Origin of the sequence: Pseudactinotalea sp. Z1739 (assembly GCF_049725055.1) — a bacterium.
GTDB lineage: Bacteria > Actinomycetota > Actinomycetes > Actinomycetales > Beutenbergiaceae > CALKWS01.
Genome location: NZ_JBMPQA010000012.1, coordinates 1 through 56,904 on the forward strand (window position 1 = coordinate 1; position 56,904 = coordinate 56,904).

52 protein-coding genes, 1 tRNA gene and 1 riboswitch (1 of these 54 only partly in view) are annotated in these 56,904 nt (G+C 69.3%); of the genes, 21 read left to right on the top strand and 32 right to left on the bottom strand.

The features are described from left to right. Nucleotides 1–121: 121 nt before the first annotated feature. Together istB and istA are read right to left on the bottom strand one after the other, a co-directional pair. Nucleotides 122–931, bottom strand: a complete 810-nt coding sequence (istB, locus tag ACO0LV_RS14725; protein WP_424786662.1) for an IS21-like element helper ATPase IstB — start codon at nt 929–931, stop codon at nt 122–124. Beyond that, a complete protein-coding gene (istA, locus tag ACO0LV_RS14730; RefSeq protein WP_424786661.1) occupies nt 928–2,496 on the bottom strand; it encodes an IS21 family transposase in 1,569 nt (522 codons plus the stop codon). The genes istB and istA overlap by 4 nt, the downstream gene beginning before the upstream one ends. Nucleotides 2,497–2,899: 403 nt before the next feature. Here istA and ACO0LV_RS14735 point away from each other — a divergent pair, with 403 nt between their 5' ends. Continuing rightward, nucleotides 2,900–4,957, top strand: coding sequence for a prolyl oligopeptidase family serine peptidase (locus ACO0LV_RS14735; protein ID WP_424788673.1), 2,058 nt, complete (start codon nt 2,900–2,902; stop codon nt 4,955–4,957). Nucleotides 4,958–5,068: 111 nt separating this feature from the next. Here the strand turns inward: ACO0LV_RS14735 and ACO0LV_RS14740 are convergent, their stop codons facing one another. Beyond that, nucleotides 5,069–5,938 (bottom strand): LLM class F420-dependent oxidoreductase, encoded by an 870-nt coding sequence (locus tag ACO0LV_RS14740; RefSeq protein WP_424788674.1) that lies wholly within the window; start codon nt 5,936–5,938, stop codon nt 5,069–5,071. Nucleotides 5,939–5,982: 44 nt separating this feature from the next. Between ACO0LV_RS14740 and ACO0LV_RS14745 the strand changes: the two genes are divergently transcribed. From ACO0LV_RS14745 to ACO0LV_RS14755, 3 genes are all read left to right on the top strand, one after another. Continuing rightward, nucleotides 5,983–6,642 carry a TetR/AcrR family transcriptional regulator gene (locus ACO0LV_RS14745; RefSeq protein ID WP_424788675.1) on the top strand — a complete coding sequence of 220 codons (660 nt, stop codon included), beginning with the start codon at nt 5,983–5,985 and terminating at the stop codon, nt 6,640–6,642. A 109-nt stretch (nt 6,643–6,751) separates the two neighbouring features. Continuing rightward, entirely contained in the window at nt 6,752–7,228 is a 477-nt protein-coding gene (locus ACO0LV_RS14750; RefSeq protein WP_424788676.1) for a PH domain-containing protein, read from the top strand. 17 nt (nt 7,229–7,245) lie between these two features. Next, on the top strand, nt 7,246–8,931 hold the full coding sequence (locus ACO0LV_RS14755) for a PH domain-containing protein (RefSeq protein WP_424788677.1): 1,686 nt from the start codon (nt 7,246–7,248) through the stop codon (nt 8,929–8,931). A 4-nt stretch (nt 8,932–8,935) separates the two neighbouring features. Here ACO0LV_RS14755 and ACO0LV_RS14760 read toward each other — a convergent pair whose 3' ends face one another. The 6 genes from ACO0LV_RS14760 to dnaK all read right to left on the bottom strand — a co-directional run bounded on the left by ACO0LV_RS14760 (nt 8,936) and on the right by dnaK (nt 14,398). Continuing rightward, nucleotides 8,936–9,580, bottom strand: a complete 645-nt coding sequence (locus ACO0LV_RS14760) for a pyridoxine/pyridoxamine 5'-phosphate oxidase (RefSeq protein ID WP_424788678.1) — start codon at nt 9,578–9,580, stop codon at nt 8,936–8,938. Beyond that, nucleotides 9,580–10,122 (bottom strand): DUF4282 domain-containing protein, encoded by a 543-nt coding sequence (locus ACO0LV_RS14765; protein ID WP_424788679.1) that lies wholly within the window; start codon nt 10,120–10,122, stop codon nt 9,580–9,582. Before ACO0LV_RS14765 ends, ACO0LV_RS14760 begins: the two co-directional genes overlap by 1 nt. 235 nt (nt 10,123–10,357) lie before the next feature. After that, nucleotides 10,358–10,780 carry a heat shock protein transcriptional repressor HspR gene (locus ACO0LV_RS14770; RefSeq protein WP_424788680.1) on the bottom strand — a complete coding sequence of 141 codons (423 nt, stop codon included), beginning with the start codon at nt 10,778–10,780 and terminating at the stop codon, nt 10,358–10,360. A gap of 1 nt (nt 10,781) precedes the next feature. After that, complete coding sequence (locus tag ACO0LV_RS14775; protein ID WP_424788681.1) at nt 10,782–11,810, bottom strand: DnaJ C-terminal domain-containing protein; 1,029 nt, start codon at nt 11,808–11,810, stop codon at nt 10,782–10,784. A gap of 72 nt (nt 11,811–11,882) precedes the next feature. Further along, nucleotides 11,883–12,518: a nucleotide exchange factor GrpE gene (locus ACO0LV_RS14780; protein ID WP_424788682.1), complete on the bottom strand. Its 636-nt coding sequence runs from the start codon at nt 12,516–12,518 to the stop codon at nt 11,883–11,885. Next, a complete protein-coding gene (dnaK, locus tag ACO0LV_RS14785) occupies nt 12,515–14,398 on the bottom strand; it encodes a molecular chaperone DnaK (RefSeq protein ID WP_424788683.1) in 1,884 nt (627 codons plus the stop codon). The genes ACO0LV_RS14780 and dnaK overlap by 4 nt, the downstream gene beginning before the upstream one ends. Before the next feature lie 231 nt (nt 14,399–14,629). Here dnaK and ACO0LV_RS14790 point away from each other — a divergent pair, with 231 nt between their 5' ends. Further along, entirely contained in the window at nt 14,630–15,382 is a 753-nt protein-coding gene (locus ACO0LV_RS14790; RefSeq protein ID WP_424788684.1) for an alpha/beta fold hydrolase, read from the top strand. Nucleotides 15,383–15,438: 56 nt separating this feature from the next. On the opposite strand, the gene ACO0LV_RS14795 is transcribed toward ACO0LV_RS14790, so the two are convergent. Further along, complete coding sequence (locus ACO0LV_RS14795; protein ID WP_424788685.1) at nt 15,439–16,239, bottom strand: aminoglycoside N(3)-acetyltransferase; 801 nt, start codon at nt 16,237–16,239, stop codon at nt 15,439–15,441. Between the two features lie 165 nt (nt 16,240–16,404). Between ACO0LV_RS14795 and ACO0LV_RS14800 the strand changes: the two genes are divergently transcribed. The 5 genes from ACO0LV_RS14800 (at nt 16,405) to ACO0LV_RS14820 (ending at nt 21,109) form a co-directional block, all read left to right on the top strand. Beyond that, the gene (locus ACO0LV_RS14800) at nt 16,405–17,136 is read left to right on the top strand and encodes a ThuA domain-containing protein (RefSeq protein ID WP_424788686.1); all 732 of its coding nucleotides are present in this window, start codon (nt 16,405–16,407) and stop codon (nt 17,134–17,136) included. Continuing rightward, a complete protein-coding gene (locus ACO0LV_RS14805) occupies nt 17,121–18,218 on the top strand; it encodes a Gfo/Idh/MocA family protein (protein WP_424788687.1) in 1,098 nt (365 codons plus the stop codon). The genes ACO0LV_RS14800 and ACO0LV_RS14805 overlap by 16 nt, the downstream gene beginning before the upstream one ends. Nucleotides 18,219–18,243: 25 nt before the next feature. Further along, nucleotides 18,244–19,419 (top strand): Gfo/Idh/MocA family protein, encoded by a 1,176-nt coding sequence (locus ACO0LV_RS14810; RefSeq protein ID WP_424788688.1) that lies wholly within the window; start codon nt 18,244–18,246, stop codon nt 19,417–19,419. Nucleotides 19,420–19,530: 111 nt separating this feature from the next. Continuing rightward, nucleotides 19,531–20,523 carry a DUF4349 domain-containing protein gene (locus ACO0LV_RS14815; protein ID WP_424788689.1) on the top strand — a complete coding sequence of 331 codons (993 nt, stop codon included), beginning with the start codon at nt 19,531–19,533 and terminating at the stop codon, nt 20,521–20,523. 124 nt (nt 20,524–20,647) lie between these two features. Beyond that, entirely contained in the window at nt 20,648–21,109 is a 462-nt protein-coding gene (locus ACO0LV_RS14820; RefSeq protein ID WP_424788690.1) for an Hsp20/alpha crystallin family protein, read from the top strand. A gap of 94 nt (nt 21,110–21,203) precedes the next feature. Here the strand turns inward: ACO0LV_RS14820 and ACO0LV_RS14825 are convergent, their stop codons facing one another. The 6 genes from ACO0LV_RS14825 to ACO0LV_RS14850 all read right to left on the bottom strand — a co-directional run bounded on the left by ACO0LV_RS14825 (nt 21,204) and on the right by ACO0LV_RS14850 (nt 27,086). Continuing rightward, nucleotides 21,204–21,923 (bottom strand): HAD-IA family hydrolase, encoded by a 720-nt coding sequence (locus ACO0LV_RS14825; RefSeq protein ID WP_424788691.1) that lies wholly within the window; start codon nt 21,921–21,923, stop codon nt 21,204–21,206. Continuing rightward, nucleotides 21,924–22,928, bottom strand: coding sequence for an aldo/keto reductase family protein (locus ACO0LV_RS14830; protein ID WP_424788692.1), 1,005 nt, complete (start codon nt 22,926–22,928; stop codon nt 21,924–21,926). A 221-nt stretch (nt 22,929–23,149) separates the two neighbouring features. Further along, nucleotides 23,150–23,698: a type 1 glutamine amidotransferase domain-containing protein gene (locus tag ACO0LV_RS14835; RefSeq protein WP_424788693.1), complete on the bottom strand. Its 549-nt coding sequence runs from the start codon at nt 23,696–23,698 to the stop codon at nt 23,150–23,152. A 128-nt stretch (nt 23,699–23,826) separates the two neighbouring features. Further along, entirely contained in the window at nt 23,827–24,744 is a 918-nt protein-coding gene (locus tag ACO0LV_RS14840) for a carbohydrate ABC transporter permease (protein ID WP_424788694.1), read from the bottom strand. A gap of 1 nt (nt 24,745) precedes the next feature. After that, entirely contained in the window at nt 24,746–25,663 is a 918-nt protein-coding gene (locus tag ACO0LV_RS14845) for a carbohydrate ABC transporter permease (protein ID WP_424788695.1), read from the bottom strand. 40 nt (nt 25,664–25,703) lie between these two features. After that, nucleotides 25,704–27,086 carry an extracellular solute-binding protein gene (locus tag ACO0LV_RS14850; RefSeq protein WP_424788696.1) on the bottom strand — a complete coding sequence of 461 codons (1,383 nt, stop codon included), beginning with the start codon at nt 27,084–27,086 and terminating at the stop codon, nt 25,704–25,706. 131 nt (nt 27,087–27,217) lie between these two features. Between ACO0LV_RS14850 and ACO0LV_RS14855 the strand changes: the two genes are divergently transcribed. After that, nucleotides 27,218–28,318, top strand: a complete 1,101-nt coding sequence (locus ACO0LV_RS14855) for a LacI family DNA-binding transcriptional regulator (RefSeq protein WP_424788697.1) — start codon at nt 27,218–27,220, stop codon at nt 28,316–28,318. 117 nt (nt 28,319–28,435) lie between these two features. Next, on the top strand, nt 28,436–30,298 hold the full coding sequence (locus ACO0LV_RS14860) for a glycoside hydrolase family 2 protein (protein ID WP_424788698.1): 1,863 nt from the start codon (nt 28,436–28,438) through the stop codon (nt 30,296–30,298). A 45-nt stretch (nt 30,299–30,343) separates the two neighbouring features. On the opposite strand, the gene ACO0LV_RS14865 is transcribed toward ACO0LV_RS14860, so the two are convergent. After that, nucleotides 30,344–31,024 carry a hypothetical protein gene (locus tag ACO0LV_RS14865; protein WP_424788699.1) on the bottom strand — a complete coding sequence of 227 codons (681 nt, stop codon included), beginning with the start codon at nt 31,022–31,024 and terminating at the stop codon, nt 30,344–30,346. Between the two features lie 172 nt (nt 31,025–31,196). Here ACO0LV_RS14865 and ACO0LV_RS14870 point away from each other — a divergent pair, with 172 nt between their 5' ends. The 5 genes from ACO0LV_RS14870 to ACO0LV_RS14890 all read left to right on the top strand — a co-directional run bounded on the left by ACO0LV_RS14870 (nt 31,197) and on the right by ACO0LV_RS14890 (nt 36,696). Continuing rightward, on the top strand, nt 31,197–32,354 hold the full coding sequence (locus ACO0LV_RS14870) for an N-acetyltransferase family protein (protein ID WP_424788700.1): 1,158 nt from the start codon (nt 31,197–31,199) through the stop codon (nt 32,352–32,354). 114 nt (nt 32,355–32,468) lie between these two features. After that, nucleotides 32,469–33,893: a branched-chain amino acid ABC transporter permease gene (locus tag ACO0LV_RS14875; protein WP_424788701.1), complete on the top strand. Its 1,425-nt coding sequence runs from the start codon at nt 32,469–32,471 to the stop codon at nt 33,891–33,893. 16 nt (nt 33,894–33,909) lie between these two features. Next, entirely contained in the window at nt 33,910–34,899 is a 990-nt protein-coding gene (locus ACO0LV_RS14880; protein ID WP_424788702.1) for a branched-chain amino acid ABC transporter permease, read from the top strand. Beyond that, a complete protein-coding gene (locus ACO0LV_RS14885) occupies nt 34,889–35,887 on the top strand; it encodes an ABC transporter ATP-binding protein (protein WP_424788703.1) in 999 nt (332 codons plus the stop codon). The genes ACO0LV_RS14880 and ACO0LV_RS14885 overlap by 11 nt, the downstream gene beginning before the upstream one ends. Continuing rightward, nucleotides 35,884–36,696, top strand: a complete 813-nt coding sequence (locus ACO0LV_RS14890) for an ABC transporter ATP-binding protein (RefSeq protein ID WP_424788704.1) — start codon at nt 35,884–35,886, stop codon at nt 36,694–36,696. Before ACO0LV_RS14885 ends, ACO0LV_RS14890 begins: the two co-directional genes overlap by 4 nt. A 127-nt stretch (nt 36,697–36,823) precedes the next feature. Here the strand turns inward: ACO0LV_RS14890 and ACO0LV_RS14895 are convergent, their stop codons facing one another. The 4 genes from ACO0LV_RS14895 to ACO0LV_RS14910 all read right to left on the bottom strand — a co-directional run bounded on the left by ACO0LV_RS14895 (nt 36,824) and on the right by ACO0LV_RS14910 (nt 42,434). Beyond that, entirely contained in the window at nt 36,824–38,086 is a 1,263-nt protein-coding gene (locus ACO0LV_RS14895; protein ID WP_424788705.1) for an ABC transporter substrate-binding protein, read from the bottom strand. A gap of 189 nt (nt 38,087–38,275) precedes the next feature. Next, entirely contained in the window at nt 38,276–39,322 is a 1,047-nt protein-coding gene (locus ACO0LV_RS14900) for an ABC transporter ATP-binding protein (protein ID WP_424788706.1), read from the bottom strand. Further along, nucleotides 39,323–41,101 (bottom strand): ABC transporter permease, encoded by a 1,779-nt coding sequence (locus ACO0LV_RS14905; RefSeq protein ID WP_424788707.1) that lies wholly within the window; start codon nt 41,099–41,101, stop codon nt 39,323–39,325. Nucleotides 41,102–41,279: 178 nt separating this feature from the next. Continuing rightward, nucleotides 41,280–42,434: a thiamine ABC transporter substrate-binding protein gene (locus tag ACO0LV_RS14910; protein WP_424788708.1), complete on the bottom strand. Its 1,155-nt coding sequence runs from the start codon at nt 42,432–42,434 to the stop codon at nt 41,280–41,282. Between the two features lie 47 nt (nt 42,435–42,481). Beyond that, nucleotides 42,482–42,597, bottom strand: a riboswitch (TPP riboswitch). A 92-nt stretch (nt 42,598–42,689) separates the two neighbouring features. Here ACO0LV_RS14910 and ACO0LV_RS14915 point away from each other — a divergent pair. Next, nucleotides 42,690–42,932, top strand: a complete 243-nt coding sequence (locus tag ACO0LV_RS14915; RefSeq protein ID WP_424788709.1) for a DUF4235 domain-containing protein — start codon at nt 42,690–42,692, stop codon at nt 42,930–42,932. 26 nt (nt 42,933–42,958) lie between these two features. Here ACO0LV_RS14915 and mnhG read toward each other — a convergent pair whose 3' ends face one another. From mnhG to ACO0LV_RS14960, 9 genes are all read right to left on the bottom strand, one after another. Beyond that, entirely contained in the window at nt 42,959–43,333 is a 375-nt protein-coding gene (gene mnhG, locus ACO0LV_RS14920) for a monovalent cation/H(+) antiporter subunit G (RefSeq protein WP_424788710.1), read from the bottom strand. Further along, nucleotides 43,330–43,680 (bottom strand): monovalent cation/H+ antiporter complex subunit F, encoded by a 351-nt coding sequence (locus ACO0LV_RS14925; protein ID WP_424788711.1) that lies wholly within the window; start codon nt 43,678–43,680, stop codon nt 43,330–43,332. Before ACO0LV_RS14925 ends, mnhG begins: the two co-directional genes overlap by 4 nt. Continuing rightward, nucleotides 43,677–44,342 (bottom strand): Na+/H+ antiporter subunit E, encoded by a 666-nt coding sequence (locus tag ACO0LV_RS14930; RefSeq protein WP_424788712.1) that lies wholly within the window; start codon nt 44,340–44,342, stop codon nt 43,677–43,679. Before ACO0LV_RS14930 ends, ACO0LV_RS14925 begins: the two co-directional genes overlap by 4 nt. Continuing rightward, nucleotides 44,339–45,871, bottom strand: coding sequence for a Na+/H+ antiporter subunit D (locus ACO0LV_RS14935; RefSeq protein WP_424788713.1), 1,533 nt, complete (start codon nt 45,869–45,871; stop codon nt 44,339–44,341). The genes ACO0LV_RS14930 and ACO0LV_RS14935 overlap by 4 nt, the downstream gene beginning before the upstream one ends. Continuing rightward, nucleotides 45,868–46,437: a Na(+)/H(+) antiporter subunit C gene (locus ACO0LV_RS14940; RefSeq protein ID WP_424788714.1), complete on the bottom strand. Its 570-nt coding sequence runs from the start codon at nt 46,435–46,437 to the stop codon at nt 45,868–45,870. Before ACO0LV_RS14940 ends, ACO0LV_RS14935 begins: the two co-directional genes overlap by 4 nt. Next, nucleotides 46,434–49,418, bottom strand: coding sequence for a Na+/H+ antiporter subunit A (locus ACO0LV_RS14945; RefSeq protein ID WP_424788715.1), 2,985 nt, complete (start codon nt 49,416–49,418; stop codon nt 46,434–46,436). The genes ACO0LV_RS14940 and ACO0LV_RS14945 overlap by 4 nt, the downstream gene beginning before the upstream one ends. Before the next feature lie 227 nt (nt 49,419–49,645). Continuing rightward, the gene (locus ACO0LV_RS14950; RefSeq protein WP_424788716.1) at nt 49,646–50,698 is read right to left on the bottom strand and encodes a hypothetical protein; all 1,053 of its coding nucleotides are present in this window, start codon (nt 50,696–50,698) and stop codon (nt 49,646–49,648) included. Further along, nucleotides 50,695–51,276: a dCTP deaminase gene (dcd, locus tag ACO0LV_RS14955; RefSeq protein WP_424788717.1), complete on the bottom strand. Its 582-nt coding sequence runs from the start codon at nt 51,274–51,276 to the stop codon at nt 50,695–50,697. The genes ACO0LV_RS14950 and dcd overlap by 4 nt, the downstream gene beginning before the upstream one ends. Nucleotides 51,277–51,347: 71 nt before the next feature. After that, a tRNA-Gly gene (locus ACO0LV_RS14960) sits at nt 51,348–51,421 on the bottom strand. Nucleotides 51,422–51,627: 206 nt separating this feature from the next. On the opposite strand from ACO0LV_RS14960, the gene ACO0LV_RS14965 reads away from it, so the two are divergent. Next, a complete protein-coding gene (locus ACO0LV_RS14965) occupies nt 51,628–53,310 on the top strand; it encodes an NAD-binding protein (protein ID WP_424788718.1) in 1,683 nt (560 codons plus the stop codon). A gap of 31 nt (nt 53,311–53,341) precedes the next feature. Here the strand turns inward: ACO0LV_RS14965 and pgi are convergent, their stop codons facing one another. Next, nucleotides 53,342–55,021 (bottom strand): glucose-6-phosphate isomerase, encoded by a 1,680-nt coding sequence (gene pgi, locus ACO0LV_RS14970; protein ID WP_424788719.1) that lies wholly within the window; start codon nt 55,019–55,021, stop codon nt 53,342–53,344. Between the two features lie 151 nt (nt 55,022–55,172). On the opposite strand from pgi, the gene ACO0LV_RS14975 reads away from it, so the two are divergent. Then, nucleotides 55,173–55,673 (top strand): phosphoribosyl-ATP diphosphatase, encoded by a 501-nt coding sequence (locus tag ACO0LV_RS14975; protein ID WP_424788720.1) that lies wholly within the window; start codon nt 55,173–55,175, stop codon nt 55,671–55,673. On the opposite strand, the gene ACO0LV_RS14980 is transcribed toward ACO0LV_RS14975, so the two are convergent. Continuing rightward, on the bottom strand, nt 55,662–56,381 hold the full coding sequence (locus ACO0LV_RS14980) for a M50 family metallopeptidase (RefSeq protein ID WP_424788721.1): 720 nt from the start codon (nt 56,379–56,381) through the stop codon (nt 55,662–55,664). The two genes, ACO0LV_RS14975 and ACO0LV_RS14980, sit on opposite strands and share 12 nt — an antisense overlap. Nucleotides 56,382–56,623: 242 nt before the next feature. On the opposite strand from ACO0LV_RS14980, the gene ACO0LV_RS14985 reads away from it, so the two are divergent. Beyond that, nucleotides 56,624–56,904 carry the 5' end (the start) of a circularly permuted type 2 ATP-grasp protein gene (locus ACO0LV_RS14985; protein WP_424788722.1) on the top strand. 2,326 nt of this gene lie beyond the right edge of the window, so 281 of the gene's 2,607 nt are visible here — the first part of the coding sequence; the start codon lies at nt 56,624–56,626; its stop codon lies beyond the right edge, outside the window.

The window sequence follows — 56,904 nt, forward strand, 5'->3', positions numbered from 1 at the left end:
TGTCAAGGGACAGTGGGAACTGCCCAGGGGCGGTCGTGATGCCTGCCCGTTGACGGTCACGAGATCTGCCCGGTGATGGCCATGGGATCTGCCCAGGGTTGGCCATCACCGGCCCCGGGTGTCAGGTCAACGGGCTCACCCCCGCTCCTGATAGTGCCTGGGCCAGACGGATGGACTCGCCACTGGTCTGGCAGACGTGAGCGTGGTGCAGGAGCCTGTCGACCGTCGCGGTCGCGATGGTCTTGGGCATCAGCTCGTCAAACCCAGCCGGGTGCAGGTTCGAACTGATCGCCACCGAGCGTTTCTCATAGGCAGCATCGACCAGGCGGTAGAGGCCCTCGGCGGCTTCCTCGGCAACCGGCAGGAGTCCGATGTCGTCGACCACGACCAGATCCGCTCGCAGCACCCGGGCGATGGCCTTGGTGATGGTGTCATCGGCGCGGTGACGTCGTAGCAGGGCGCCCAGGTCCTCCAGGGTGAACCAGGAGACCCGCAGGCCCTGCTCGATGGCCTGCTGGCCGAGGGCTTCGAGGAAGAACGACTTGCCGGTGCCCGAGGGCCCGTAGATGACGAGGTTCTCCTTGCGCCCGACCCACTCCAAGGTTCGCAGCGCCTGCTGGGTGGGTGCGGGGATGGAGGAGGCTGCGGTGTCCCAGGCTTCGAAGGTCTTGCCGGTGGGGAACCCTGCCGCGGTGCGCCGGGTGGCAAGGGCGGCGCGGTCGCGGCCGGCGGCCTCCTCGCGCAGCAGTGCCCGTAGTACCTCGGCGGGTTCCCAGCGTTGGGCCGTGGCGGTGGCCAGTAACTGTGGGGCGTGGCCGCGGATATGGGGCAGGCGCAGCCGCCGCAGCATCGCCTCCAGGTCATCGGGCAACTGTGGGGCCGGTGGCACTCCCAGCGACGGGACGCCGGTGCGGCTCGTCGTGGCGCTCATCGGAGCACCACCTCTTCCTCGCCGATGGCCTCGTCGCCGGCGGCAGCGTCGTCGGTGGCGGCAACTTGCCCGCCCAGTGCCGCCCAGGCAGCGGTGCCCTGGGTCAGGGACCGTTCCTCGCTGGCGCGATGATGCTGGCTGCTGGTGCCGGTGGCGCGGTGGTTCAGGATGGAGGGCAGGTCGGCCTCGGCGAACCGGCCGTGGACGGCGGCGTGGCCCAGTGCCCAGTCGACCTGACCGGCCTCGAAGAGTTTGGCCAGTGCTACCGCCTCGGCCATCTTGACGCGCATCTTCGTGGTGCCCGCAGCGGCGGCCTCGGTCAGCCACAACCTGGCCCCGGGTCCCAGCGCCAAGAACTCCCTCTCGGCAGCGTTTCGGGGGCGTGGTTGGCGCTCCAGCGCGCCTTGCGGTGCGGGTGGGAAGTGCTCGTCGTTGATCTTCGGCGACCCTGGCGCGGCGCGCAGGTGACGGGCGACTTCCCGCGGTCCGGACTCCTGCAGGTGGACGATGACGACCTGCTGGTCGGCGCCGGTGCCGTAGGAGCGCACCCATACCATCTGTCCCAGCAACTGGTGCGGGACGGAGTACTGCCCGCCGTCGTAGGTCACCATCGGGGTGGTGGCCGGGACCTTCCTCGTAGTGCCGAACGCCACCGTGTGAGGAACTGGCGGTAGCGCGTGCAGCCGGGTGCGTTCCTCGGCCAGCATCTGGTCCGGGGCGCGGCGGGTGGTGCGATGAACGCGGGCGTTGACCTGCTCACCAAACCGCTCGCATGCCGCCTCCAGCTCGGCGAATGAGCCATACTCGCCCAAGAGGTTCGCCTCGGTGGGCACCAGGTCGGCCTTGGCGATCTTCACCGCGTTCTCCGTGCCGCCCTTGCTCGCGGGGTCTGCCGGCTGGCAAGTCAGCACGGTGACGCCGTAGTGACGAGACCAGGCCACCATCTGCGGATTCCGTACCGCCATACCGGCCACGTGCTCCACGGTGACGGTCTTCTCGTTGTCGGTCAGCACGTAGGTGGGGGCGCCGCCCAGTCGGCGGAAGACCGTGTCCAGCGCGGCGAACACGCTGGGGAAGGTCTTGTCCAGCAGCGGGACCACCACCCGGAACCGTGACCAAGCCAACCACGCGCACAACAACACCGTCTTCGCGCCGTCGATCACCGGCCCATCGCCGAAGTCGTACTGTAACCACAGCCCCGGCTCGGTGACCCAGGGCCGGTGCACCCGGGCGTTACCCAACTTGTAGGACCGGCGCACCGCCGCCACGGCGCGTCGGGTAGTGCGCTCCGAGCCCTCATAGCCCATCGCAATGAGCTTGTCGTGGGCGACGTCAGCGCGGACCTTGCCGCGGCTATGCTCCATCCACTCCTCGACCTTGGGCAGGAACGCATCGATCAACTGCGCCCGGGCCACCGGCCGGTCACTCAACGCCCCGGCATCGCGGGCCCGCACGTACCGGGCCACCGTGTGGTGAGAAACCCCGGCCAGCACTCCGGCGTCTCGATAGGACTGTGTCAGGTCGAACGCTTCTAGAATTTCCATGATCTCCTCGGCAGACTTCATGTAACCCTCCTGGGGGCGATAGGCGCTTCAGCACCGCTATCGCACCCCAGGAGGGGCCCCAACCGCCGCAAGCAGCGCGGGGCGCAATGTCGTGTCGGGCAGATCCCATGACCGTCAGCGGGCAGTTCTCACGTCCGCCACCGGGCAACTATCTGGCCGTCTCCGGGCAGTCTGCCGTGGCCGCTGACAGCAGGGCGCGTCCATTCACCTCCCGCGTCGGACTCCGCTGCCGCCAGACCAGCGGCTCCCGATGCCTGAACCACGACCAGGCCTCCGGTGTGCCGCCCGGCCCCCGGTGCGCCGCCCGGCCTCCGGTGCGCCGGCCCCCGGTTGGTCTGCTGTCCCGGCAGCCCTTGCTGTGCCATGTCATATGCCGCAGCGGTTAGGCTGTCCGGACACCGAAATGCATACCGAGAGGACCGTCGTGACCGACACCCGCATCTGGCTCGAGGACGTCGAAGGTAGCGAGGCCCTGGACTGGGTTCGCGCCCGCAACGCGGAGAAGGCCGCGGATCTGGCCGCCACCCCGGAGTTCGCCCGCGCCAAGGATCGCATCACCGCGATCCTGGACTCCGACGACAAGATCCCTGAGGTCTCCAAGATCGGTGAGTACTACTACAACTTCTGGAAGGACGCCCAGCACGAGCGCGGCATCTGGCGGCGCACCACGCTGGAGTCCTACCGCACCGAGAACCCGGACTGGGAGACGGTTCTGGATGTGGACGCCCTGAACGAGGCAGAGGGAGAGAACTGGGTCTGGCACGGCGTCGGCGTGCTACCCGGTGCCGACCAGGAGTATCGCCTGGCGATGATCCACCTGTCCCGCGGCGGCGCCGACGCCGACGTGTCCCGGGAGTTCGACCTGCACACCCGCCAGTTCATCGAGAACGGCTTCTTCCGTCCCGAGTCCAAGGGCGGCACCTCCTGGATCGATGAGGACACCCTGTTCGTCCACACCGACACCGGGGAGGGCACCATGACCTCCTCCGGCTACCCGCGGATCACCCGCCGTTGGCGCCGCGGCACCCCGATGGAGCAGGCCGAGATCATCTTCGAGGGCGAGCACGACGACATGTCGGTCGCCGCGATGCACGACTCCACTCCGGGCTTCGAGCGCGACTTCGTGGTGCGGGCGCTGGCGTTCTACAACGCCGAACTCCACCTGCTGGACGGAACCGAACTGCGCCGGATCGAGGTACCCAACTCAGCCGAGATCATGGTGCACCGCGAGTGGCTGGCGATCGAACTGCGGAAGGACTGGACCCCGGCCGGGACCACCTACTCCGGCGGCTCCCTGCTGGTAACCGACTTCGATGACTTCATGGCCGGCTCGCGTGAGTTCCAGGTGCTCTACTCCCCCACTCCGTCCACCTCGTTGATCGGTGCCACCTGGACCCGACACCACCTGATACTGAACATCCTGGATGACGTCAAGCACCGGCTCGAGGTGCACACCCCGGGACCGAATGGCACCTTCACCTCCGAACCCTTCACCGGTGCCGAGGACGACGCTGTCGGCACGGTCCGCGTCGGCGCGGTCGATCCCAAACGCAGCGACGACCTGTGGCTGGTCACCACCGACTTTCTCACCCCGACCACGCTCTGGCTCGCCCGGGCGGACGGAGAGCCGGAGAAGCTCAAGTCGATGCCGGCGTTCTTCGACGCCGCCGGCCTGGTGGCCGAGCAGCACTTCACCACCTCCGACGACGGAACCCGGGTGCCGTACTTCCTGGTGCGCCGGGAGGATCTCACCTTCGACGGCACCGCGCCGACGCTGATGTACGGCTACGGCGGTTACGAGATCCCGATGCTGCCGAACTACAACGCCGCATTGGGCACCGCGTGGTTGGCGGAGGGCGGGGTGTATGTCTTGACCAACATCCGCGGTGGCGGGGAGTACGGCCCGGCTTGGCACCAGGCCGCGATGCGGGAGAACCGGCACCTGGCCTACCAGGACATGGCGGCCATCGCCCGCGACCTGGTCGAGCGCGGCGTCACCTCGCACAACCGGATCGGCGTGCAGGGCGGATCCAACGGTGGTCTGCTCACCGGGAACATGCTGGTGCACTACCCGGAACTCTTCGGCGCGATCGTCATCCAGGTGCCGCTGCTGGACATGGAGCGCTACCACCTGCTGCTGGCCGGCGCGTCCTGGATCGCGGAGTTCGGTGACCCGGAGGTCCCCGAGGACTGGGAGTTCCTGCGCACCTTCTCCCCGTACCACCTGTTCGAGCCCGACGCGCAGTACCCTCCGGTGCTGTTCACCACCTCCACCCGCGATGACCGGGTGCACCCCGGGCACGCCCGCAAGATGGCGGACCTGATGATCGAGGCGGGCAAGGACGTGACCTACTACGAGAACATCGAAGGCGGTCACGGCGGAGCGGCCACGAACGCCCAGGCCGCCCACATGCAGGCACTGGTCTACCGCTTCCTGGCCGAGCGCCTCGGCCTGAACTGAGCCCGGCCGCTGCCCGGGCGCCTGCGAGCGGGTCGAGGACGGTCACGGGCCCGGGCGAGCCGGGTGGCTCAGCGCCGCCCGGCGTCGGCGGCCGGCCCGCTCGGCGGACCGCTAGGCGCCGTTGACCTCGTCGCGCCAGGCGATCCAGCGCTCGAAGCCGGTCATGTCGTAGTCCGGGCCGGAGGTGCCCAGGGTGAACAGGCGCACGCCCTGGGCGCGCAGCGCTTCCCCTGACTCAGCCGGTTCGGGCAGCGTGTTCCCGTCCCGGCCGCGGGGGCCGGCGCCCGCAGAGACCTCGATCTCACCCATGTCCCGGCCCACGGCGTCGCAGTGCGCCCGCAGCACCGAGAGCTTGTGGTCCAGTTCCGCACCCGTGGCGAAGGAGTGCCAGATGTCGGCGTGCTCGGCCACCATGCGCAGCGTCTTCTTCTCCCCGGCGCCACCGATCAGCAGCGGCATCGACCCGGCAGGGGCGGGATTGAGCACGTCCAGCCGGTGCCGGATCCGGGGTAGCGCCTCGCCCAGTGCATCCAAGCGGGTGCCGGGGGTGCCGAACTCGTACCCGTAGGCCTCGTAGTCCTTCGCGAACCAACCGGCACCCAGACCCAGGATCAACCGACCACCGCTGATGTGGTCGACCGTGCGGGCCATGTCCGCAAGCAGGTCCGGGTTCCGGTAGGAGTTGCACGCGACCAGGGCACCCAGCTGGATGCTGGAGGTCTGCTCCGCCCACGCACCGAGCATGGTCCAGCACTCGAAGTGCTTGCCATCGGGGTCACCGTTGAGGGGGAAGAAGTGGTCCCAGTTGAACGCAACGTCGACTCCGATGTCCTCGGCGCGGCGTACCGCGTCGCGGATCGCGGCGTAGTCGGCGTGCTGGGGCTGGATCTGCACGGCGATGCGCACCGGACGCTGCTGTGCCGTCGTCGGGCTCTGTGCGGGCGTCGGGTTCTGGGCGGTGCCAGGGCTCTGTTCGGTCATGAAAAGCATTGTGGCAGTCAGGCCGATCGGTCTATTCTGCATCCATGCGGTCAGAAGCCAGGGCGAACGGCCGACAACGGTCCTTCATCGAGCAGGCACGTCGGGCCCAGATCGTCCGGGCCGCGATCGAAACCGTGGCCGAGACCGGGTACTCCGGGGCCTCGCTGTCCCGGATCGCGCGGCGCGCCGGCATCAGCAAGAGCGTGATCTCCTATCACTTCGCCGGCAAGGACGACCTGCTCACCCAGGTGGTGACCGACTTCTTCGCTGACACCGAGGCTCACATGCGCTCCGAGCTCGCGGAGGCGAGGACTGCCACCGACCTGATCCGCACCTGGGTCAGCGCTCAGGTCGACTACTTCGCCCGGCATCGCGCTCAGTTCCTGGCCATGACCGAGATCGTGATGAACCATCGCGACGCCGCGGGCGTGCGGCCGTTCCTGGAGGTGATCTCCGGGGAGGTCGAGGCGATCAGCCGCATCCTCACCGACGGTCGGCGGGCCGGGGAGTTCCGCGACTTCGACGTCACCGACGTCGCCGTCATCATCATCCGCGCCACCGAGGGTGTGCTCGGGGCCTGGATGGCCGACGAGCACACCGACCTCGATGCCCAGACCGCAGCCCTGATCGACTTCATCGACCACGCCATCCGGAACCAGCCACCGCCGAACCCACCACCTCACCACGCCACCCAGGGGGCCTGACATCACCGGTACACCGGACCCGAACGAGCCGGACGCCAACACCAACGCCGCCGCCAGTACTCCTGGCACCACCGGCGACGACCCCGACGAACGCCCGGTACCGCGCCAGTTGCGCCCACCGCAGCACCGGCTTGAACGCTCGGTCACCACGTTGTGGATCCTGCAGGCGCTGGTCTTCCCCGGCCTGCTGCTGGCCGGTTCGATCGTGGCTTACGTGCTGTGGGAAGCGGCCCGGCCGTGGCTGATCGCCGCGATCATCATCTCCGCACTGGGGACGTTGGTGAGCGTCGCCGTGGAGCCCTGGTGGCGCTTCGCGGTGCACCGCTGGGAGGTCACCGACGAAGCCGTCTACGCACGCAGCGGGTGGGTCGTGAAGGAGTGGCGGGTCGCGCCGATCTCCCGCATCCAGACCGTGGACTCCGTCCGTGGACCCTTCGAGCAGCTGCTGGGGCTGGCCACGCTGCGTGTCACCACCGCCTCATCCTCGGGGGCCATCGAGATCAACGGCCTGGACGCCGACGTGGCAGCCGACGTCGCCGAGCGCCTGACCCTGATCACCGAGCGCACCCCGGGGGATGCCACATGAGCGGCGAGGAGATCCGCGTGGACGACACGACCCGGGCCGACATCTCCGGCGACGTGGCCGCCAGCACCGAGCCACTGGTGCAGACCGACGCACCCTGGCAGCGTCTGCACTCCCGGATGATCTGGGTGGACGCGTTGCAAACGGTCATCTCCCTGGCGCCGGGCATCGTGGCGATCACGGTGTTCGACGTCGAGGCCGACATGAGCAGCATGTGGCCGTTCGTGGCGATCGCGGTCTTCGGCGTCCTCGGGGCCATCAGCGACGCGCTGCGCTGGGTCTTCACCCGCTACCGGGTCAGCGAGGACTACGTCGAACGGCGCACCGGTGTGCTGGTGCGCCAGTACCGTTCGGTACGCCGAGACCGGATCCGATCGGTCGACGTCGAGGCCCGGCTGCGACACCGGCTGTCCGGGCTGCGCATCGTGCGGATCGGCGCCGGGCAGCAGAGCGCCGCCGGGGAGGCCGCCTTCGACCTGGACGCCGTGCTGGCAGCAGACGCCGAGCAACTGCAGCGCATCCTGCTGCGGGACCGCCGTCGACCCTCGAGCGGCACCGTCGCGGCGGGGCGGACCCCGCAGTCACCAGACGACGGCGACCACCAGGTGGCCGAGATCGACATCCAGGTGGAGGCCGAGTCCACAGACGCCGGCAGCCAGGGCAGCGACGATCCCATGCCAGAGCGGGCACCGCAGATCCTCAGCCGGCTGCAGCCGCGATGGGTGCTCTACAACCTGTTCAACATCTGGGCCCTGGTGCTGGCCGCCGGAGTGCTATGGGGCGGTTTCTGGCTCGCGGCGACGTTCAACCTCGACGTACTCAGTTACGGCCGGAACCTGGTGGCATGGGACGGTCTGGATTGGGCCGGCCGGACCGCGATCGCGGTGGGCGTGGTGGCGATGGTCGGTGTGCTGGGCATGGCGATCACGTTCTTCACCTCGCACTGGAGGTTCGAACTCTCCCGGGTGTTCGGTGCCGAGACCACCATGCTGCGCACCCGCCAGGGCCTGTTCCACACCAAGGAGGTGAACCGGGACGAGGGCCGGATCCGGGGCGTGGCGATCGCCGAACCGTTGCTGTGGCGCTGGCTCGGTGTCACCGACACCACCGTGATCACCACCGGGTTGGACGCATGGTCCTCCTCGGATCCGACCACGATTCTGCCGCGGGGTCCGCGCGCGGTGGCCTGCCGGGTCAGCGGCGAGGTGCTGCAGACCGACGTCAATCCGATCACCACCCCGTTGCAGTCGCACCCGGGTGCGGCGTTGCGGCGCCGGTTGTGGTGGGCGCTGGCGACCGCGGCGATCGTGACCGGTGTGCTGTGGTGGCTGGCGCGGACCGACGTCATCGGATTCGGATGGATCTGGACAGGAGCGGTGCAGCTGCCCTTCGCCGTCGGCGCGGCGCTGGTCGCCTACCGCGCCCTCGGACACACGATCGCGGGCGCGTATGTGGTGATGCGTTCGGGGCTGCTCAGCCGGTACACCACCGCGCTGCAGCGCGATGCGGTGAGCACCGTCGCCGTGAGCGAGTCGTTGTTGCAGCGACGACTCGGGCTGCGCACCGTATCCGCGATGACCGCTGCGGGCGATGGTGCCTACGACGCGCCGGACGTGCCGGCGGACTCGGCTGCGGAGTTGGCGAACCTCGCCTCCGACGGTCTGCTCGAACCGTTCCTGGTGCCCCCGGGCCGGCCCGCGGACTGACGGGTCAGGGCCAGCGCAGCCCGCTGGTCCAGGCTCCGTCCGCAGCGGTGTAGCGCAGCCGGATCTGGCCGCGGTCAGTGGTGGCCTGCCAGAACTCCACCCACTCCGGCCGAATCGCGTAGGCGGCCCAGTGCGGGGCCACCAGGTCCGGGTCGGCCTCGACCTCGGCCAGTGATTGCGCATAGGCGTCCCAGTACTCCTGCCGCGAACCCAGCGGCTGGCTCTGCGCACCGGTGAGGCATGCGGCCCGCGAACCGGGTGGCCGCGCCAGGAAGTCCGCGGCACCGGCCTCGGCGGACAGTCGCCCCACCCCACCCTGTACCCGCACCTGACGGCCCATGGCGGGCCAGAAGAAGGTCAGTGCAGCATAGGGGTTGGCCGCCATGTCCTGACCCTTGGGGCTGGTGGACTGGGTGGCGAAGACCCAACCACGCTCGTGCAGGTCCCTGAGGATCAGGGTGCGCCCACTCACCCGGCCGCGATCACCGGCAGTGGACAGCACCGCAGCGTGCGGCATCGGCACCCCGGCCCCCGTGGCCTCGCGCAGCCATGCGGTGAACAGGGTGATCGGGTCGGTTGGGGCGCTGCCGGGGTCGAATTCCGGCAGCGGGCCGGCAAACGTCGGCAGCGCCCGCAACCATTGGCGCATCAGAGACGTTGCAGCAGTTGCTCAGTGTTCTTGGCGGCCTGCACCGCCGCCACGATCGCCTCCAGCGAGACCCGGATCAGGATCAGGTAGAGCAGCGCCAGCAGCCCACCCAGGATCATCGTGGCGAATCCGGCGCCGACGCTGGCCGAGAAACTCGCGATGACCGCGAACAGGTATCCGATCCCGAAGGCGACCAGGAGCAGGATGAACAGCACCTTCACCACGGATTCGGCGATGTAGCGCTTGAAGGTGAAGTCGAAGAGATTGGCGAAGAAGTTCCCGCTCTGCTGCTGCTCATAGCCCTGGACCCACCCAGGGGCGCCCGGGCCTCCAGGTGCGCCGGGACCTGCAGGTCCTCCCGGGCCGGCGCCGTATCCGGCGGCCGGGGGCTGGTAGCTCTGCCCCGGAGGCGGTCCCTGGTAGCCACCACCCTGGGGCTGCTGTGCCCCCGGCTGCGGCGGGACTGACTGGTGACCGCCGGGCGGGGGCGGCGGCATGTTCGGGTTCTGCGGCTGGCTGGCGTTGCCGTAGTTGTCAGTCACAAGGACTCCTAGTTTCTTGGTGGTCGGCGGCGCGTGCCGAACTCGCAGGTCGCACACGCCTTGTCGTTCCGAAGCGTAGTAGAGCGACCGGCCGCCTGACTGCGGATCGCGACGGGCAGGGGTGCCCATCGACCGGTCCGCGACCCACGGCGAGGATGCCCGCCAAGGTGGAGTCGCCGAAGCAGGACAGGCACCCCGGGGCCGGGATGGCACCGGAAGGACGCCGCCGGTCGCCTCAGCGCAGTGGTCGCCACAGCACCAACGCGCGCCGGGAGTCCTCACCGGCGCGTTGGCGGGCACGCTGTCCCAGCGGAAGGGCGACGACGTCCCCGGTGGCGCTCGCGGTGAACACCCGGCGATGACCGGTGCTGACCCCGAGCAGGCGCTGGACCTCGGCGACCAGGCGCTCGTTCCGCTCGGTCAGTTCCAGAATGCGTTTGATCCCGGCCAGGTTGACGCCCTCGTCCTGGGAGAGTCGCTGGACCTCCCGGAGCATGTCGACGTCACGTTCGGAGTAGCGCCGCCCCCGCCCTGGGGTGCGGCGGGGGACCACGATCCCCAGGCGGTCATACTGGCGCAGCGTCTGCGGGTGCATGCCCGCCAGTTCCGCGGCTGCGGAGATCGCCAGCCGTGGGGTGGTGTAGTGAGCGCCTGGCATGTCATGCCCTTGCCGCATCCGCCAGGCCGGCGCGCGGGTCGGTGTCATCGCTTGCGGCGACGAACGTGTCCAACGCCGACTTGGCCTGCTTGGACAGGTTCCTCGGGACGGCGACCTGCACCGTGACGATCAGGTCACCGGTGCTCTTCGCCGTCTTCACGCCCTTGCCCTTGACCCGCAACCGGGCCCCGGACTGGGTGCCGGCCGGGACCTTCAGCCGCACGGTGTCCCCGGACAGGGTCGGCACCGAGATCGTGGCGCCCTCCACCGCCTCCGGGAAGGTGATCGGCACGGTGATGGTCAGGTTGTTCCCGCTGATCCCGAACACCGGGTGCGGGTCGACGTGCACGGTGACCACGAGGTCACCGGGTGCGCCGCCGCCGATGCCGGGCTGGCCCTTTCCGGCCAGGCGGATCTTCTGCCCGTCCCGCACCCCGGCGGGGATGCGCACGTTCATCGAACGTCCGCGCTCCATGGTCAGGGTGACCGTGGAGCCCTCCACCGCGGTCCGGAAGGGCAGGTGCGCGGAGGTGGTGATGTCGCCACCTTTCTGGCCACCGAACCCGAAACCGGATCGCCCGCCGCCGGGCTGCGGCCCCGCACCACCACCGAACAGTCCCCCGAGCAGGTCGTCCAGGTCCGGACCACCGGCACCGCCGGCGCCCCCGGGTCCACCGCTGGAGTAGCGCACCCGTGGCCCACCGGCCCCGCCACCGGCGAACATGCCGTTGAACAGGTCCTCGAAACCGCTGGCCCCGGCGCCGCCGGGGCCGGAGGCGAACCGCGGTCCGCCTCCGGCCATGGCGCGGAGCGCGTCGTACTGCTTGCGTTGCTCAGTATCGGAGAGCACCGCGTAGGCCTCGCCGATCTCCTTGAACTTTTGCTCCGCGGCAGCGTCACCCGGGTTCTGGTCGGGGTGCCACTTGCGGGCCAGTTTGCGGTAGGCCTTCTTCACCGCAGCCGCGTCGGCGTCCTTGGACACCCCGAGCGTGCGGTAGAAATCCTTCTCCAGCCAGTCCTGTCCGCTCATGGCACCTCACCTCCCTGGTTCATTGTCGCGCGCAATCTCATGCGCCGTTTGGTCTCGTGCGAGCGGTCGAGTTCACTGCGGCCCGGACACCGCCACCCGGGCCGGTCGGACCACCCGATCGCCCACGCGATACCCGGGCTGCAACACGGTCGCGATCGTATTCTCGGTCGCTTCCTCGCTGTGCTCGTGCATCAGGGCCTCGTGCACCTCCGGGTCGAACGGCTCACCGACGGCGCCGAAGCGTTCCACGCCGTACTTCCCGGCGAGACTGGACTCCAGCTTCTCGGCGATCGCACCGAACGGGCCGGACAGTTCCTCGTGCTCACGTGCCGCGGCGATGTCGTCCAGCACCGGGATCAAGGTCTCGACCACGTCTGCCACGCCCAAACTCTGCGCGGCCTCCACCTCCGCGCGGGAACGGCGCACGTAGTTGTTGAACCGCTGGTCCAGGTTGTACAGGTCCGCCTTGGCGCGTTGCAGTTGGTCGAACAGATCCGCCGCCTCCGCCTTGGCTTCGGCCACCGGGTCGGGCTCGGCTGGGGACTCGACGTCGGACGCCTCCGGGGCGCCCCCGGCCGGGGCGCCGTCGGGGGAGACGGCGCCCGGCTCGGCGGCTTCCGGCATCTCCTCGCGGCGCTGACCGGTCTCGGGGTCGATGCGCCGCTTATCGCGAATCACCGGCTTACCCTCGAACTCGGACTCGCTCACTTGGATTCCTCGTCCTCGTCCACGATCTCGGCGTCGACGATGTCCTCATCCTCGGCTGCGCCCGGACCCTGGCCCTCCGTGGGGCCCGTGTCGCCACCGGCCTCACCGGCCGCACCCGACTCCGACTGCTGCTGGGCGTAGAGGGCCTCACCGATCTTCTGGCTGGCGGTGGACAGTTCGGTCTGGGCGGTCTTGATCGCCTCGATGTCCTCGCCCTCCAGGGCCTTCTTCAGTTCGTCGACCTTGCCCTTGACCTCGCTGGAAACGTCCTCGGGGAGTTCCTCGGCGTTGTCGGTGAGCAGCCGCTCGGTGGAGTAGGCCAGTTGCTCGGCACTGTTGCGGGTGTCGGCCTCCTCACGGCGCTTGGCGTCCTCGGCCGCGTGGGCCTCGGCCTCCTTGACCATCCGGTCGATCTCCTCCTCCGGCAGCGCCGAGCCACCGGTGATGGTCATCGACTGCTCGGTGCCGGTACCCCGGTCCTTGGCCGAGACGTGCACGATGCCGTTGGCGTCGATGTCGAAGGTGACCTCGATCTGCGGCATACCCCGGGGAGCCGGGGCGATTCCGGTGAGTTCGAAGGTGCCCAGCGGCTTGTTGTCGCTGGTGAACTCACGCTCACCCTGGAACACTTGGATCGCCACCGAGGGCTGGTTGTCCTCGGCGGTGGAGAACACCTCGCTGCGCTTGGTCGGGATCGCGGTGTTGCGCTCGATCAACTTGGTCATCACCCCGCCCTTGGTCTCGATGCCCAGGGACAGTGGGGTGACGTCGATCAGCAGCACGTCGGTGCGGTCCCCCTTGATGACGCCGGCCTGCAGGGCGGCGCCCACAGCCACGACCTCATCGGGGTTCACGCCCTTGTTGGGCTCGCGGCCACCGGTGAGTTGCTTGACCACCTCGGTCACGGCCGGCATCCGGGTGGAACCACCCACGAGCACCACGTGGTCGATCTCGGAGAGGTCGATCCCGGCATCCTTGATGACGTTGTGGAAGGGGGTCTTGGTCCGGTCGAGCAGGTCGGAGGTCATGTCCTCGAACTGCGCGCGGGTCAGGCGCTCGTCCAGGTGGATCGGGCCGTTCTCGCTCATCGACAGGTACTGCAGCGAGATGTTCGTCGAGGTGGCGCTGGACAGTTCCTTCTTGGCCTGTTCGGCGGCCTCACGCAGACGCTGCAGGGCGATCTTGTCCTTGGACAGGTCCACCCCGGAGGAACTCTTGACCTGGTTCACCAACCAGTCGACGATCCGCTGGTCCCAGTCGTCACCGCCGAGTCGGTTGTCGCCGTTGGTGGCGCGCACCTGGATGGTGGAGAAGTCGTCCTCGTCCTTGCCGACTTCCAGCAGGGAGACGTCGAAGGTTCCGCCACCGAGGTCGAAGACGAGGATGAGCTCGTCCTCCTTGCCCTTCTCCAGCCCGTAGGCCAGGGCGGCGGCGGTGGGCTCGTTGACGATCCGCAGCACGTTCAGGCCTGCGACCTGTCCGGCGTCCTTGGTGGCCTGCCGCTCGGCGTCGTTGAAGTAGGCGGGCACGGTGATGACCGCGTCGGTGACCGGCTCACCCAGGTAGGACTCGGCGTCCTTCTTCAACTTGCCCAGCACCCGCGCGGAGATCTCCTGCGCGGTGTAGGTCTTGTCGTCGATGTCGATCGACCAGTCGGTGCCCATGCTGCGCTTGACCGAGGTGACCGTGCGGTCGACGTTGGTGACGGCTTGGCGCTTGGCGATCTCGCCGACCAGCACCTCACCGGTCTTGGAGAACGCGACCACCGAGGGGGTGGTCCGGGCGCCCTCTGCGTTGGCGATGACGGTGGGTTCGCCACCCTCGAGAACCGACACCACCGAGTTCGTGGTGCCCAGGTCGATACCGACCGCTCGTGCCATGGTGATTGCTCCTTCCCGGCCTGTGGGCCGGCGATTGATTCGGGGACGTTCGTGGCGCTGGTGAGCCTCGGAAGGTTCACGGTTGAGTCGTGCGCACTCAAGATTCACCTGCCCGGATTCCGTTGTCAAACCCAGATCGAAGAACTTGAGTCTATTAGGCTCAACTATGCGCGAGGGTGGTCTATTCCCAGGTTTCGCGGTACCGAGCCACCATGGCCCTAGCCTTGCCCTGTGCAGCCACTACACACTCACCGATACGGCCGCAGCGGGGCCAGGCCCGTGGTGCTCCTGCATGGAGTCACCGACGCCGGCACCGCGTGGCCGGACCTGGTCTTACACTGGCGGGAGCGGTGGGACATCCACGCTCCGGACCTACGCGGCCACGGCCGCTCCCCTCGGTTTGCCGAGGATCAGCTCGACGCCGCCCCGGACGTCATGCTCGACGACGTGCTGGCGGTGCTCGAGCACATCGGTGAACCGGTGGCACTCATCGGGCACTCGCTCGGGGGGTTCCTCGCACTGCGCGCCGCGCTGGCGCGGCCCCGGAACATCGCCGCCCTCGTCCTGGAGGACCCGGCCAAGCCGAGCGGCTCACGTCCCGATCCGCAGTTCGTGGCAGCGAACGAGGCGCTGCTGGACAGCATGGTCGATCCGGGGACCCAGATCGAACGGATGCTGCGCGAGACCCCCTGGACGCGGGCCGAGGTGGAAGCCTGGGCCGCCTGCAAGCCGCTCGTGGATCGCCGGTACATCGCTCGTGGGCTGTTCCTGGGTGACGCGCTGTGGGAGGAGCGTTTCGAGGCGCTGACCGTCCCCACCTTGCTCATCCTCCCGCCGGAGGCGCCGATGGCTCCGCGTCCGGTGCGCAACGACTCGGTCCGCACGGTCGTGATCCCCGAGTCCGGTCACTGTGTCCGACGGGACCAGCCCGACCGTTACCACGAGGCCGTCGACGCGTTCCTCGCCGACCACCTGGGCGCGTGATCGTCGGGTACCGCGGGGCGACCGCGCGTCGGTGCACCCGACGCCCGACCGTGGGTTCACGCAAGGCGGCGCAGTGCCTCCTCGGCGAAGTCGACCAGCGACACCTGGTCGATCAACAGGGCCCGTGCCGACCCCACGCTGCCGGGCTGAACGTCGTAGGCGCGGCAGAAGTCGGCCAGGATGGCCTCGAACGCCTCGTCGTCGTAGTCCCAGTCCTCGAAGGTGACCCACTCGCGCCTGCCGTCGCGGTTGACCGGCGCGCCCTGGCGAAGCACCGGCGAGGTGCCGGCCCGGGCCTCGGCCAGATGAAGACTGGTGCAGTTGGTGGTGCCCAGCAGCAGCGTCCGGCCACCCAGTTCGTAGACCCGCGCCAGCGGTGAGTTCTCGCCGAGTGACCAGGCCAGCTGATGCCCCGCGGTCACCTTCTCGGCCTGCGCGCCCCACGCGGCGAAGGAGACGTGCGGGTGGCTGCTCCGGTGCACCCCGGGCCAGGTTCGTAGCGTCTCGGCGATGAGGCCCATGTGCTCACTGGGCGTGCGGCGCGGGTCGAATGCCGGCATCTCGCCGCGGATCACCGGCCACCAATGCTCCGGGACCGCGGGTGCGGCCCAGCCTGCGGGGTCGGTCAGACCGGAGGTGTGCGTGGGCGCCACCAGCGTGCCGGCATCGGTGAGCACGTCCTGCAGCGCCTGCAGCACGGCGACCGCGCCACCGGCCACCCAGCCGATCGAGCGCAGACTGCTGTGTACCAGCACGACATCACCGGGACGAAGTCCCAGGCCGCGCAGATCCGCGGCCAGGTCTGTTCTGGTCACCGGCCGACCATTCGGGTCGATCAGGTTCCTGACGTCGTTCACCGGCCTCATCCTGCCGGATCGGGCAGTGGGCGCCCAGGGAAATCGACGTGGTGGGCGGGCCGAGATCGCTCGCGTCGGCGCACCGTCGGCAGATTTCGTTGTCGTCCAGAACAAATCCGCTAGGATCACTCTCGTGCCCTGCTTCCGACGGTGAAGAGCGACCCCATGACTGACCCCCGAACCCTGCCTGACTTCGACAGCAGCCGCGCCCGCCACGCCCTGGTGGTCCGCGGCGGTTGGGACGGCCACCAGCCCATCGAGGCCACCGAGGAATTCCTCCCGTTCCTGCGCGAGCACGGCTTCGAGGTGCAGGTCCACGAGTCGCCCGAGCCTTATGCCGACGCCGACCTGATGGCCGGCATCGACCTGATCGTGCAGTGCAACACGATGAACACCATCACCGATGAGCAGTTCACCGGCCTGCGCACCGCGATCGAGGCCGGCACCGGGTTCGGGGGCTGGCACGGCGGCATCGCCGACTCCTACCGGAACAACTCCGACTACCTGCACCTGGTGGGCGGGCAGTTCGCCACCCACCCGGGCAAGGCCCCGGAGGAACGCCGCGGCCACATGGACGACAACTACGTCCCGCACACCATCGAGATCACCGGCGCCGGGCGAAACCACCCCATCACCGCCGGCATCTCCGACTTCGACCTGGTCACCGAGCAGTACTGGGTCCTGGCCGATGACTACAACGACGTGCTGGCCACCACCACCCAGAAGGTGCGCCCCTGGGACCCCTGGCACCGGGAGGTCACCTCACCCGCGGTGTGGACCAGACTGTGGGGCGCCGGGCGCATCTTCGTGTGCACACCCGGTCACCGCGTGGACATCCTGCGGGACGACAACGTGGGCACCATCGTGCGCAGAGGGCTGTTGTGGGCCAGCCGCTGAACGTCGGGATCATCGGCTGCGGCAACATCTCCCGCCAGTACCTGGACAACCTGCGCCGGCTGGGCAACCTGAACCTGACCGCCGTCAGCGACGTCCACGAGCCCGCCGCCCGCGCGGTGGCCGAGGCCGAAGGAGTGCCCGCGCTGCAGGTGACCGACCTGCTGCAGGCCGACACCGTCGATGTGGTGCTGAACCTGACCACACCGACCGCACACGCCCCGCTCGCGCTGGCCGCCTTCGAGGCCGGTAAGCACGTCTACCTGGAGAAGCCGTTCGCCACCACACCCACCGAAGCCGAGGAACTCCTGAGCGCCACCACCGAGACCGGCCTGCGCCTCGGCAGCGCTCCGGACACCGTGCTGGGCACCGGCGTCCAGACCGCCCGGGCTCTGGTCGATGAAGGCAGGATCGGGGTACCGGTCGGGGCCACCGCGTTCATGCTGGCCCCCGGCCACGAGTTCTGGCATCCCAACCCCGCCTACTACTACGCCGCGGGCGGTGGCCCGCTGCTGGACATGGGCGTGTACTACCTGACCGCCCTGGTCACCATGCTCGGCCCGGTGCGCGCCGTCTCGGCGATGGCCGGCCGCGCCCGGACCGAGCGGGTCGTTCCCGACGACGCTCCGCGCGCCGGTGAGGTACTTCCGGTGAACGTGGACACCTTCACCTCGGCGCTGTTGCAGCACGCCGGTGGCGCCATCTCCACCCTGGTGGTCAGTTTCGACGTGGTCGCCACCGAGGTGCCCCGGATCGAGGTCTACGGAGCCGAGGGCACCATCGCGGTGCCCGACCCGAACCACTTCGACGGCGACGTACGGCTGGGCCGGTTCCGCTCGGAGTTCACCCCGGTGGCCCCACTGGCCGGTTACCGGGGCGCCGGGCGCGGTTACGGCCTCTCCGACATGGCCCGGGCGATCGAGGACGGCGGGCCGCACCGGCAGAGCGCCGAACTCGGCTTCCACGTCCACGAGGTGATGGACCGGATCGCCGAAGCAGCCCAGCAGCAGGCGGTGCTGACCGTGCACAGCACCTGCGAGCGCCCGGCACCGGTCCCGCTCAGCGATGACCCAGCCCTGAACTGAAGACCCCGACGAAAGGAAACCGGCGATGACCGCGACGGTGCGGGTGGCAATGATCGGACACGCCTTCATGGGTGCCGCCCACTCCCAGGCCTGGCGGGCAGTGCACCGCTTCTTCGATCTCGACGTGCATCCGCAGATGGCGGTGCTGGTGGGCCGGGACCCGGCGCGGGCCGCGGAGGCGGCCGCCACCCTGGGATGGCAGGAGTCGGCCACCGACTGGCGCGAGGTGGTGCGCCGTGACGATGTGGACCTGGTGGACATCTGCACCCCCGGCGACACCCACGCCGAGATCGCCCTGGCTGCCCTCGAGGCGGGCAAACACGTGCTGTGCGAGAAACCGCTGGCCAACACCCTGGCCGAGGCCACCCGGATGACCACCGCCGCCCGCTCGGCGGCAGGCAACGGGGTGCGCTCGATGGTCGGGTTCACCTACCGGCGGGTGCCCGCAGTGGCGCTGATGCGCAGGATGGTCGCCGACGGCGCGATCGGCACCATCCGCCACATCCGCGGACAATACCTGCAGGACTGGATCGTGGACCCCGACTTCCCGCTCGTGTGGCGTCTGCAACAGGAGCGGGCCGGCTCCGGTGCGCTCGGTGACATCGGCGCGCACATCCTGGACCTGGCCCAGTTCGTCTCCGGCCAGCGCATCACCGGGGTTGCCGCGCAGACCGAGACCTTCGTTCGTCGTCGGCCGCTCGCGCACGGGGGCGGCGCCCTGGGCGCCGCGACGGCGCAGGCGGACGCACCGATGGGAGAGGTGACCGTCGACGACGCCGCGGTGCTGCTGGCCCGCACCGACGGCGGGGCACTCGGCACCTTCGAGGCCACCCGGTTCGCCACCGGGCGCAAGAACCGGATCATGCTGGAGCTCAACGGCTCGGACGGCACCCTGGCGTTCAACTTCGAGAACATGAACGCCCTGGAGTACTACGACGCCTCCCAAGGGGATCTGGCCGGGTTCACCACGATTCCGGTGACCGAACCGACCCACCCCTATGTGGGGGCCTGGTGGCCGCCCGGGCACGGGCTGGGCTATGAGCACGCGTTCATCCACCAGGCCCGGGACTTCCTGGAGGCGATCGCCACCGGAACCGACCCCCAACCCTCCTTCGCCGAGGGCGCCGGGGTGCAGCACCTGCTGGAGGCGGTGCTGGCCAGCGCCGCGGACCACGCCCGCTGGACCGAGGTCGGCACGTGAGGCGCAGGGCCTTGTTCACAAATCGGTAACGGTCCCCTACCGCCGCAACAGCGGTCGCGATGGTGACACAGAGCAGTCATCACACACCGACCACAAGCAAGGGGATGACCGATGAGACACGCGGGAGTGATCGCCGCCGCCACCGTGATCGCGGTGCTGGGCCTCGCGGGGTGCGGCAGCACCGGTTCGGACTCGGGGGGCGCACCGGACTCGGTGGAGATGACCCGTGAGTACGCCGAGCCCGCGATGGACGCCGACGCCGGCTACGACGACGCCGGGGGCTACGCCGACGCCGCCGAGGACGGGCACGTCCCCGGCCAGCCCTCCGGTGACATCTCCGTCCGGGAGGTCATCACCACCGCCGAGGTGAGCATCGTGGTGTCCGACCCCGCCGCGAGCGCCAACGAGGTGGTACGCCTGGCCGAGACCGCCGGCGGCCGGGTGGACCAGCGTTCGCTTCACGCGGCGGACAACGACGGTGACGACGACTACCCGGCCAGCGGGTGGTTGACGGTGCGCATTCCCGCCGCCGATCTGGATGACTTCCTCGACGACCTGGACGAGGTGGGCGAGATCCGCCAGGTCAGCCAGAGTTCCGACGACGTCACCCAGGTCGCCCAGGACCTCGACGCCCGGATCGAGGCCCTGGAGACATCGACCGACCGGTTGCTGGACATCATGGCCGAGGCCGAGGACAGCGCGGACCTGATCGCGGCCGAGGAGGCCCTGAGCCGGCGGCAGGGCGAACTGGAGTCGCTGCGCTCACAGCGGGCGTACCTGTCCGACCAGGTCGCCATGTCCACCGTGCACGTGGACCTCACCGCAGAGCGGGCGCCGGTGATCGAGTCCGACGGTTTCACCGGTGGTCTTCAGACCGGATGGCACGCCATGATCTCCTTCGTCTCGGCGCTGCTGGTCCTCGCCGGCGTGCTGGCGCCGTGGCTGGCCATCGTCGGGGTACCGCTGCTGGTCATCGTCTTGGTGGTGCGCCGCCGGCGCCGGTCCCGGGCGGCCGGGACGACGACGGGGCTCACCCCGGGGGCCGAGGCCTCGGTTGAGGCTCCGGCCGCCCCGGACCGGGCGTCGGAGGCCTCCGGGGACTAGCCGGTACTGCGCCGGGGGGGTGGGGTTCGCTGTCAGCGAATCGCGGAATTGAGTCGACCACGCTCAAGTTGACTCAGATAGCACGTCTTCGTACGTGAACCATCAGTCTTCTGGAGGAACAACGATGAGCACCCTTTCCCTGTGGTCCCGGCGCAACCCCGCCACCGAGTTCGACGCCCTGGTGCGCAACGCCTTCGGCGCCCACGCCTTGGCGACAACCGGGTACACCCCGGCCGCCGAGGTAGTGCGCGATGGCGAGGACGCCCTGGTGCGGCTGGAACTGCCCGGCGTGAAGGTCGACTCCGACGTGACCGTGGAGGTGACCGACGGACGCCTCGTGATCCGCGGTGAGCGCCACGGGACGAAGGAATCGGCCGAGAACGCCACCGTGCGCGAGATCCGCTACGGCTCTTTCGAGCGCACCTTCCGGCTGCCGAGTTCTGTCGGTGCCGACCAGATCAGCGCCGACTACGACGCCGGGATCCTCACCGTACGGGTGGCCGGTGCCTACGCCGGCTCCACGCCGCGGCAGATCTCCATCAACACGGTCGCGCCGGTGCAGGTTGAGGGCGAGCAGGCAGAGTAGGTCTGCCTCACCTGCGCCGCGGGGCTCTTGACGCCCCAACCGGCCGGGCCGGTCCACACGGGTCGCGCCCGGCCGGTGTGCTGTGCGCCCTGGCTCACCAACCCTGCGGGGTGCGGTCGCCGACGGTGATCCCGGCCGGGCCGACGGCGAAACTCACCCGGTCCAGTCCGCTCGCCCCGGCGTGGGCTTGCCCGAGCAGGGACAAACCGTGGCTGCCGCCCACCCCCAGCACCGCACACCCGGCGGCCAGGCCCGCGGTGACCCCGGCCGGGGCGTCCTCGATCACCAGGCACCGCCGCGGATCCACCCCGAGCGCCCGAGCACCCAGGCGGAACGGATCCGGATACGGCTTGCCGCGCTCGACGTCGTCGGCCGTGATCACCACCTCGGGTGGTTCCAGCCCGGAACCGTTGATACGCGCCCACGCTTGCGCATGGGTGCAGGAGGTGACGATCGCTGCCTGATCCGGGCCCAGTGAGCCCAGTGCGAACTCGGCGCCGGGCAGCACGGGGATTCCGGTCGCATCGGCGATCTCCAGTTCCAGGATCCGGGCGACGCCGGCCTGCACCTGCGCGGCGGGCAGCAGAGTCGGGACCACCTGGGAGGCCGGGATCCCATGCTGCACCTCGAACGTCTCGGCGTCGGGCAGGCCGAACTCACGGGCCCACCGGCGCCAGCAACGCTGCGCCGAGGCAGCCGAGTCGATCAGGGTGCCGTCCATGTCGAACAGCACGGCGTCGAAGGTGCGGTCGGCGAACGCGCGGCCCGGCGTCGGCAGGCCGACGCCTCCGGCCTCCGGGGTGCGGCCGTGCACTCAGGACAGGCGGGCGGGCGGGGACTGGGTCAGCGAGGCGTCGGTCTCCACGACTTTGCCGAGGGCCTTGTCGATCCTCTTCAGCACCGACTTGTCCAGTTTCACCCCGGCCGCGCCGACGTTGTCGCGCACCTGCTCCGGCCGGGAGGCTCCGATGATCGCCGAGGCCACGTTGGGGTTCTGCAGCACCCAGGCCACCGCGAGTTGGGCCATGGTCAGGTCCAGTTCATCGGCGATCGGCTTGAGTTTGGCGACCGCCTTCAGGGTCTTGTTGTTGAGGAACTTGGCGATCATGTCCGCCCCGCCCTTGGTGTCGGTGGCGCGCGAGCCCTCCGGGAAGTCCTTGCCGGGGCTGTACTTGCCGGTCAGCACACCCTGGGCGATCGGGGAGAACACCACCTGGGAGATGCCCACCTTCTCCGAGGCCGGGACCACCTCGCTCTCGATGACCCGCCACAGCATCGAGTACTGCGGTTGGTTGGAGATCAGTTGCACGCCGAGGGCATCAGCGATCGCGTGCCCCTCCTTGAGCTGGTCGGCGGTCCACTCGCTCACCCCGATGTACAGGGCCTTGCCGGCCCGGACCACGTCGGCGAAGGCCTGCATGGTCTCTTCCAGGGGTGTCTCGTAATCGAACCGGTGCGCCTGGTACAGGTCCACGTAGTCGGTGCCCAGGCGCTTGAGGGAGGCGTCGATGGACTCCCGGATGTGCTTGCGGGACAGCCCGGTGTCGTTGTGGCCCATCGGACCGGTGGGGAAGTAGACCTTGGTGAAGATCTCCAGCGACTCGCGCCGCTCACCCTTCAGGGCCTTCCCGAGCACCTCCTCGGCCACCGTGTTGGCGTAGGTGTCGGCGGTGTCGAAGGTGCTGATGCCCTCATCCAGGGCCGCCTGGACACATCGCGTGGCGACCTCGTTCTCCACCTGGGAGCCGTGGGTGAGCCAGTTGCCGTAGGTGATCTCGGAGACTTTGAGACCACTGTTGCCGAGGTACCGGAATTCCATACCGCCAGCCTAGAGGGCTTCCGGTGAGCGTGCTACGGGTGGCGCCCTCCCTATCGTTCCACCGCCGCCCCGGGAGCGGGGCAGGGGGTGGGCAGAGGTGCGCGAGGAGTGCGCGCGAAGAAGCCGCGAGGGCCCGGACCCTCGGGGGTCCGGGCCCTCGATTGCGCGGGTCGGCACATGCGATCCGGCGCAGTAACGTGCGGTGGGCCGAGCCCGCGGGGTCAGGCGGTCTGGCCGGCGTGCCTACCCTCGCCGATCTCCTCCACGACCTTGTCGTTGAAGGCGGGCAGATCATCGGGGGTACGGCTGGACACCAGTCCCTGGTCCACCACGACCTCCTCATCCACCCAGGTCGCCCCGGCGTTGCGCAGGTCGGTCTTGAGGCTGGGGAAGGAGGTGATCGTGCGGCCCTTCAGCACGTCGGCATCGGCCAGGATCCAGGGGCCGTGGCAGATCACGCCGACCGGCTTGTGCTGGTTGAAGAAGTCCCGGGTGAAGTCGACCGCGTCGGTGTCCATCCGGAGGTGATCGGCGTTGGAGGTGCCGCCGGGCAGCACCAGGCCGTCGAAGTCGGCGGCCTTGGCCTGGCTCACGTGCATGTCCACGTCCTGGGTGTGGCCCTTCTTGCCCTCGACGCGCTCCCGCTCGGGCGACACGAGCACCGCCTGGGCGCCGGCGTCGGTGACCGCCTGCCAGGGGCTGGTCAACTCGCTGTCCTCGAAGTTGTCCGTGAGCAGGAACGCGATCTTCTTTCCACTCAGGTCAGCCATCATGCTCTCCCTTCGTCGCTGTCATCAGGTCCGCTCACCACGCTAACCGGGGCGGCCGTGATGTGCCCGCCGGGCGGGGTACGGCCGCCCGAACCGGCTTCCGGGCGTTGCCTAACGCCGAAGCGGTCCTACTGACCGCCCATGCCGGTGGTGGCCACCCCGCGCACGATCTGGCGCTGGAACAACATGAACACCACCAGCAGCGGCAGGGCCGCCAGCAGCGCCGCGGCCATGGTGCGGGCGTACTGCAGGCCGTAGGTCTCGGTCACCGTGGCCAGGCCCACCGGGATGGTCATCAGCGCCGAGTCCGTGGTGACGATGAAGGGCCAGAGGAAGTTGTTCCACGCACTGATGAACACGAAGATCCCCACCGCCCCGAGGATCGCGCGGGACAACGGCAGTACTACGGTCCAGAAGGTGCGCCAGGTGCCGGCGCCGTCCACACGGGCGGCGTCGATGAGTTCGCGCGGAATGCCGTCGAAGAACTTCTTCAGGATGAACACCATGATCGGTGCCACGACCTGGGGAAGGATGATTCCGGCGAAGGTGTCCACCATGCGGAAGACCAGCATCTGCTGGAACAGCGGCACGATCAGGATCTGGGCGGGCACCATGATCGAGGCGATCGTGACCGCGAACATCCAGCCACGGCCTCGGAACACCAACTGGGAGAAGGCATAGGCCGCCATTGCCGAGATGATCAGGGTGATAGCGGTGACCAGCACGGCCACCAGCAAGGAGTTGAACATCCACAGGGGAAGGGCGCCGCGCGTGATGACGCCGATGTAGGCGCCGAGGGTCCACCCGCCCTCGGGCACGAGCTCCCCGGGGTTGGCCGCGTCGACTTCGGACTTGAACGAGGTGATCACGGCCCAGGCGAACGGCAGCAGCCAGATCACGGTCATCAGGATGAGCGCCGCCACGGAGAGGACTCTGCCGCCGGTGCTGGAGCCGAGCAGCAGGTTGGTCGCGCGCCGGCTCTCCGCGCGGCGCACGATCGCCCGCCGGCGGGCCACCTCGGGTAGGACGAGGGACTGCGTCGCCATCTCAGGGCTCCCTTCGGGCTGCGAGCAACCGGGTCAGTGACACCGCGACGATCAGGGCGAAGAAGATGAAGGAGATCGCTGCCGAGTAGCCCAGCCGGTAGTTCACGAAGCCGGTGTCATAGATGTAGACCAGCACCGAACGGGTCGAGCCGGCGGGGCCACCACCGGTGAGGAGGTAGATCTGGTCGAACACCTTGAGCGAGGCCAGGATCTGCAACACCAGCACCACCCCGGTGATCCGACGTACCTGCGGCAGCGTGATCGACCACAGCCGCCGCCAGGCCCCCGCCCCGTCGATCGCCGCGGCCTCGTAATGATGCTCGGGGATGGCCTGCAACGCCGAGAGGTAGAGCAGGAAGTTGAAACCCACCGTCCACCACACGGTCACCAGCGCGATGGACCACATGGCCACGCGTTCGTCGGTGAGCCAACCCACCGGGTCGAGTCCGACGGCGGTCAGCCAGGTGTTGAGCAGACCCAGCTCGGGGTTGAACAACCATGACCACACATCGGTGACCACGACGACCGGCAACAGGAAGGAGGCGAAGAACGCGAACCGCCACAACCACTGCCCTGGCAGCCCGGTGTACACCAGCAAAGCCATCACCAGTGCCACGATCACCAGCGGAATCGTGGTGATGATCGTGAAGAAGACGGTCTGCCACAGCGTCTGCCAGACCTGCGGATCGGAGAACGCCTCGGCGTAGTTGGACAAGCCGATCACCGAGGGTTCCAGGCCGATCAGGGATCGGTCGGTCAGACTCATCCACATGCCGTAGATGATCGGCCAGACCAGGAAGAGGAGGAACGCCAGGGCAAAGGGGGCCAGGAACCAGTAACCGCTTCCCCCCGAGTGCAGGCGTTGGGCGCGGCGCTCGGCCTCACGTCGGGCCCGGCGTACGTCGCGGGGGACGGACATCGGGGCTGAAGTCGTTGTGGAAACCATCGATCCCTCCGGGTCAGGCCGGTGCCGGTGAGGACAGCAGGACGTTCATCTCATCGAGCATGCTCTGCACGCCCTCCTCCGCCGAGATCAGGCCGAGCAGCGCGCGTTGCATCTCCTGACACATTCGGTTCTGGAAGTCCGAACCCGATCCGGTGAACCAGACCGGGGGGTCCAGGAAAATCCACTCGCCGGCCTCGGCGTAGTTGGCCTGCGGGGTCATCTCCTGGTACTCCTGGGACTCCACCACCTCGGTGAGCGTGGGGATGTGCCCGGCGCCGGCCCAGGCCTTGCCCTCGCGCAGGATCGCGGCCAGGACCTCATACGTAGCCCGCCGACGCTCAGGGTCCGGGCTGATCTGGCGCGGCAGCACGTACGCGTGGGAGTCGCCGAAGGCCGCAGGCTGGTCGTAGATGATGGGCAGCGGCACCGCGGAGACATCGGGAACCGCACCGCGCAGGCTGTTCAACTCCCAGTCGCCGGAGATGATGGCGCCGGCCCGCCCGGTGTTGAAGTTGGCGATCGCGCTTCCGTAGTCGCTGTTCGGGGCGGTCACGGTGCCGTCCAACATCGACTGCATGAACTCCAGGATCTCCGTGGCTGCGTCGACATCCAGTTCGGCCGGGCGCCCGGGCGTGAGGTCGTACTCGGCGCCCTTCTGCCCGTACAGTCCCCAGAACAGCCGCCAGGCTTGCGCCCCATCGTTGAGGTAGCCATAGGCGATGCCGGTGTCCCCGGTGACCTCGGCGAGTGCGCGGCCGGCGTCGAGGAACTCCTCGGGGCTGGTGATCTCGGTCAGCAGCCCGTCGTCGCCGATCAGTCCGGCCTGCTCGGCAACCGCCGGGTCGTAGAACAGGATCACCGGGTGGGTGTCCAGGGGCAGGGCGTACAACTCCCCCTCGTACAGGGCCCGCTCCCACAGGGCCGGCGGGAAGTCGGCTTCGGTGATGCCCACCTCGGCGAGCATGTCCAGGTCGAACGGTTCCAGCAGCCCGCCGGGGGCGTAGCCGATGAGCCGGGACAAGTGCACGATGGCCGCTTCCGGCGCCCGGCCTCCGGCGGCAGCCATGGCGAGTTTGGTGTAGTAGGGAGGTCCCCAGGCAAGCGTGGTGCGGTCGATCACCGCGTCGGTGACCTCGCCGCGCACGTCATCGAGGATGTGGTCCATCAGTTCCCCGTCGGAGCCGCCGAGCAGGTCCCACACCCGCACCAGCGGGCCTCCGGCCGTGGCGGTGCGCACATTCCCCGAGCAGCCGGCCAAGGTTCCCGCGGCGGCCAGGGCACCGAAACCGAGCGCACCCTGGAGGACCCCGCGCCGCGAGAGTCCCGTGAGTCCGCGACCCGCCGCGGACGGGCGCGGTGGCAACGGTGCGCCGTTGTGCGGCATGGATCTGGTCATCGACGACCTCCTTGAGGCCCGCATCATCACGGGTCACTACAACGTTGCAAGTAGGGTGGCGCGGTTCCCCCGCCGTGTCAAGACCCCGGGGCGCCCGGTGCACCCACGGCCGGGTGCGGCACACTGTGGTGATGTCTCGTGCCGATTCCGCCACGCCCGGGCAGGGGCGCTCCCGCTCCCGTCCCGGGATCAAGGATGTGGCGGCACTGGCGAACGTCTCATGGAAGACGGTCTCCAACGTGGTCAACGAAAGCGCACCAGTGCGTCCGCAGACCCGGGCGCGGGTGGAGGCCGCGATCGCCGAACTGGGCTACCGCCCCACGCTCTCCGGGCGGTACCTGCGCCAGGGACGCAGCCGGATCCTCGGGCTGGCCGTGGCGGACCTGCGCCTGCCCTACTTCTCCGACCTCGCCCACGCCGTGATCGAAGCCGCCGGGAAGCGTGATTACACCGTCCTGATCGAGGAGACCCTCGCCGAGGTCGAACAGGAACGCCACGCTGCCGACGGCTTCGGGGTGCACCTGTTGGACGGCCTGATCTACTCCCCCCAGTCACTGGACCCCGAGGAGATCCGCCGTTCGGGCACCACGCTGCCCACTGTGGTCCTCGGCGAACACGGCCTGGCCGAACTGACCAGGGACCTGGCCCTGGACCGCGTCCTGATCGACAACGTCGCTGCGGCGCGGGAGGCGACCCAGCACCTCCTGGATACCGGTCGGCGAGCGATCGTGTTCCTGGGCGCTGACCCCCACCCCGATCCGGATCCACCCCATGACCAGCGGCGGGGCAGCGCCAGCGGCGCGGGCAGCCTGCGGCGCGATGGCTACCTGGAGGCGATCGGGAACGCCATGACGCCCACGATCCTCCCGACGACGGTCTACTCACGCGCCACCGGCTACGACGGCATCTCGACGTTCTTGGCGAAGTCCGGGACCGACCACCTGGACGCGATCTTCTGCGCCAACGACCAACTGGCGATCGGTGTGATGGCAGCACTGCGCGAGGCCGGGCTGCGCGTGCCCGAGGATGTGGCCGTGCTGGGTTGGGACGGGTCGGAGGAGGGCCGGTTCGCCAACCCGAGCCTGACCAGCGTCACTCCCGATCTCCAGGCACTGTCCGAACTCGCCGTGGACCTCCTGCTCGACCGCATCGAGGGCAGTGCCGGTCCCGGCAAAGTCCACGTGCTGCCGCATCAGATCCACGTCCGGGACAGCACCGCGCCGGCACGCTGACCGCGCACCCCGGCGGCCATGGCTGCGCGTTCCCGTGGGCACGAGTATGCTTTCCGTGCAGCCCTACAACGTTGTACTGCAGTCGTTGTACTGAAGTCGTACCGAAAGGTGCATGCGATGCCCGAGCACACGCCCGACCAGACCCACGACCACACGTCCGCCGTCCCCCGCCCCGAGTACCCCCGCCCGCAGATGGTGCGCTCGGACTGGCTGAACCTGAACGGCACCTGGCAGTTCGAGGTCGATCCCGGCGATTCCGGCCTGGAGCGCGGGCTCGTCGATGCCGAACTCTCCGGCGCGATCACCGTCCCGTTCGCGCCGGAATCCGAACTCTCCGGCGTCGCCAACACCGACTTCATGGAAGCCGTCTGGTACCGGCGCACCGTGACCATCCCGGCGGGCTGGAGCGGGCAGCGGGTGTTGCTGCACTTCGGGGCGGTGGACCACGACGCCACCGTCTGGGTGAACGGCACCCAGGTAGCCCGCCACCGCGGCGGGTTCTCCTCCTTCACCGCCGACCTGCACGGGGTCGCCGAGCCCGGGCAGGAGGCCACCATCGTGGTGCGCGCCCGGGACCGGCGCCATATCCCCCAGGCGCGCGGCAAGCAGGCCACCAAGTACGCCAACTCCGAGTGCCACTACACCCGCACCACCGGGATCTGGCAGACCGTCTGGCTCGAGCCGGTCCCCCAGGTGCACCTGCGCCGTCCGCGGATCACCCCGGATGTGGCCGCATCGGCCTTCCGCGTCGTGGCACCGCTCAGCGCCAACCGGCGCGGAATGACCGTGCGCGCCGTCGTCTCCGACGCCGACGGCGAGGTCGTCGCCACTCAGGTACGCGCCGACCTGGACCTGGCCCCCGCCCTGCACCTGCCCATCCCGCCCGACCGCGTCCGGTTGTGGCAGGTGGGGGAGGGCTTCTGTTACGACGTGCGCCTGGAACTACTGGACGAAGCCGGCACGGTGCTCGATGCCATCGACTCCTACGCGGGCCTGCGTTCGGTCAGCATCGACGGCAACCAGGTTCGGCTCAATGGTGAGGTCGTCTTCCAGCGGCTCGTACTGGACCAGGGCTACTACCCCGACGGGCTGATGACCGCACCCAGCGATGCCGCCCTGGTCGAGGACATCGAGTTGTCCCTGGCGGCCGGCTTCAACGGGGCCCGCCTGCACCAGAAGGTCTTCGAGGAGCGGTTCCTGTACCACGCCGACCGGCGCGGCTACCTGCTCTGGGGCGAGTTCGCCGACTGGGGCTGCTCCGCCCAGGGTCACCGCAGCGACCATCAGCGCCCCGACGCCTCCTACATCACCCAGTGGACCGAGGTGCTCAAGCGCGACTACAACCACCCGGCGATCATCGGGTGGTGCCCGCTGAACGAGACCTGGCAGGTGCTGCACGACGAGATCACCGTGCTCGATGACGTCACTCGCGGGATGTTCCTGGCCACCAAGGCAACCGATCCGACCCGCCCGGTCATCGACGCTTCCGGCTACTCCCACCGGGTGGCCGAGACCGACGTCTACGACTCCCACTCCTACGAGCAGGATCCGGCGGCGTTCGCCGAACAGCAGGCCGGCCTGGCAACCGGCGATCCGTTCGTCAACACCCATGACGGACAGACCATCTCCCTGCCCTACGCCGGCCAGCCCTACTTCGTCAGCGAGTACGGCGGCATCTGGTGGAACCCCGACGAAGCGGCCGAGGCCGACGGCACCGACCGCACCGAGTCCTGGGGGTACGGACAGCGGGTCGCCGATGAGGAGGAGTTCCACGTCCGGTTCGCCGGCCTCACCGATGTGCTGCTGGATGACCCGAACATGTTCGGGTACTGCTACACCCAACTCACCGACGTGTTCCAGGAGCAGAACGGCATCTACCGGTTCGACCGCGGCGTCAAACTCGACGTGGACCGGGTGCGTCAGGTCCAGCAGCGGGTGGCCGCTGCCGAACGGGCCGACGACGACGCCCCCGGCACGTAGGTCCCTCGCCGGCGCGTGGGCGATGACAGCCGTGCGGGAGAACCCCTAACGCCGGGCCAGCGGATCGTGGCCCACGCGCAGCCACAGGTGCCGGGGGATCAACTGGATGATGCCCAGGAGCAGGTTGAGGTAGAAGTCGATCCGTTCCACCTCCTGGCGGCCGCGGACGTACAACAGGATGTCCTGGCCCTCCACGGTGATGTTGTGACCGACCGCGTCGGGCTGCAGGAGGCGGTCCATCATCCGCGGGTGGATGAAGTCGAACGGGAACTGCCCCTCCGGACCCTGGACCCGCCAGGTGTCGTTGAACGCCTTGGACTCGAACCGGATGTCCTGCCCGCCGAAGAACTTGCTGATCGCCGAGCCGAAGCCCTCCGGGTTGAGCCGGAGCCAGGGCAGGGCTGCCGGGAGGTGCAGGGCCACCACGTGGAAGTGATGGGTCGTCTTGTTCCTGCCGCTGCCGGTGGTGTACCGGTAACTGAAGGAGACCGCCTGCTCACCGTGGAACGTCCCGGTGAGCACCTCGTTCGCCTGCCGCGCGCGGCCGGCGCCGAACGGAGGGCTGGTCCAGCGGGTCACCATCTCCCTCGAGTGTGGCTGATACGTCCAGCCACGGTGCTGGGCGTAGGCCCGGATTCTCTCCTGGCGCTTACGGTTCAGGATCTGGGTGACGATCACGGCACCGACCGCGACCACGATGACGAACAGGATTGGAGCAACCTCCACCGTCCCCACCCCCTTCGCTCTCAGACCGGGCGGCAGCGGCCGCACCGCCCTGGACGCCGGTCCCGCTTCGATCATCCCGTGCTCGTGCGGCAGAATAGCAAGGCCCGGCCGCAGGACCCGGTTCCACGAATTCGCTTGGCACGCGCCACGGCACCGGAGGATGCTGCGGTGCATGCCCAGTTTCGTGATCACCCACGCACGGCTGCCCGCCGGCGACGTCGAGGGGGCGCACACCGGCGTCGAAACAGGCGCCGGTGGGACGTGGGCCCGGGCCGAGCCGTCGTGGCAGATCCGCGGCATCGCCGAACTGGACCGGGACTATCTCGTGGAGGCACTGGGCAACGACGACCTCGCCGAGGATGTCGAGCAGATGGCGGTCCGCCTGGCCAACCAGCGCGACACCCGCAAGGAGGTGCTGCTAGCCCTGGAGCCCGACCACGGGCAGGATCCGGCCGCGGTGCTCGGAGCCGCCTGGCTCGATTTCCCGGCGACGGACAACACCCACCTGGCCCGCGTCTCGGTGATCGTGCGTACGACCCACCGGCGCCGCGGCATCGGCTCGGCACTGTGGGCCCGGGCGCTGCGCGGCATCCGGGGGTCCGGGCGCGCCGTGGTCACCGCCGAGACCTGCCAGCGCACCGAACCCGAAGCCGACTCCCCCGATGCGCTCGTGGCGCCGACCGGGAGCGGCCGGGTGGACGCCCGGGAACCCGGGGTGCGATTCGCCCGGGCACGCGGCTTCACCCTGGCGCAGGTCGACCGGCACTCCGTGCAGCATCTGCCCTTGCCCGACGGCCTGCTCGCCGGGCTGGGCAGGGCCGCCGCAGCCCGCGCGGGGGAGGACTACGAACTCCTCTCCTGGACCGACGCGGTGCCGCAGCGCTGGCTGGCGGGAATGGCGGTCCTGCTGCGGGCGATGAGCACGGACGCACCAACCGGTGAGTTGGACTACCAGGAGGAGAGGTGGGACGGCGATCGGATCCGGCACGGCGAGCAGGTGCTGGCCGCCTCCGGGATGCGCTCGATCACCACCTCGGCAATGCATGCGCGCACCGGGGAGTTGGCCGGTTACACCGAGATCCATCTCGATGCGCGCAAGCCCCAGGTCGCCTACCAGGAGAACACCGTGGTGCTCACGCCGCACCGCGGACACCGGCTCGGCATGCTGTTGAAGACGGCGAACCTGGAACTGCTCGCCCGCGAAGCGCCGCTGGTGCGCCGGGTGCACACCTGGAACGCCCAGGAGAACGAGCACATGCTCGCCATCAACGTCGCCCTCGGCTATCGCGTCGCCTCGATCTGGGGTGCGTGGCAACTGGGAATCAGCTGAGCTCGCGCCTGCTTGAGCGGGGCAGGGCACGCTCAGGTATCAATCTGATCAATTGTCATCTGATGCTCCTCCGGTTGTGGTTGACTTTGCGCGACGCCAAGGAAGGAGCGTGCCGTGCAGCGACGCATCGCCCCCTTGCTGGCGACCCTGTTCCTGTTCCTGGTCATGACCCCCGCGGCCGCGGCCGCTTCCATCCTTCCCGGCGGCGGTCCGGTCCCGATGAGTACCGAGGACGGCGATGCCCAGGTGCTCTTCGGCACCATCAACGACCCCGACGGCGAACCGGTCGAGGGGTTGGGCCTGACGCTGGAGCAGGCAGGCGAGGAACTGGGCGAGACGGTCACCGACGGCGAGGGCGCCTGGGAACTGGAGGTGCCCGGCCCTGGTACCTTCGACGTCGTCCTGGACGTGGACACGCTGCCCGCCGACCTGCAGCCCCAGCAGGAGGCCGGTGAGCGCCGCGAGGACATCCTGGTGCGCCCCGGCCGGCTGCAGACCAGGGTGCCGTTCCCGCTGATCGGTGCCGATGAGACCCAGCAGCCGGCGCCGGGCACCGAACCCCCCGAGACCGACGACGACGCTCCCGCCGATGATGCCGCGACCCCCGAGGAGGACGAGGGCGCGATCGCCACCGAGCAGCCCCGCGGCGCCTCGTTCTCCGCCCGGTTCGCGCAACTGACCGTGGAAGGGATCAAACTCGGCGCGATCATCGCCATCACCGCCGTGGGCCTGTCCCTGGTCTTCGGCACGACGCGCCTGATCAACTTCGCCCACGGTGAGTTCGTCACGATCGGTGCGGTCACCGCCTTCTTCCTGTCCACCTCCCCGGGGAACGTGCCACTGATCCTGGCCGCGGGGCTGGCGATGGTGGTCGGTGCGCTGCTGGCCGGGGCGTTGGAGAAGACCGTGTGGCTGCCGATGCGAAGACGCGGCACCGGATTGATCCAGCTCTTCATCATCTCCATCGGGCTGTCCCTGCTGCTGCGCTACCTGTTGCTGGTGGTGTTCGGCTCCCGGCGCGGGCAGTACGACACCTACACCGTGCAGGCTGCCCTCGAGATCGGGATGGTGCGCATCACCCCGCGGGACCTGATCGTGACGCTGCTGGCATTCGCGATCATGGTCGGGATCGGGATCATGCTGTCCAAGACCCGGATCGGCAAGGCTATGCGCGCGGTCTCGGACAACAAGGACCTGTCCGAGGCCTCCGGGATCAACGTCAGCCGGGTGATCATGATGGTGTGGGTGCTCGGCGGTGGTCTGGCTGCCCTGGGCGGGGTCTTCTACGGCCTGACCTCAGCGGTGTACTGGGACATGGGCTTCTATCTGTTGCTGCTGATGTTCGCCGGGGTGATCCTCGGTGGGATCGGCAGCGCCTACGGGGCGATGGTCGGCAGCCTGATCATCGGGCTGGTCTCGCAGTGGTCCACGCTCTGGTTCCCGCCGGCGCTGCAGAACTTCTGGGCGCTGCTCGTGCTGATCCTGGTGCTGTTGCTGCGACCGCAGGGGATCTTCGGCAGAGCGGAGCGCGCCGGCTAGGCGCGGGAGGTCGCACATGGAGTTCATGGACATTCTTGCCAACGCACTGCGCGGGGCGATCGGGCCGGAGGCGGCGATCTACGCGCTCGCCGCGGTGGGGCTCAACCTGCACTTCGGCTACACCGGGCTGCTGAACTTCGGCCAGGTCGGGTTCATGCTGGTGGGTGCCTACGGCGTGGCGGTCAGCGTGGCCACCTGGGACCTGCCGCTGTGGGTGGGCATCCTGATCGGGATCGGGTGCGCGGTGGTCCTGGCCCTGATCCTGGGTATCCCCACGCTGCGATTGCGCGGGGACTATCTGGCGATCACCACGATCGCGGCCGCGGAGGTGCTGCGCTATCTGTACCGCTCCTCCTGGGCCGAACCGCTGACCGGCGGGGTCTACGGGCTGAGTCAGTTCGCAGGAGACTTCTTCGCCCTGAACCCCTACACCCAGTCCCTGGTGCTGGGACCGTTCTCCTTCAGCGCGCGCAACCTGTGGGTGATGACGGTGACCTGGGGTCTGGTCGCCTTCTTCTCCCTCCTGGTGTTCCTGCTCATGCGCAGCCCGTGGGGCCGGGTGCTGAAGTCGGTCCGTGAGGACGAGCTCGCCGCCCGCAGCCTGGGCAAGAACGTCTACGCCTACAAGATGCAGAGCCTGGTCCTCGGCGGTGTCCTCGGGGCCCTGGCCGGGGCGATGATGGCGATGCACGGCCAGACCGTGAACCCCGACATCTACATGCCGGCGGTGACCTTCTACCTGTGGGCCATCGTGATCCTGGGCGGCGCCAGCCGCATCATGGGACCGATCGTGGGCAGCATCATCTTCTGGTTCCTGCTGACCTTCCTGGACGCACTGCTGCGGCAGGCCACCACCCAAGGCATCATCCCGTCCTCGATCTTGGCCTCCAGTGACGTGAGCGCGATGCGATTCGTGTTCGTCGGTCTGCTCCTGGTGCTGTTGATGGCCTTCCGCCCGGCCGGGATACTCGGCAACGCAGAGGAGATCCGACTCAGTGTCCGATGAGCCACGCCCCGAGTCCTCCCCGGTCCCGGACCGGACCGAGGAGGACGTCACCGCGGCGCGCGATCAGATCCTGGACGAGCGGGAGGATCTGGTCGAGCACGAGGAGGCACGGGAGAAGGCCGGGCCCTCCTCCGGGGCCGTACTCGCGGCAAAGGCCCTGGCCGACGTCGCGCCCGAGCCCGGGGTGGCCAAGCCCGACCCGATCCTGGTCGCCACCGGGATGACACGTCACTTCGGCGGCCTCAGAGCCGTCGACGTGGACCACCTCGAGGTGCAGCGCGGCACCATCACCGCCCTGATCGGACCGAACGGTGCCGGTAAGTCCACCTTCTTCAACCTGGTCTCCGGCTTCGACAGACCCTCCGCCGGAAGCTGGACCTTCAACGGACAGTCGCTGCGTGGGCTGCCCGCCTACAAGATCGCCCGCCGCGGCATGGTGCGCACCTTCCAGCTCACCAAGGCCCTGATGCGCCTGACCACGCTGGAGAACGTGATGCTGGGCGCCACCGGCCAGCGTGGCGAGAACATCCTGGCCGCGCAGTTACCGTTCCTGTGGCGCAGTCAGGAGCGGCAGATCGAGGCCCGCGCCGACGAGTTGCTGGAGCGCTTCCGGCTCAGCCACATGCGCGATGAGTTCGCCGGCACCATGTCCGGCGGGCAGCGCAAACTGCTGGAGATGGCCCGGGCTCTGATGGTGGATCCGGACCTGATCATGCTCGATGAGCCGATGGCCGGGGTGAACCCGGCACTGACCCAGTCCCTGCTGGGGCACATCCAGAATCTGCGCGATGAGGGCAAGACGATCGTGCTGGTCGAGCACGACATGGACGTCATCATGAGCATCAGCGACTGGATCATCTGTTTCGCCCAGGGCGCGGTGATCGCCGAGGGACGCCCGGCCGACATCAGCACCAACCCTGCGGTGATCGAGGCCTACCTGGGCACCCGCGCCGAGCCGGCCGAGTCCGGCGGGCAGGAGGAGCGATGAGTCAGGAGCGAGACGGCGACGCCGACCCGGCGGGCACGGACCACGGGGCCACCTCGACCGAGCGGAACAGCCCGCCGGACGGCGCCATCCTGCTGGAGAGCCGCAGCCTCGTGGCGGGTTACATCCCGGAGGTGGACATCCTCAACGGCTGCAATGTCCACGTGCGCGAGGGCGAGCTGGTGGGCATCATCGGCCCGAACGGGGCCGGCAAGTCCACCCTGATCAAGGCGATGTTCGGGATCGTGCCGGTGCGCGGCGGCGAGGTCCTGCTGCGCGGCGGGAACATCGTGGGGGTCCCCACTTACCGGCTCGTCGATCGGGGCGTGGGGTACGTGCCCCAGAACAACAACGTGTTCCCCTCCCTGACCATCGAGGAGAACCTCCAGATGGGGCTGTACCTGCGGCCCCGGGAGTACGAGGAGCGGTACCAGGTGGTGACGGACCTGTTCCCGGTGCTGCACGAGCGTCGCCGCCAGCGTGGTGGATCGCTGTCCGGGGGTGAGCGGCAGGTGGTCGCCATGGGACGGGCCCTGATGACCGACCCGCAGGTACTCCTCCTGGACGAGCCCTCGGCCGGGTTGTCCCCGATCATGCAGGACACTGTCTTCGAGGCTGTGCAGCGGATCAACGCCGCCGGTGTCTCCATCCTGATGGTGGAGCAGAATGCTCAGCGGTGCCTGCAGTTGAGCGACCGGGCCTACGTGCTGGATCAGGGCAGGGACGCCTACACCGGCACCGGACAGCAACTGATGCACGACCCCAAGGTGATCGAGCTGTATCTGGGAACCCTGGGCCGCACCGGCCACTGAGACGCACCCGGACACGACCCACGAGGTCCCTGCAGCCGTCCGGCGGCCCTCGGCGTGCCCGTCCCGGCGCACCGGTGGCCCGGACCCACCGCCGTGGGCAGGTCCGGGCCACCGGTACCGGCGCCTGTTACTCCGTCGGAGCGGACTCGACCACCTCGATGGTGGACAGGGTGCCCTCGGAGTCGTAACCGTAGACCTCGATCGAGGCGATGCCGGGCTCACCGGATTCGGTGAAGTCCAGCGGACCGGAGACACCGTTGTAGTTGATCTCCTCCCCGTCTGCGAGCAGGTCGCGGCACTCGGCGAAGGACGAGCAGTCCGTACCGTCGCGGGTGACGTCGATCAGGTGGGGCTGGAAGTCAGCCGGGTTGGTCGAACCGGCGGCCTCGGCGGCCAGCGCGATCACGGTGACGCAGTCGAAGACCTGCGGTGCGAACTGGGTCTCGTCCAGGTCGGCGAATTCCTGCAGGTTGTTCAGGAAGTCGGCGTCCTCCGACGAAGCCGGAGCGGTACCCTTCATCCCGTCCAGGATGCCCGGGTCGTTGGAGTCCACCAGGTTCGGCAACTCGTTGCTGCGCATCCCGTCGGCACCGTAGAACCCGATGTCCTGCGGGGTCAGCCCGCCCTCGATGATGCCCTGGGCGATCTGGGCGCCCTGCTCGAAGGCGATGATCACCACGGCGTCCGGCTCGGCCGAGACCACCGACTGCACCACACCGGTGAACTCGGTGGCGTTGCCGTCGAAGCCCTCGCTGGAGATGACGTTGGCGCCGCCGGCCTCCAGGGCTTCCTGGGTAGCGTTGGCCAGGCCGACGCCGTAGTCATCCTCCAGGTGCACGATCACCACGTCGGTGTGGCCGTCATTGATGACCGTCTCGGCCAGCACCGGGCCCTGCAGGGCGTCGGAGGGCGCGGTCCGGATGTAGAAGCCGCCGTGGTCGTAGTCGGTGAACGTCGGTGCGGTGTTCGACCCGGAGCACTGCACCACCTCGTCGCTGGTGATCCGGTCGATGATCGCCAAGGACATACCCGAGGCCGCGGCACCGATGACCGCGTGCGCACCGTCGGCGAGGACGCGGTCCGCGGACTGGCTGGCGATGGCCTGGTCCCCGCCCTCGTCACCGGCGATCGCATCGGGCAGTTCCGTGCCGAGGACGCCGCCGGCGTCGTTGATCTCCTGGATCGCGAACCCGGTCGCGGCGATCTGCGGTGGTCCGAGGAACGCCAACGGCCCGGTCTCGGGCAGCACGTAGCCGAACTGCAGCGGTTCGCCATCGGCCCCATCGCCGTTACCGGCGTCCCCGTTTCCGTTCCCATTCCCGTTACAGGCCGCGGCCAGCAGCAGCACGGCCGCAACCGGTGCGAGTGCCCTCTTCGTGGAGCGCTTCATAGTTTCTCCCGAACATGTCAGGGCGCGACCCTCGCACCCGAGTGCATCATGGTGACACAGTGACGTGGAGCACATGGGGCTAATCCGTGCGATGAGACCAACCTGTGACGTGATTGAGACGATTCTGATCGCTTTGCGGTCCCGGCCGGGTCGATCGGTGGCGGGGCGGGCGTGGTCTCGGCCGCGTACTCAGAACCGGATGATGCCGCCGGGGTCCACCCGCACGGTGACCGGCACCCCCGGTTCGAGGGGCACGATGCCCTCGGCGACGGCCCGCTGCGGGCCCCAGTCAGGTATCTGCACCACAGCGGTGGTGCGACCGCGGGCGAAGCCCACGCTGACCACCTCGCCGCGGATGCGGACATCGTCGGCATCGCGCAGGCTCGTCCCGGGTCCGGGCCCGGACCTGGTACCGGTGCCGCCGGTCTCCTCCGCAGTCTCCCCGTCCTCGCCCGACTCCAGGCGCAGCGCCTGGGGCGAGAGGCCGAACCTGGCGCCGTCGGCGGCGGTGACGAGCCGGTACCCCAGGAACTCCGCGACCTGCGCATCGGCCGGAGCCGCCCACAACTCCTCGGGGGTACCGACCTGCACGATCCGCCCCTCCATCATCACCGCCACCCGGTCGGCCACGGTGAACGCCTCGTCGTGGTCGTGGGTGACGTACAGGGCGGTCGTACCGGCCCGGCGGAGGATGTGGTGCAGGTCCGCGGCGAGCCGTTCCCGCAGCGCCCGGTCCAGCGCCGAGAGCGGTTCATCGAGCAGCAGCAACCGGGGCTTCGGGGCCAGGGAGCGGGCCAACGAGACCCGCTGGGCCTGCCCGCCGGACAGGCTCGCCACCGCCCGGTCCTGGTAACCCGGTAGGCCGACCAGGTCGAGCAGGTCGCGTACCCGCTGCGCCCGTTGCGTCCGCGGCATCCGCTCCATCTGCAGGCCGAAGGCGATGTTGCCGGCCACGTCCCGGTGGGCGAAGAGCTGTCCGTCCTGGAACATCAACCCGAACCCGCGCCGATGCACCGGCACGTCGCTCAGGTCCGCCCCCTCCCAGCACACCCGGCCGCGATCGAGTGGCTCCAGGCCGGCCACCGCACGCAACAGCGAGGACTTGCCACAGCCGGAGGGCCCCAGCAGGGCGACCACCTCCGCCGGCGCCACCTGCAGGCTCACCCGGTCCACCGCCGTCGTCCGCGGTTCCCGGACGCCGTAGCGGACCACGGCGTCATCGATGGTCAGGGACATCTAGAACTCACCCGTCCGTTCCGACCGCAACCGTTCGGCCACTCCCATGATGGTGGCGGTCAGCAACGCCAGCAGGACCGACGCGGCCAGGGCCATCCCGTAGTTCTCCGCACCGGGGCGCCCGATCAGCCGGAAGATGACCACCGGCAGGGTGGGTGCGTCGGGGCGGGCCAGGAAGGCGGTGGCGCCGAACTCCCCGAGGGAGACGGCGAACGCGAATCCGATCGCCAGCCCGAGCGACCGCACCAGGAAGGGCCCGTCGACGTGGGCGAGCACCCGGCCCGGAGAGGCGCCCAGCACCGCGGCGCTCTCGCGCTGTCGCGGGTCGATCGCCCGCAGCACCGGCAGCACCGTGCGCACCACCAGCGGAATCGCTACCACCGCCTGGGCGATCGGAATCAGGATCATCGACGTGCGCAGGTCCAGCGGCGGCCGGTTCAAGGTAATCAGGAACCCGAACCCGACCGTCACCGCCGACACCCCCAGGGGGAGCATGAAGAGGGTGTCCAGTCCCCAGACCGCACGGCGAGCGTGCACGTTGCGCGGCCGGCGCGAGACCACCAGCGCCACCAGTGCGCCCACCACCACCGCGATCACGGTGGCATCCACAGCCACCCGCAGGGAGTTCGCGGCCGCGTCCCACACCGTCACGGTGAGCGCGTTCGGTCCGCCGGTGCTGCCCAGGGCCACGTAGTTGTCCAGCCCCCACGTACCCGACGGCGTGCGCAGCGAGCGCACCACCAGCGCAGCCAGGGGCAGCGCGAGCAGGCCCACGATCGCCACGGCGGTCACCGCGGCCACCGGCAGATCCGGCCCCGGGCGGCCCCAGCGGGCGGCGAACCGGCCTCGACTTCGAGCCGTTTGGCCGAGACCGACGGTGCGGACACTCGACTTCGCCCGTAACCCTCGCTCTCGACGCCGCGGCACGGGCTGCCACAACCGCAGCCGGCGTGCCTGGTGCTGGGCGCCGTGTAGTTTCAGGGCCGCCTCCCGCCGGGCCCGGGCACGGGAGAAGGTGATGAGCGCGGCGGTCACCACCGAGAGTTGCAGCACCGAGAGCACCGCGGCGGTGCGCAGGTCGAGGAACTGGGTGGTCTGGATCCAGATCTCGGTCTCGATGGTGCCGAACCGGATCCCGCCCAGCACCAGCACCACACCGAACGCAGTGGAACAGAATAGGAACACCACTGAGGCGGCGGAGGTGATAGCCGGGGTCAGCGCCGGCATTGTCACAGACCAGAAGGCGCGCGCAGGGGAGGCGCCCAGCGCCCGGGCGCTCTGCTCGGTGCGCGGGTCCAGACGCTCCCAGAACCCGCCCACGGTCCGCACCACGATCGCATAGTTGAAGAACACCAGCGCCAGCACGATCGCGGTGAAGGTGCGATCCAGGCCCAGGAATCCCAGCGGCCCGTCAGCGGCCAGCAAGGCCCGGAACGCCACCCCCACCACCACGGTGGGTAGCACGAACGGGATCGTGATCAATGCCCGCAGGATCCGCTGGCCGCGGAACGTGCGCCGGTACAGCACGTAGGCACCGGAAACGCCCAGCAGTACCGAGAAGACGGCGCCGAGCACCCCCAGCGCGATCGTGAGGAAGAGGATCCGCCAGGTGCGCGGGCGGGCGAACACCTCGGTGAAGCCGCTGAGGTCCCACGCCCCGTCCGGCACGAAACCGCGCAACACCAAGGTGGTCACCGGCCAGGCGAAGAAGGTGGCCAGGAACACCAGCGGCACGGCGGCCGCGAGCACCCACACGCAACCTCGCAACCACCGTGCCATCCTCAGGACCCGTCCTGCCCGGCGGCCCGCGACCGACAGGTTGACGTGGTGCGCAGACCCGCCCGGGCGGCAGCGCAACACCGAACCACGCAGACCCGGACAGGACCGGACCTGGCCGGGCTGGGCCGGGTCAGGCTGGGCCGTCCCGGGCTGGGCCGGGCGGTGCTGGCTCCCATCCTCAGCCGATCACGATGTCGGTCCAAGCCTGGATCCAGTCCTGACGGTTCTCGTCGATCTCGGCCGGGTCCACCGTCAACGGTTCCTCGGCGAGGGGGGCCCATCGGGTCCACTCCTGCGGGAGTTCCAGGTCGTGGTTGACCGGGTACATGTACATCTGGCCGGGAATGTCGGCCTGGACGGCGTCGCTGAGCAGGAAGTCGATGAACGCCTCGGCGCCCTCGGGGTTGTCCGCCCCGGCCAGCACCCCGGCGTACTCCACCTGCCGGAAGCATGAGGTGAGCATCGCCGTCGTTGTCGGGTCCTCCCCGTCCGGTCCGACCTCGAAGGCCGGCGAGGTGGAGTAGGACAACGCCACCGGGCGCGGGCCCTGCCCGACCGAGCCGGAGAACTCCTCGGAGTAGGCGGTGGACCAGGAGTCGACGACGAGCAGGCCGTTGTCGGCCAGGTCCTGCCAGTACTGCGTCCAGCCGTCCCCGAACTCGGCGACCGTTGCCAACAGGAACGCCAGGCCGGGTGAGGACGTGGCCGGGTTGGTCACCACCACGTGGTCGGCGTAGTCGGGCCCGGTCAGGTCGGCCAGGTCGGACGGCTCGGCGACTCCGGCCTCGGAGTACCAGGCGGTGTCGATGTTCAGACACACATCGCCCACGTCGATCGGTGTGAGTTCGTCTCCGCCGTCGATCAGGTAGTCCTCGGCGGCCGGGGGCAGCGCAGCGGAGGTGTAGGGGCTGAAGACGTCCTCGGCGATGCCGCGGGAGGCGAAGGAGTTGTCGATGCCGTAGGCGACGTCGCCCAGGGGCGCGTCCTTCGTCAGGATCAGCTGGTTCACCAGGGCTCCCCCGTCACCGGGTGCGCTGAAGGACAGCGTGTAGCCGGAGTCCGACTCGAACTGGCTGATCAGATCCTCCGAGACGTGGAACGAGTCGTGCGTGACCACCTGGACCGTGCCTTCGCCGCCGGTGGTCTCGCCCTCCCCTACTGCGGTGGAGTCCGCGTCGTCGTCAGTGGGGGTGTCGGGGTTGTCGTTCCCGGCGCCCACCGTGCAGCCGGCCACGGCCAGTGCCAGGGCGGTGAACGCTGCTAGATGTCCGATCCGCCCGGGGTCCGGGCCGACCCGCCCGGGCCGGCGGCGAGACATGGTGTGGTGATTCATTCTTCCTCCTCAGCGTGATGTGAGAAGGGGTCCGCGGCGCGACGCCACGGGAGAGATGCTCGACTCCCTTCGCCGGTGCTAACCGGAGCAGGTTCGAGGGTCTGCGGGTGGCCGCACTCTCAGCGCCGCACCTGACTCGGCCGACGCTCCCCTGTCGCACCCACGAGGCTACACCCCGTCGGCCGGTGCGGCCGACGGGCGCGCGAGGATCGTGGACGGCTACGCTGGGTGCAGTCGTCGTAAAGGAGATCTGCCATGGAGCGAGTCGTCACCGCCGTTGCCACCATCGTCGCCGGCCTCGTCGCGAACAAGGTCCTCGGGACCGCCTGGAAGAGCGTCACCGGTCATGAGCCACCAACCGACGACAAGGACGGAAGCATGCCCATCGCTGAGATCGTGCTCTTCGCGGCGATCTCCAGCGCGCTGGTGGCGTTGGTCCGCGCCTACGCCAGCCGCGGCGCCCACAAGTGGCTGTCCAGCGGCGACGTCGCTCGTTGACCAGCGCGAGGCCGGCACCGGCACGTTCAGGCCTGGGTGTCCTCGATCTCGGCGCGCGCGGCCTCCAGGTCCTCGGTGAGTTCATCGACTCCGAGCAGGTCTGAACGCACCTTGTCGGTGCGGTACCCTGCGCGGCCCACCATGTGCGCGGCGATCGGAGCGGTCACCAGTTGGAAGATGATCACCGGGAGCACCTTCCAACCCACTTGCCAGGATCCCAGCGTCAGGGCCAGCCCGTTCATCATCAGGATGATGCCGAGCACCTGAGGTTTGGTGGCTGCGTGCAACCGTGACAGCAGGTCCGGGAACCGGACCATCCCGATCGCTGCGACCATCACGAGCGCGCTGCCGGTGATGAAGAAGGCAGAGGCGACGATCTCGCGCAGCAGTTCCGAGTTCATCGCTCGTCCTCCTCGGCATCGTCATCCAGCGCATGCCTTGCCTCGAGCCGTTGGAGTTCCTCTTCGCTGAGGATCCGGCCCTCATCCTCCGGCTCTGCGGCCGCGAACCGCGCCAGGGTCACCGCCGCCACGAACCCGACGATTGCCATCACCGTCAGCAACGGCACCAGGTCCACCCGTCCGGTCGTGGCCGACCACAGGGCCACGGTGCCGATCAGGGCCGCGATCACCACATCAAGGCCCACGATCCGGTCCAGCATGCTCGGGCCGCGCTCCACGCGGAAGAGCGCCACCAGGACCGCTCCGACGACCAGGATCCCGCAGATCCACAACACCGGCGCACTCATCGGTCCACCTCCCCAGCGTTGCCATCGGAGGCCCCCGCAGCGCGCCCGGCAGGGCCGGGATCCGGCGCTCCCCGGTCCGGCCCACCCCACCAGCGCCGGCGCGGCAATCCGGCACGGGCCAGGTCTTCCTGGTTGGCCAGGGCGTACAACAGGCGCCGCTCCTGGAGGAGTACCTGCCGGCGGAAGGTCTCGACACCCCCGCTGGTGGGCAGATCGAGCACGTGCACGTAGAGGGTGCCGGTGAGCCGATGCGCCTCCACGATGATCGAACCGGGAACCAGTGAGGTGAAGACCCCGGTCAGGGTGAGGATCAGGTCGGACTCCGAACGCAGCCGGATGCGGATGACGCCGCCCTCGGGGCCCCGGCGCGGGTGCAGCGCCATCTTCGACACCTCCACCGAGGCGAGCAGCACATCGACGATGAAGCGGGCGATCAGCCACACCGCCCCGGGAATACTCACCCGGCCGGCGTATCCGACCGCGGGCATCGGTGTCAACAGCACCAGCAGCACCGCGACGCCGAACCCGGCCAGCACGTTGGCCAGGGTCGGGTCACCCCACAACAGCACCCACAGCGCGGTCATCCACAGCAGCATCGGCCATCGGTTCAGCCAAGCGCTCAGGCCGGTCGGAGCGGACGGGTGGGCAGGCTGGGTTCTCATTCGGGCTCCACCTGGTGGGAGATGCCCTCGCCTCGTTCGCCGTCGGGCAGCACCGCCGAGACGTAGGGCGACTGGGCACGCAGGTCCCGCGCGGCCGCGTCGGTGTAGGCGTACAACGGACCGGCGACGACGGCGAGCAGCACTCCGATCGAGGCGATGACCGCTGCGGGGGCGAACATGCTGCGAGGTACGTCGGTCTCTGGCAGAGGCTGGGGGGCCGTCTGCCAGAACGCCTTGTTCCACGCCTTCACCACCGCGTACAGGGTGAGCAGTGACGTCACGAGGCTCGCGCCCACCGCGACATACGCCAGGGACGAATCGTGCTGGATGCCGGCCTGCACCAGACCCACTTTGCCCAGGAACCCTGACATGGGCGGGATTCCACCGAGGTTCATCGCTGGGATGAAGAACAAGATCGCCAGCGCCGGTGCGGCCTTGGTCAGGCTGCCGAGGCGCTCCAACGAGGTGCTGCCACCCCTGCGCTCGATCAGCCCTGCCACGAGGAACAATGCCGTCTGCACGGTGATGTGGTGGGTCACGTAGAAGATCGATGCGGACAGGCCGAGTTGATTCGCGAGGGCGATTCCGAACACCATGTAGCCGATGTGGCTGACCAGGGTGAAGGACAGCAGTCGCTTGATGTCGTCCTGGGCCACGGCGCCGAGGATGGCCACCACCATGGTGACGATCGCGGCCACGATCAGGATCGTGTCCATCCGCCCGTCGGTGAACAGCAGCGTCTGGGTACGGATGATGGCATACACGCCGACCTTGGTGAGCAGCCCGGCGAAGACCGCGGTGACCGGTGCCGGGGCCGTGGGATAGGAGTCGGGTAGCCACATCGACAGCGGGAAGACCGCCGCCTTGATGCCGAAGGCCAGTAACAACAGGATCTGCAGCACCAGGGAGACATTCGGATCGATCTCCGCCAGGCGCACGTTCAACTGCGCCAGGTTCAACGTGCCGGTGGCCGCGTAGATCATCGCGATGGCGATGAGGAACAGCATCGAGGACAGCAGCGACACGATCACGTAGATCGACCCGGCCCGCATCCGCGAGCCCGTGCCACCCAGGGTGAGCAGCACGTAACTCGCCGCGAGCAACATCTCGAACCCGACGAACAGGTTGAACAGGTCCCCGGTGAGGAAGGCGTTGGACACACCGGCGGCCAGCACCAGGTAGGTGGGGTGATAGATCGCCACCGGGGCGCCCTCATCGCCGTCGGCGAGACCCTGGGCCACCGAGTAGAGCAGCACCCCCAGCAGCACGACCGCGGAGACCACCAGCATCAGCGCGGAGAGCCGGTCGGCCACCAGCACGATGCCCACCGGGGCGCTCCAGTTGCCGAGGTTGACCACCTGGGGTCCCTGGGCGTGGGTGATCGCCACCAACGCGATCGCGATCCCCAGGACCACGGTCAAGGTGGTGACCGAGGCCGCCAACTGTGCTTTGGGACGGCGTGCCATGGCCAGGGCGAAGCCGGCAGCGAACAGGGGCAGGATCACCGGCATCGGTAATAGCCAGTTCATGTGGCGCCCCCCTTCGAGTCGGGGGCGCCGGGGACTGCTCCACCCGGGCCCTCGGCTGCCGAGTCGTCGGCGCTCACGTTCGGGGTGGACGGGGACGGCTGTTCCTCGATCCCCGGTTCCTCGGTCTCGTCACGGGCCTCGGCGGCCTCGACAGCCAGGCTCACCCCGAGGTCGTCGTCGCGGGTGTCCAGTTCACCGCGTTCCAGGCGCTGAGCCAGTCGGCGGTCCTCCAGGTCGTCCTGCACCTCGTCGTGGCCGTGCAACTGCCACGTGCGATAGGCCATGGCCAGCACGAACGCGGTCAGCCCCAGGTTGATCACGATCGCGGTCAGCACCATCGCCTGCGGCAGCGGATCGGCCATCTCCTCCTGTGGCCCGGACCCGAGCAGCGGAGGGCTCGCGGCGGCACCGCCGGCGAGCAAGAACATCAGGTTCACTCCGTTGCCGATGAGGTAGATGCCGACCAGCACCCTGGTCAGGCTCCGCTCGAGCAGCAGGTACACCCCGGCACCGAACTGCACGCCGACCGCGATCACCAGGGCCAGGCTCGGACTCGCTTCGATCATCCGCCCGCACCCCCTACGCCGGCTCTCAGGTCGTCCAGCACGTCGGCGTCACCGACCGCAGACCGGGGGGAGTCGTGCGCGACGTCGGGGGCGGCCCGCCCTTCGGCCTCACCCTGACGGTCCACTTCGGCACCCAGGGTCCGCAGGATGTCCAGGACGAGTCCGATGACGATCAGGTAGACCCCGATATCGAACGCCAGGGTGGTGAGCAGGTGGATCTCGCCGAGGATGCCGAGGTCGAGGTCCAGCCGGAAGGACTGCAGCGCCTGACCGCCGAAGAACAGCGGGGCGATGCCGGTGCCGGTGGCCACCAATAGCCCGCCGCCGAGCAGCCCACCCGGCTGCAGCGGCAGCGCCTCACCCAGTTCGTAGCGGCCCCCGGCCAGGTACCGCACGATCAGCGCCACCCCGGCGATCATCCCGGCGATGAACCCGCCGCCCGGGGCGTTGTGTCCCGCGAACAGCAGCCACACCGACAGCACCAACATGGTGTGGAACAGCATCCGAGTGATCACTTCGAACATCACCGAGCGTCGATACGGTGCCAGGGTGACACCACCGGGCAGCCACGGCTGACCCCGCCGGCCGGCGATCGGTGTGCCGGGTTCTCCCAGTCGTTGCATCGCCGGGTCCGGGGTCAGGCCCCTGCTCCAGGTGCGGGGACGCTCGGGGTCGTAGTCGCTGACGCGCTCCACACTGCGCTGCCGGTGCCGCAGGAACACCAGGGAGGCCACCCCGGTGGCGGCGACCAGCAGCACCGCGACCTCACCCATGGTGTCCCAAGCGCGCATGTCCACCAGGGTCACGTTGACGATGTTGCTGCCCCAACCGAACTGGTAACCCTCGGTGAGGAGGTCCTGGGAGATCTGCTCGTGGATCCGGGTGCCGGGGATGGTCAGCGCGAGCATGGACATCAGCACACCGGCACCGATGGCGATAACGGCTCGCCACCATCGGCTGGCCACGAGGGGCCGGTTGGAGAAGTAGGCCGGCAGACGGCGCAGCACGAGCAGGAACACCACGATCGTGACGGTCTCCACCAGCGCCTGGGTCAGCGCCAGGTCCGGGGAGCCGTGCAGGGCGAAGAGCAGCACCACACCGTAACCGGCCACCCCCATCAGCACCACGGCCTTGATCCGGCGCCGGGCGCGGGTGACCAGCAGCGCCGAGATCACGATCACCGCAGCGATCGCGCCGGAGACCGGGGAGTCCCACAACCTGACCTCCCCCGGGGTGACCCCGCCGGTGAACATCGCCGTGGTCACCAACGCCATCCCGACCAGCAGGATCACGCCCAGGTAGACCGGCAGTGCACCGCTCTGGGTGTAGGAGGTCAGCGAGGCCGAGAACCGGTCCAGCAAGCGCATCGAGTCGCGGTAGGTACGGTCGGCATCGACCGGCGGGCTGATCGCCTCCTGGAACCGCTCCACCATCGGGCGGCCCAGGGCGAGCAGCGACCCGAACACGATGATGAGCCCCGTCAGTCCCAGTGGGATACCGAATCCGGCCCACAGGGTCAGGTGCCCGGGCTGCCCCACCGGGTAACTCAGGGCGTACGGTGCGAGCAGGTACTCCCCCAGCGCGGGCAGCAATCCGGCGATCAGTCCGCCGGCGGCCAGCAGGTTCGGGGAGATGAACAGCCCGACGTGCTCGCGATCGAGCGGGGTCTCGGGCACTCCCGCCTTGCGGGCGTAGGCGCCCCAGAGGAACCGCACACCGTAGGCGAAGGTGAGAACGGAACCGACCACCACCACGACCATCAGCACCCAGTGGCGCGCTTCTCCGCCGTCGTTGAGCGCCTCCAGGACTGCTTCCTTGCCCACGTAACCGGCCGCCGGCGGCAGCCCGACCATGGAGATCACCGCGAGCAGCCCGGGAACGAACGCGCCCTTGAGATTGCGGGCCAGACCGGACAGTTCGCGTAGGTCCCGGGTGCCGGCGGCGGCGTCGATGACGCCGACGGTGAGGAAGAGCGCGGCCTTGAACATCGCGTGCGCCCCGAGCAGGGCCAGACCGGCCAGCGCGATACCGCGGTCGGGCTGGCCCACGAGCAGGATGAGGAAGCCGAGTTGGGAGACGGTGCCGAAGGCGAGCAGCAGCTTCAGGTCGTGCTGGCGCATCGCCCGGTATCCGCCCAGCAGCATCGTGGCCGAGCCGCTGATCAGCACCATCCAGTACCACACCGGGTTCTCGGCGAAGCCGGGCGCGAGACGAGCGACCAGGTACACACCGGCCTTGACCATGGCGGCGGCGTGCAAGTAGGCACTGACCGGCGTGGGCGCGGCCATCGCACCGGGCAGCCAGAAGTGGAACGGCACCAGGGCGGACTTGCTCAGCGCACCCAACAGCACCAGTACCAGGGCGGCGGCCAGCAGCGCAGAGTGCTCCGGGGGCGCGGCCACCAGTTCGGAGAACCGATAGGACCCGCCGGGCATCTCTCCCAGGATGACGGCACCACCGAGCATCGCCAGGCCGCCGCTCACGGTCACCACCAGGGCTTCCATCGCCGAACGGCGCGAGCCCTTCCGCTCGAAGTAGTGTCCGATCAGCAGGTAGGAGGTGATCGAGGTCAGTTCCCAGAACACGAACAGCACCAGCGTGTTGTCCGTGGCGACCAGACCGAGCATGGACCCGGCGAAGGCGACGAAGGTGGCGGCGAACCGGTTCAGGTACTTGGCGCCGCTGGCGAAGTACCACGCGCAGTAGAACAGCACCATCGACCCGATTCCGCCGACCAGCAGCATCATCAGCCAGGTGAGACCGTCGACGCGGAAGTCCAGCGTGGCATCGAGCGTGGGGATCCAATTGACCTGGACATGGACAGGGCTGCCGTCCATGATCTGGCGGGTATGCGCCAGCGCCCACACCGCCACCGAGAGGGGAACCAGTGCCAGCACGATGAAGCCGCGCCGGCCGAACACACGCATCAGCGTGGGGGCAGCCAGAGCCGCTACCAGGTGTAGCGCCAGCAGCTGCAGCACGTCCGCTCCTCGGGGGTGGTGGGCGTGGTCAAGTTGTGCCCATCATGCACCGATCAACCCCGGGCATGGCCGTGTCTTCGCCCCGGGGAGATGTGGGCATGTGGGCGGTGCGATCCGTCGGTCATGTTATCAACGCGCGCCGGTACCCCGACCCGGGCCCAGGATCCGGGACCGGTTCCCGGCGCTGACCCACCCTCGCGGTGGGCAGCCTCACACCCTGTTCGCCCTCAGTCGCTCTCGCTCGGGTCCACATCCAGTCCCAGGTCCACCAGGAAACCGTCATCGTCGGCCACCACCCCACCCACGGCGGCCAGCAACGCCGCCGCGCTGTCCTCGATCAGGGCGCGTACCTGCTCCGGGACGGCCGGCTCCTCCTCGCCGGCCTCTACCGCTACCGGGTACCAACGCAGGTAGTAACTGAGCAGACCCTGCCCGGCCCACTCCACCCCCGACAGCACCGGGGGCGCCACGTCGGTGGCTTCGACCTGCACCGAGATCACGCCGTCGTCCCCGAAGTGCCACAGGGCGCCGTAACTCTCGTGCACCTGCTCGGCGGCAAGGGCCGCGGCGTCGAAGGCATCGGCGCGGGCGTGCAGTTCGGACCGCTCGGCGCGTTCGGCCTCGCTCAACTCCTCCGGCGCGGTGGGGGGCATCGGCAGAGGAGCCCAACCGGTGCTGGTGAGGATCTCCAGTCCCGGAAGCACCTCACCGAGCACCACCTGCAGTGCCTCGGGTTCCAGCCAGACGGCGCTGTGCACGATCAGGTCCACGAACGGGGCGGGATCGGGCACCAGCACCATGCCGGAGCCCCCGGTGCGCAGCGCACCACCCAGTCGGCGGGCGACGGCGAAGAGAAACTCGACCACATCGGCCTCGTCCCCCTCCGGGGTGCCCTCGGCGAAGGCGTCCAGGAGACCGCCCAGGCCGCGCAACTCCTGCGGCACCGGTCCGGCGCGGAGCACCGGGGCGCGGGCCAGGTAGGCCTCCTGGGCTTCCTCCGGCACGTCCAGCGCGGCGCGAGAGTCGTCGTCCAGCAGCCACGGGCCGGTCAGCCAGGCGCCGGGGATCAGGTCGATGGTGTGCTCGTCGCGGCGGGAGGCGCCCGGGAAGCGGCTCAGCGCCAGAGCCTCCACGTCACCCGGGTCGATCCCGGGGCCGACCAGGAGCAGGTGATGGCCCCAGGCCAGATCGGGGTCGAGGTGAGCCCGGGCGGGATCCTGCGCGGCCCGGTCGGTGCCGTGGCCGGTGGCGCCGTGCTGCTGGGGGGCGGACATGCTCACGGCTGGATCCGGGTGCGGTGGAAGTTCAGGTAGGAGCGCGAGGCCGTCGGGCCCCGCTGGTCCTGGTAGCGCGAGCCCTGGGCGCCGGAGCCGTAGGGATGCTCGGCCGGGCTGGAGAGGCGGAAGTAGCAGAGCTGGCCGATCTTCATCCCGGGCCACAGCAGGATCGGCAGGGTGGCGGTGTTGGACAGTTCCAGGGTGACGTGGCCGGAGAAACCCGGGTCGATGAAGCCGGCGGTGGAGTGGGTGAGCAGGCCCAGCCGGCCCAGACTTGACTTGCCCTCCAACCGGGCGGCGATGTCATCGGGCACGGTGATCAGTTCGTACGTGGAACCGAGCACGAACTCCCCCGGGTGCAGCACGAACGGCTCATCCGGCTCGGCCTCCAGGAGCCGGGTCAGGTCGGGCTGATCGGCGGCGGGGTCGATCACCCGGTACTTGTGGTTGTCGAACAACCGGAAGAACCGGTCCAGGCGCACGTCGACGCTGGAGGGTTGGACCATCGAGGCCTCGAACGGGTCCAGGCCGAGGCGGCCGGCGTCGAGCTCGGCGCGGATATCACGGTCGGAGAGGAGCACGGGGCCACGGTACCGCTCCGGACGGCCCGCGCGCGGCCGGGAACCGGCCGAGCCAGGACCTGGCGACCACCTGGAGCGGGTGACGGGAATCGAACCCGCGCTATCAGCTTGGGAAGCTGAAGTTCTACCATTGAACTACACCCGCGAGCGCAGCGATGAGACTGCGACCGGATCCAATATACCTGCAATCCTGCCGCGGCCGTCACAGCACGGCCGACCGCCGTCGACCCGGCGCCGTGCCCCTCGCCGGGGCATCCGGTTGTCACCAGGGACCGGCTGCTCTACGCTCGATCACCGGTGTGCCGGGAAGTCTGGTCGGCGACGATATCCCGACGTCCTGAAGGGACCGGAATGGACGGCAACGGCAGGTCCGACATCAAGCGTGCTCGGGCGATCGCCCGCCGCCGACGCCGCAAGTTCGCCGCCGCCCTGCTACTCACCGGACTGGCACTGGTGGGCGGGTCCAGCGTGCTGTTCCAGGTCCTGATGGCCACCGAGGGCCAATCCCACTCCTGGACCACCGCGATCTACTGGACCCTTACCACGATGTCCACGCTCGGCTACGGGGACGTGACCTTCACGTCCGACCTCGGCCGGATCTTCTCGATGGTGGTGCTGCTCAGCGGAGCGGTGTTCATCCTGGCACTGCTGCCGTACTTCGTGATCCAGCACGTCCTGACCCCGTGGCTGGACCGGCGTGACGCGGCACGGGCTCCGCGCCGCGCCCCGCCGCAGATCCGCAACCATCTGATCCTCGTGGGCGCGGACACCGTCGTCGAGACGCTGGTCGCGCGCGCCAAGCGCTCCCGTGTCCCCTGCGTCCTGGTGGTGGATCACCCCAAACAGGCCGGGCTGCTGCACGACCGCGGCTACATCGTGGTGCTGGGGCCGTTGGACTCGGTCGACACCTACCGCAAGGCGGGTGTGGAGCGGGCGAAGATGGTGGTCTCGATGCTGCCGGACACCACCACCACGAACGTGGTGTTCACCGTGCGCCAGGTCGCCAAGGACGTGATAGTGGCAGTGACGGCGGACAAGGCCGCCTCGGTCGACGTCCTGGAACTCGCCGGAGCCGACCACGTCCTGGAACTCGCCACGCAACTGGGCCGGGCGATGGCGGGCCGGGTGCTGGGCACGACCGGGCGCGCGCACCACATCGGCGCCTTCGGCCGGACCATCATCGCTGAGGCCGCCGCCCGGCACACCGAGTTGGTGGGCATGACGCTGGAACAGGCCCGCGCGGAAGTGAGTTGCCGGATCCTTGCGGTCATGCGTAAGGGCAGGCTGCGGCCGACGAAGCCGGACCCTGGCATCGACGCGGACACCGTGCTGGTGCTGGCGGGCACGGCCGACGAGGTGAAGGAGTACGACGCGCGGTTCCAGGTCCCGCAGAACCATGATGACCCGGTGCTGATCCTCGGCGGTGGGCGGGTGGGCCGCGCGGCTGCCAAGGCACTGACCGAGACCGGCGTACCGTCCACGATCGTGGAGCAGGTTCCCGATCGGGCCGGGTCGGTCACCCGCGTCGTCGAGGGTGACGCCGCGGACCTGGAGGTGCTGCGCTCAGCCGGATTCGACACCGCACCGGCGGTCCTGGTCACAACGCACGACGACGACCTGAACGTCTACCTGAGCCTGTACTGCCGGCGGCTGCGCGATGAGGTCCAGGTGGTCTCGAGGGCTACCCACGAACGCAACGTGGCCACGCTCTACCGGGCCGGGGCCGACGGGGTGCTCTCCTACGCCACGATCGGTGCCACTGAACTGTGGAACCGCGCGACGCTGCCGCACCGGATGGTCATCGCCGAGGGCAACGAGTTGTTCCTCGTTCCCCGCCCGGCGGCACTGGCCCGGCTGCCGGTGCGCAACCCGGAGGTGTTCCAGCAGACCGGCTGCCAGATCGTCGCCGTGACCGACGCGGACGGGACGCTGCTGCGTGACTCCGAACGGATCCCGACCGGCGACGGGCAGCAGTTGCTGCTCCTGGGCGACCGGCACGCCGAGGAGCGGTTCCGCGCCAAGTACCCCGGCTAGGCCCAGCCGGGGTAGGGGTGGCGCACCCCACTCAGCGCCGGGCGTCCCGGTAGTACCGGATCAGCGCCTGGGTGGAGGCGTCCTGGGCCGCGAGCGCCTCCTCATCCCCGGTGACCGCCGGGGCGATCTGGGAGGCCAATTCCTTTCCCAGCTCCACCCCCCACTGGTCGAAGGAGTCGATGCCCCAGACGATGCCCTGGGTGAAGGTGATGTGCTCGTACAGTGCGATCAACTGACCCAGCACCGACGGGCTCAGCGCCGGAGCCATGATCGAGGTGGTGGGCCGGTTCCCGGGGAAGGTACGGGCGGGCACCACCGCCTCGTCGGCGCCTTCGGCGCGCACCTCATCGGCGGTCTTGCCGAACGCCAGCGCACGGGTCTGGGCGAAGAAGTTCGCCAGGAACAGGCTGTGCACATCCACGTGCCCGTCCTTGCGGGGGTCGGCGGGGTTGGCCACCGCGATGAAGTCGGCGGGGATCAGCCGGGTACCCTGGTGGAGGAGTTGGTAGAAGGCGTGCTGGCCGTTGGTGCCCGGCTCACCCCAGAACACCTCACCGGTGTCGGTGGGCACGGGTGAGCCGTCCCAGCGCACCCCCTTGCCGTTGGACTCCATCGTCAGTTGCTGCAGGTAGGCCGGGAAGCGGTGCAGGTCCTGGGCATAGGGCAGCACCGCGTGCGTGTGGGCGCCCAGGAAGTTGACGTACCAGATGTTCAGCAGCCCCATCAGGGCCGGCACGTTGTGCGCAATCTCGCTGGTGCGGAAGTGCTCGTCGACGGCGTGGAGACCGCCGAGGAACTCGGTGAACCGCTGCGGTCCGATCGCGATCACCAACGACAGCCCGACGGCCGAGGGCACCGAGTAGCGCCCGCCCACCCAGTCCCAGAAGCCGAACGTGTTGTCGGTGTCGATGCCGAAGTCGGCCACCCTGTCCAGTGCGGTGGAGACCGCCACGAAGTGGCGGGCGACGGCGTTGGTGCGCTCGGCCGGCTCGGTCCCGATCACCCCCCGCCGGGCAAGTTGCTCCCACAACCAGGTGCGGGCCATCCGGGCGTTGGTGAGGGTCTCGATCGTGCCGAAGGTTTTGGAGGCCACGATGAACAGGGTGGTCTCGGGGTCTACGCCGGCCAGGGTGGCGGCGATGTCTGCGGGGTCGATGTTGGAGATGAATCGCACCTCGATGTCCTCGGCCACGTAGGACCGCAACGCCTCGTAGGCCATCACCGGGCCCAGGTCGGAACCGCCGATGCCGATGTTGACCACGGTGCGCACGCGCTTGCCGCTCAGCCCGGTCCACGCCCCCGAGCGCACCTGGTCGGCGAAGGTATACATCCGCTCCAGCACCTCGTGCACGTCGACGTCGACGTCCTGGCCGTCCACGACCAGCGCCGGACTCCGATCCTTGGGCCGGCGCAGCGCGGTGTGCAGCACGGCCCGGTCCTCGGTGGCGTTGATGCGCTCCCCGGCGAACATCGCGGCGATCCGCCCGGGCAGGTCGACCTCTTCGGCGACCTTGGTCAGCAGCCTGAGGGTCTCGTCGGTGATGAGGTTCTTGGACAGGTCCACGTAGAGGTCCCCCACGGTGTGGCTGTACCGTTCGGCGCGGCCGGGGTCCCGGGCGAACCAGCCGCGCAGGTCCGGCTCGAACGACTCGGCGTCGGCCCGCAGGGAACGCCAGGCGTCGGTGGTGGTGACATCGATCGGGGTATTCACGGGTGAGCTCCTTCGAAACTGGTACCTACCCTCACCGTATTGCCCGGGCCGCTGCGGCGCTCCCCGCCCTGACCTCGCATGTTCGGCACCGGACCGGGCCCGGCGCGGCCTGTCACGGCGGCAGAACCGCCCGGCCTTCTACTGTGGGGCGATGCGCTCCGACACCGGCCACCCCGACCGACCCACGCCCCTGCACTCGGGTGATGAACCCGAGGCGCTGGTGCGACAGTTCCACCGCACCTACGGGCTCCCGATCGCCCAGGACGGACCGTCGGTGGATCGTGAGCGTGTGCACATGCGCATGGCGCTGATCGCGGAGGAATTCGCCGAGCTGGTCGGCGCGGTGTACGGGCCGCAGGCGGAGACCTTCGTGACCGAGGCGTTCACCCGCGCGGTCGACGCCGACGACGGCACCCGGGACACGGTCGGTGCCGCCGATGCGCTGGCTGACCTGGTCTACGTGATCTACGGGATGGCGCTGGAGTGCGGACTCCCGCTGGCCCGGGTCCTGGCCGAGGTGCAGGCCTCCAACATGTCGAAACTGGGCTCCGACGGCCGGCCGATCTACCGCCCCGACGGCAAGGTGCTCAAGGGCCCGGACTACTTCCGACCGGACGTGGCGGGTGCGCTCGGGCTGGGTTCACAGCAGTAGCCGCTGGGCCTCGGTCACCACCAGGGCGGTGGCCGCGGCCAGCACCAGCGCGAACGTCAGCAACCACACCACCCGGGGCAGCGGCGTCAGGCGCGCCAGCACCGCCGGATCCGAGCCGCGATCCCGGCCCCGCCAGACCGAACCCAGGTGCCGCCAAGCCCCGATCAGCAGCAGCAGGCCGGTGGCCACCAGCACCTGCATCTGCAGCACCACCGACCCCGCCCACCACAGCCACAGCGCCCCGGCGCTGACGGCCAGCATCACCAGGGCGGTCAGCACCGATCGCACCCGCACCCAGGAGATCAGCAGGATCACCAGCACCGCCGTCAGCACCGGTGGCCCCAGCCCCCGCGTGGCGGTCCACACCAGCAGCGCGCCCAGGATCGCCGGAGCCGGATAGCCGGCCCAGGTGGTCGCCACCAGGGCGGCACCGCGCGGTTTACCCCGGGTGACGGCGTGCCCGGACATGTCCGCCCGGAGGACGAAGCCGGTAAACGTGCGCCCGGTCGCCAGGCCCACCAGGGCATGCCCGAGTTCGTGCACCAGCGTCACCGCCAACCGGACGATCCGCCACAGCGGACCCACGGCCACCAACGCCAGCGCGATACCCGCGCTGATCAGCAGGTGCTCGGGTTCGACCTGACCGGCCTGGCTCGCCGGAACCGGGACGATGCGCTCGGAGATCTGGGACCAGGACGGGACATCCACGCAGTCACCCTAACCGCGCCCGGGGGCGGAGCCGCGCAGACCTACCGCACCGGCACCCGGCCGCCCGCACACCCCCCGGCCGGGTGCGCCCACGCCATGCCGGCACACCCGCCACGCCGGCACCGGCCCGCGTGCCCTAGACCCACCCAAGCGCCCACGCACCGATTGACATACGATGTGCGCTGCATCGCGCGTGCGTCCCAGGGGCGTTCGTGCACCCACCGGAGGAGAGGCGCGAGCGAGTGAGTGACCTGCTCGATTCCTATCGCGCGCCCGGACCGGGCCGGGATGAGATGGTGCACGCCACCGGCACCGCCCGGGCCGCCTGGGACCAGATGGCCGATCTTGCTGACCTGCACACCTGGCACCAGATCGAGGACGCCCGGGCGGAGATCTCCACCATGCTGTCCGACCAGTGGGTCCGCCACGGCAGCGACACCGAGGAGGCGCCCTGGGAACTCGATCCGCTCCCGGTGATCCTCGATGAGGTGGAGTGGGCCGGGGTGGAGACCGCCCTGGGCCA

Coding starts and splice junctions, on each gene's coding strand:
- istB (WP_424786662.1), bottom strand. CDS start 931: ATGAGCGCCACGACGAGCCGCACCGGCGTCCCGTCGCTGGGAGTGCCA.
- istA (WP_424786661.1), bottom strand. CDS start 2,496: ATGAAGTCTGCCGAGGAGATCATGGAAATTCTAGAAGCGTTCGACCTG.
- ACO0LV_RS14735 (WP_424788673.1), top strand. CDS start 2,900: ATGCATACCGAGAGGACCGTCGTGACCGACACCCGCATCTGGCTCGAG.
- ACO0LV_RS14740 (WP_424788674.1), bottom strand. CDS start 5,938: ATGACCGAACAGAGCCCTGGCACCGCCCAGAACCCGACGCCCGCACAG.
- ACO0LV_RS14745 (WP_424788675.1), top strand. CDS start 5,983: ATGCGGTCAGAAGCCAGGGCGAACGGCCGACAACGGTCCTTCATCGAG.
- ACO0LV_RS14760 (WP_424788678.1), bottom strand. CDS start 9,580: ATGCGCCAATGGTTGCGGGCGCTGCCGACGTTTGCCGGCCCGCTGCCG.
- ACO0LV_RS14770 (WP_424788680.1), bottom strand. CDS start 10,780: ATGCCAGGCGCTCACTACACCACCCCACGGCTGGCGATCTCCGCAGCC.
- ACO0LV_RS14775 (WP_424788681.1), bottom strand. CDS start 11,810: ATGAGCGGACAGGACTGGCTGGAGAAGGATTTCTACCGCACGCTCGGG.
- dnaK (WP_424788683.1), bottom strand. CDS start 14,398: ATGGCACGAGCGGTCGGTATCGACCTGGGCACCACGAACTCGGTGGTG.
- ACO0LV_RS14800 (WP_424788686.1), top strand. CDS start 16,405: ATGACTGACCCCCGAACCCTGCCTGACTTCGACAGCAGCCGCGCCCGC.
- ACO0LV_RS14810 (WP_424788688.1), top strand. CDS start 18,244: ATGACCGCGACGGTGCGGGTGGCAATGATCGGACACGCCTTCATGGGT.
- ACO0LV_RS14815 (WP_424788689.1), top strand. CDS start 19,531: ATGAGACACGCGGGAGTGATCGCCGCCGCCACCGTGATCGCGGTGCTG.
- ACO0LV_RS14820 (WP_424788690.1), top strand. CDS start 20,648: ATGAGCACCCTTTCCCTGTGGTCCCGGCGCAACCCCGCCACCGAGTTC.
- ACO0LV_RS14830 (WP_424788692.1), bottom strand. CDS start 22,928: ATGGAATTCCGGTACCTCGGCAACAGTGGTCTCAAAGTCTCCGAGATC.
- ACO0LV_RS14835 (WP_424788693.1), bottom strand. CDS start 23,698: ATGGCTGACCTGAGTGGAAAGAAGATCGCGTTCCTGCTCACGGACAAC.
- ACO0LV_RS14840 (WP_424788694.1), bottom strand. CDS start 24,744: ATGGCGACGCAGTCCCTCGTCCTACCCGAGGTGGCCCGCCGGCGGGCG.
- ACO0LV_RS14845 (WP_424788695.1), bottom strand. CDS start 25,663: ATGTCCGTCCCCCGCGACGTACGCCGGGCCCGACGTGAGGCCGAGCGC.
- ACO0LV_RS14850 (WP_424788696.1), bottom strand. CDS start 27,086: ATGACCAGATCCATGCCGCACAACGGCGCACCGTTGCCACCGCGCCCG.
- ACO0LV_RS14855 (WP_424788697.1), top strand. CDS start 27,218: ATGTCTCGTGCCGATTCCGCCACGCCCGGGCAGGGGCGCTCCCGCTCC.
- ACO0LV_RS14860 (WP_424788698.1), top strand. CDS start 28,436: ATGCCCGAGCACACGCCCGACCAGACCCACGACCACACGTCCGCCGTC.
- ACO0LV_RS14870 (WP_424788700.1), top strand. CDS start 31,197: ATGCCCAGTTTCGTGATCACCCACGCACGGCTGCCCGCCGGCGACGTC.
- ACO0LV_RS14880 (WP_424788702.1), top strand. CDS start 33,910: ATGGAGTTCATGGACATTCTTGCCAACGCACTGCGCGGGGCGATCGGG.
- ACO0LV_RS14890 (WP_424788704.1), top strand. CDS start 35,884: ATGAGTCAGGAGCGAGACGGCGACGCCGACCCGGCGGGCACGGACCAC.
- ACO0LV_RS14895 (WP_424788705.1), bottom strand. CDS start 38,086: ATGAAGCGCTCCACGAAGAGGGCACTCGCACCGGTTGCGGCCGTGCTG.
- ACO0LV_RS14900 (WP_424788706.1), bottom strand. CDS start 39,322: ATGTCCCTGACCATCGATGACGCCGTGGTCCGCTACGGCGTCCGGGAA.
- ACO0LV_RS14905 (WP_424788707.1), bottom strand. CDS start 41,101: ATGGCACGGTGGTTGCGAGGTTGCGTGTGGGTGCTCGCGGCCGCCGTG.
- ACO0LV_RS14910 (WP_424788708.1), bottom strand. CDS start 42,434: ATGAATCACCACACCATGTCTCGCCGCCGGCCCGGGCGGGTCGGCCCG.
- ACO0LV_RS14915 (WP_424788709.1), top strand. CDS start 42,690: ATGGAGCGAGTCGTCACCGCCGTTGCCACCATCGTCGCCGGCCTCGTC.
- mnhG (WP_424788710.1), bottom strand. CDS start 43,333: ATGAACTCGGAACTGCTGCGCGAGATCGTCGCCTCTGCCTTCTTCATC.
- ACO0LV_RS14925 (WP_424788711.1), bottom strand. CDS start 43,680: ATGAGTGCGCCGGTGTTGTGGATCTGCGGGATCCTGGTCGTCGGAGCG.
- ACO0LV_RS14930 (WP_424788712.1), bottom strand. CDS start 44,342: ATGAGAACCCAGCCTGCCCACCCGTCCGCTCCGACCGGCCTGAGCGCT.
- ACO0LV_RS14935 (WP_424788713.1), bottom strand. CDS start 45,871: ATGAACTGGCTATTACCGATGCCGGTGATCCTGCCCCTGTTCGCTGCC.
- ACO0LV_RS14940 (WP_424788714.1), bottom strand. CDS start 46,437: ATGATCGAAGCGAGTCCGAGCCTGGCCCTGGTGATCGCGGTCGGCGTG.
- ACO0LV_RS14965 (WP_424788718.1), top strand. CDS start 51,628: ATGGACGGCAACGGCAGGTCCGACATCAAGCGTGCTCGGGCGATCGCC.
- ACO0LV_RS14975 (WP_424788720.1), top strand. CDS start 55,173: ATGCGCTCCGACACCGGCCACCCCGACCGACCCACGCCCCTGCACTCG.